General features: G+C 39.1%; 51 protein-coding genes, 1 tRNA gene and 1 pseudogene (2 of these 53 running past the window's edge). 27 read left to right on the forward strand and 26 right to left on the reverse strand.

Annotated elements, in window-relative coordinates:
* Positions 1–820: the 3' portion of a YihY family inner membrane protein gene (locus G6Q00_RS01080; RefSeq protein WP_430750778.1), read on the forward strand. The gene continues 32 nt to the left of window position 1, outside the view; only the last 820 of its 852 coding nucleotides appear in the window; its start codon lies beyond the left edge, outside the window; its stop codon occupies positions 818–820.
* Positions 821–833: 13 nt separating this feature from the next.
* Here G6Q00_RS01080 and nusB read toward each other — a convergent pair whose 3' ends face one another.
* Genes nusB through kdsA form a run of 3 tightly spaced genes read right to left on the reverse strand, consistent with a single transcriptional unit; the run spans position 834 to position 2536 of the window.
* Complete coding sequence (gene nusB, locus G6Q00_RS01085) at positions 834–1235, reverse strand: transcription antitermination factor NusB (RefSeq protein WP_163531640.1); 402 nt, start codon at positions 1233–1235, stop codon at positions 834–836.
* A gap of 1 nt (position 1236) precedes the next feature.
* Complete coding sequence (gene ribH, locus G6Q00_RS01090; protein WP_163498739.1) at positions 1237–1710, reverse strand: 6,7-dimethyl-8-ribityllumazine synthase; 474 nt, start codon at positions 1708–1710, stop codon at positions 1237–1239.
* A complete protein-coding gene (gene kdsA / locus G6Q00_RS01095) occupies positions 1703–2536 on the reverse strand; it encodes a 3-deoxy-8-phosphooctulonate synthase (RefSeq protein WP_163531641.1) in 834 nt (277 codons plus the stop codon). The genes ribH and kdsA overlap by 8 nt, the downstream gene beginning before the upstream one ends.
* Positions 2537–2601: 65 nt before the next feature.
* Between kdsA and pyrF the strand changes: the two genes are divergently transcribed.
* From pyrF to G6Q00_RS01110, 3 genes are all read left to right on the forward strand, one after another.
* The gene (pyrF, locus tag G6Q00_RS01100; protein WP_205426432.1) at positions 2602–3285 is read left to right on the forward strand and encodes an orotidine-5'-phosphate decarboxylase; all 684 of its coding nucleotides are present in this window, start codon (positions 2602–2604) and stop codon (positions 3283–3285) included.
* 1 nt (position 3286) lies between these two features.
* On the forward strand, positions 3287–4099 hold the full coding sequence (panC, locus tag G6Q00_RS01105; protein WP_163531643.1) for a pantoate--beta-alanine ligase: 813 nt from the start codon (positions 3287–3289) through the stop codon (positions 4097–4099).
* Between the two features lie 220 nt (positions 4100–4319).
* Positions 4320–6248: a hypothetical protein gene (locus G6Q00_RS01110; protein ID WP_163531644.1), complete on the forward strand. Its 1929-nt coding sequence runs from the start codon at positions 4320–4322 to the stop codon at positions 6246–6248.
* Between the two features lie 45 nt (positions 6249–6293).
* Here the strand turns inward: G6Q00_RS01110 and G6Q00_RS01115 are convergent, their stop codons facing one another.
* The 4 genes from G6Q00_RS01115 to G6Q00_RS01130 all read right to left on the reverse strand — a co-directional run bounded on the left by G6Q00_RS01115 (position 6294) and on the right by G6Q00_RS01130 (position 10396).
* Positions 6294–7352 (reverse strand): NAD(P)-dependent alcohol dehydrogenase, encoded by a 1059-nt coding sequence (locus G6Q00_RS01115; protein ID WP_163531645.1) that lies wholly within the window; start codon positions 7350–7352, stop codon positions 6294–6296.
* A gap of 75 nt (positions 7353–7427) precedes the next feature.
* Complete coding sequence (locus tag G6Q00_RS01120; protein WP_163531646.1) at positions 7428–8486, reverse strand: NAD(P)-dependent alcohol dehydrogenase; 1059 nt, start codon at positions 8484–8486, stop codon at positions 7428–7430.
* 87 nt (positions 8487–8573) lie between these two features.
* Positions 8574–9689, reverse strand: coding sequence for a DUF354 domain-containing protein (locus G6Q00_RS01125; protein ID WP_163531647.1), 1116 nt, complete (start codon positions 9687–9689; stop codon positions 8574–8576).
* On the reverse strand, positions 9686–10396 hold the full coding sequence (locus G6Q00_RS01130; protein ID WP_163531648.1) for a 5'-methylthioadenosine/adenosylhomocysteine nucleosidase: 711 nt from the start codon (positions 10394–10396) through the stop codon (positions 9686–9688). Before G6Q00_RS01130 ends, G6Q00_RS01125 begins: the two co-directional genes overlap by 4 nt.
* Positions 10397–10481: 85 nt before the next feature.
* On the opposite strand from G6Q00_RS01130, the gene G6Q00_RS01135 reads away from it, so the two are divergent.
* Positions 10482–10572 (forward strand) — tRNA-Ser (locus tag G6Q00_RS01135).
* 400 nt (positions 10573–10972) lie between these two features.
* Here G6Q00_RS01135 and G6Q00_RS01140 read toward each other — a convergent pair.
* Positions 10973–11401, reverse strand: coding sequence for a thiamine-phosphate pyrophosphorylase (locus G6Q00_RS01140; RefSeq protein WP_240329492.1), 429 nt, complete (start codon positions 11399–11401; stop codon positions 10973–10975).
* On the reverse strand, positions 11385–12071 hold the full coding sequence (locus G6Q00_RS01145; protein ID WP_163498728.1) for a Bax inhibitor-1/YccA family protein: 687 nt from the start codon (positions 12069–12071) through the stop codon (positions 11385–11387). Before G6Q00_RS01145 ends, G6Q00_RS01140 begins: the two co-directional genes overlap by 17 nt.
* Before the next feature lie 109 nt (positions 12072–12180).
* Here G6Q00_RS01145 and G6Q00_RS01150 point away from each other — a divergent pair, with 109 nt between their 5' ends.
* Complete coding sequence (locus G6Q00_RS01150; RefSeq protein ID WP_163531650.1) at positions 12181–13173, forward strand: type I glyceraldehyde-3-phosphate dehydrogenase; 993 nt, start codon at positions 12181–12183, stop codon at positions 13171–13173.
* On the opposite strand, the gene G6Q00_RS01155 is transcribed toward G6Q00_RS01150, so the two are convergent.
* The 3 genes from G6Q00_RS01155 to G6Q00_RS01165 all read right to left on the reverse strand — a co-directional run bounded on the left by G6Q00_RS01155 (position 13170) and on the right by G6Q00_RS01165 (position 16296).
* Positions 13170–14516, reverse strand: a complete 1347-nt coding sequence (locus G6Q00_RS01155) for an FAD-dependent oxidoreductase (protein ID WP_205426433.1) — start codon at positions 14514–14516, stop codon at positions 13170–13172. The genes G6Q00_RS01150 and G6Q00_RS01155 overlap by 4 nt on opposite strands.
* 87 nt (positions 14517–14603) lie before the next feature.
* Positions 14604–14978 (reverse strand): hypothetical protein, encoded by a 375-nt coding sequence (locus G6Q00_RS01160; protein ID WP_163531651.1) that lies wholly within the window; start codon positions 14976–14978, stop codon positions 14604–14606.
* 55 nt (positions 14979–15033) lie between these two features.
* Entirely contained in the window at positions 15034–16296 is a 1263-nt protein-coding gene (locus tag G6Q00_RS01165; protein ID WP_240330911.1) for a hypothetical protein, read from the reverse strand.
* Between the two features lie 72 nt (positions 16297–16368).
* Between G6Q00_RS01165 and G6Q00_RS01170 the strand changes: the two genes are divergently transcribed.
* Positions 16369–16593 carry a YdcH family protein gene (locus G6Q00_RS01170; protein ID WP_163498725.1) on the forward strand — a complete coding sequence of 75 codons (225 nt, stop codon included), beginning with the start codon at positions 16369–16371 and terminating at the stop codon, positions 16591–16593.
* Here the strand turns inward: G6Q00_RS01170 and G6Q00_RS01175 are convergent.
* The 9 genes and pseudogenes from G6Q00_RS01175 to mraY form a co-directional block, all read right to left on the reverse strand.
* Entirely contained in the window at positions 16590–17426 is an 837-nt protein-coding gene (locus G6Q00_RS01175) for a J domain-containing protein (protein ID WP_240330912.1), read from the reverse strand. The genes G6Q00_RS01170 and G6Q00_RS01175 overlap by 4 nt on opposite strands.
* A complete protein-coding gene (locus tag G6Q00_RS01180; protein WP_163531652.1) occupies positions 17416–18798 on the reverse strand; it encodes an MATE family efflux transporter in 1383 nt (460 codons plus the stop codon). The genes G6Q00_RS01175 and G6Q00_RS01180 overlap by 11 nt, the downstream gene beginning before the upstream one ends.
* Positions 18799–18996: 198 nt before the next feature.
* Positions 18997–19386 carry a 30S ribosomal protein S9 gene (rpsI, locus tag G6Q00_RS01185; RefSeq protein ID WP_163498723.1) on the reverse strand — a complete coding sequence of 130 codons (390 nt, stop codon included), beginning with the start codon at positions 19384–19386 and terminating at the stop codon, positions 18997–18999.
* The gene (gene rplM, locus G6Q00_RS01190) at positions 19387–19812 is read right to left on the reverse strand and encodes a 50S ribosomal protein L13 (RefSeq protein ID WP_163531653.1); all 426 of its coding nucleotides are present in this window, start codon (positions 19810–19812) and stop codon (positions 19387–19389) included. It abuts the gene before it with no gap.
* A gap of 165 nt (positions 19813–19977) precedes the next feature.
* Positions 19978–20481 (reverse strand): hypothetical protein, encoded by a 504-nt coding sequence (locus tag G6Q00_RS01195; protein WP_163498797.1) that lies wholly within the window; start codon positions 20479–20481, stop codon positions 19978–19980.
* Between the two features lie 3 nt (positions 20482–20484).
* Positions 20485–20883: pseudogene (locus G6Q00_RS08795) on the reverse strand (methyl-accepting chemotaxis protein); the annotation flags it as partial.
* Positions 20884–22573: 1690 nt separating this feature from the next.
* Positions 22574–24448, reverse strand: coding sequence for a mechanosensitive ion channel family protein (locus G6Q00_RS01205; protein WP_205426434.1), 1875 nt, complete (start codon positions 24446–24448; stop codon positions 22574–22576).
* Positions 24445–25716, reverse strand: a complete 1272-nt coding sequence (gene murD, locus G6Q00_RS01210; protein WP_163531655.1) for a UDP-N-acetylmuramoyl-L-alanine--D-glutamate ligase — start codon at positions 25714–25716, stop codon at positions 24445–24447. Before murD ends, G6Q00_RS01205 begins: the two co-directional genes overlap by 4 nt.
* 62 nt (positions 25717–25778) lie before the next feature.
* Positions 25779–26840, reverse strand: coding sequence for a phospho-N-acetylmuramoyl-pentapeptide-transferase (gene mraY / locus G6Q00_RS01215; RefSeq protein ID WP_163531656.1), 1062 nt, complete (start codon positions 26838–26840; stop codon positions 25779–25781).
* Positions 26841–26990: 150 nt separating this feature from the next.
* Between mraY and G6Q00_RS01220 the strand changes: the two genes are divergently transcribed.
* The 12 genes from G6Q00_RS01220 to tmk are packed head-to-tail and all read left to right on the forward strand — an operon-like array spanning position 26991 to position 38363.
* Positions 26991–27671, forward strand: a complete 681-nt coding sequence (locus G6Q00_RS01220; protein WP_240330913.1) for an META domain-containing protein — start codon at positions 26991–26993, stop codon at positions 27669–27671.
* Positions 27671–28216 carry a YigZ family protein gene (locus G6Q00_RS01225; protein WP_163531657.1) on the forward strand — a complete coding sequence of 182 codons (546 nt, stop codon included), beginning with the start codon at positions 27671–27673 and terminating at the stop codon, positions 28214–28216. Before G6Q00_RS01220 ends, G6Q00_RS01225 begins: the two co-directional genes overlap by 1 nt.
* 1 nt (position 28217) lies before the next feature.
* Positions 28218–28655: a protoporphyrinogen oxidase HemJ gene (hemJ, locus tag G6Q00_RS01230; RefSeq protein ID WP_163531658.1), complete on the forward strand. Its 438-nt coding sequence runs from the start codon at positions 28218–28220 to the stop codon at positions 28653–28655.
* A complete protein-coding gene (ubiE, locus tag G6Q00_RS01235; protein WP_163531659.1) occupies positions 28610–29413 on the forward strand; it encodes a bifunctional demethylmenaquinone methyltransferase/2-methoxy-6-polyprenyl-1,4-benzoquinol methylase UbiE in 804 nt (267 codons plus the stop codon). Before hemJ ends, ubiE begins: the two co-directional genes overlap by 46 nt.
* Positions 29413–30195 carry a carbon-nitrogen hydrolase family protein gene (locus G6Q00_RS01240; protein ID WP_163531660.1) on the forward strand — a complete coding sequence of 261 codons (783 nt, stop codon included), beginning with the start codon at positions 29413–29415 and terminating at the stop codon, positions 30193–30195. Before ubiE ends, G6Q00_RS01240 begins: the two co-directional genes overlap by 1 nt.
* A gap of 2 nt (positions 30196–30197) precedes the next feature.
* Positions 30198–31457 (forward strand): serine--tRNA ligase, encoded by a 1260-nt coding sequence (gene serS, locus G6Q00_RS01245; RefSeq protein ID WP_205426435.1) that lies wholly within the window; start codon positions 30198–30200, stop codon positions 31455–31457.
* A 9-nt stretch (positions 31458–31466) separates the two neighbouring features.
* Positions 31467–34007 carry a tetratricopeptide repeat protein gene (locus tag G6Q00_RS01250; RefSeq protein ID WP_163531661.1) on the forward strand — a complete coding sequence of 847 codons (2541 nt, stop codon included), beginning with the start codon at positions 31467–31469 and terminating at the stop codon, positions 34005–34007.
* Positions 34004–36064: an ATP-dependent helicase gene (locus G6Q00_RS01255; protein ID WP_163531662.1), complete on the forward strand. Its 2061-nt coding sequence runs from the start codon at positions 34004–34006 to the stop codon at positions 36062–36064. The genes G6Q00_RS01250 and G6Q00_RS01255 overlap by 4 nt, the downstream gene beginning before the upstream one ends.
* Positions 36064–36729 (forward strand): flagellar basal body P-ring formation chaperone FlgA, encoded by a 666-nt coding sequence (flgA, locus tag G6Q00_RS01260; RefSeq protein ID WP_163531663.1) that lies wholly within the window; start codon positions 36064–36066, stop codon positions 36727–36729. Before G6Q00_RS01255 ends, flgA begins: the two co-directional genes overlap by 1 nt.
* Positions 36726–37292 carry a UbiX family flavin prenyltransferase gene (locus tag G6Q00_RS01265; protein WP_163531664.1) on the forward strand — a complete coding sequence of 189 codons (567 nt, stop codon included), beginning with the start codon at positions 36726–36728 and terminating at the stop codon, positions 37290–37292. Before flgA ends, G6Q00_RS01265 begins: the two co-directional genes overlap by 4 nt.
* On the forward strand, positions 37285–37779 hold the full coding sequence (gene coaD / locus G6Q00_RS01270; RefSeq protein ID WP_163498710.1) for a pantetheine-phosphate adenylyltransferase: 495 nt from the start codon (positions 37285–37287) through the stop codon (positions 37777–37779). Before G6Q00_RS01265 ends, coaD begins: the two co-directional genes overlap by 8 nt.
* The gene (gene tmk / locus G6Q00_RS01275) at positions 37764–38363 is read left to right on the forward strand and encodes a dTMP kinase (protein WP_163531665.1); all 600 of its coding nucleotides are present in this window, start codon (positions 37764–37766) and stop codon (positions 38361–38363) included. The genes coaD and tmk overlap by 16 nt, the downstream gene beginning before the upstream one ends.
* A 183-nt stretch (positions 38364–38546) precedes the next feature.
* On the opposite strand, the gene thiE is transcribed toward tmk, so the two are convergent.
* Genes thiE through htpG form a run of 4 tightly spaced genes read right to left on the reverse strand, consistent with a single transcriptional unit; the run spans position 38547 to position 43154 of the window.
* Complete coding sequence (gene thiE, locus G6Q00_RS01280) at positions 38547–39164, reverse strand: thiamine phosphate synthase (RefSeq protein WP_163531666.1); 618 nt, start codon at positions 39162–39164, stop codon at positions 38547–38549.
* The gene (gene guaA, locus G6Q00_RS01285; protein WP_163531667.1) at positions 39155–40693 is read right to left on the reverse strand and encodes a glutamine-hydrolyzing GMP synthase; all 1539 of its coding nucleotides are present in this window, start codon (positions 40691–40693) and stop codon (positions 39155–39157) included. Before guaA ends, thiE begins: the two co-directional genes overlap by 10 nt.
* Entirely contained in the window at positions 40693–41295 is a 603-nt protein-coding gene (locus G6Q00_RS01290; protein WP_163498706.1) for a hypothetical protein, read from the reverse strand. Before G6Q00_RS01290 ends, guaA begins: the two co-directional genes overlap by 1 nt.
* Positions 41295–43154 carry a molecular chaperone HtpG gene (gene htpG, locus G6Q00_RS01295; RefSeq protein WP_430750776.1) on the reverse strand — a complete coding sequence of 620 codons (1860 nt, stop codon included), beginning with the start codon at positions 43152–43154 and terminating at the stop codon, positions 41295–41297. Before htpG ends, G6Q00_RS01290 begins: the two co-directional genes overlap by 1 nt.
* A gap of 85 nt (positions 43155–43239) precedes the next feature.
* Between htpG and G6Q00_RS01300 the strand changes: the two genes are divergently transcribed.
* Together G6Q00_RS01300 and G6Q00_RS01305 are read left to right on the forward strand one after the other, a co-directional pair.
* Positions 43240–43836 carry a formyltransferase family protein gene (locus G6Q00_RS01300; protein ID WP_163531669.1) on the forward strand — a complete coding sequence of 199 codons (597 nt, stop codon included), beginning with the start codon at positions 43240–43242 and terminating at the stop codon, positions 43834–43836.
* A complete protein-coding gene (locus G6Q00_RS01305; RefSeq protein ID WP_163531670.1) occupies positions 43833–44984 on the forward strand; it encodes a cation:proton antiporter in 1152 nt (383 codons plus the stop codon). The genes G6Q00_RS01300 and G6Q00_RS01305 overlap by 4 nt, the downstream gene beginning before the upstream one ends.
* Positions 44985–45000: 16 nt before the next feature.
* Here G6Q00_RS01305 and G6Q00_RS01310 read toward each other — a convergent pair whose 3' ends face one another.
* On the reverse strand, positions 45001–45753 hold the full coding sequence (locus G6Q00_RS01310) for an outer membrane protein (RefSeq protein WP_163531671.1): 753 nt from the start codon (positions 45751–45753) through the stop codon (positions 45001–45003).
* A 157-nt stretch (positions 45754–45910) separates the two neighbouring features.
* Between G6Q00_RS01310 and uvrA the strand changes: the two genes are divergently transcribed.
* The 6 genes from uvrA to G6Q00_RS01340 all read left to right on the forward strand — a co-directional run.
* Positions 45911–48712, forward strand: a complete 2802-nt coding sequence (gene uvrA, locus G6Q00_RS01315) for an excinuclease ABC subunit UvrA (RefSeq protein WP_163531672.1) — start codon at positions 45911–45913, stop codon at positions 48710–48712.
* Positions 48713–48913: 201 nt separating this feature from the next.
* Positions 48914–50803: a methyl-accepting chemotaxis protein gene (locus G6Q00_RS01320; protein ID WP_163531673.1), complete on the forward strand. Its 1890-nt coding sequence runs from the start codon at positions 48914–48916 to the stop codon at positions 50801–50803.
* A 569-nt stretch (positions 50804–51372) separates the two neighbouring features.
* A complete protein-coding gene (locus tag G6Q00_RS01325; RefSeq protein WP_163531674.1) occupies positions 51373–52887 on the forward strand; it encodes an outer membrane family protein in 1515 nt (504 codons plus the stop codon).
* Between the two features lie 14 nt (positions 52888–52901).
* Entirely contained in the window at positions 52902–54260 is a 1359-nt protein-coding gene (locus G6Q00_RS01330; protein WP_163531675.1) for an outer membrane family protein, read from the forward strand.
* 20 nt (positions 54261–54280) lie between these two features.
* A complete protein-coding gene (locus G6Q00_RS01335) occupies positions 54281–55789 on the forward strand; it encodes an outer membrane family protein (protein WP_205426436.1) in 1509 nt (502 codons plus the stop codon).
* A 262-nt stretch (positions 55790–56051) separates the two neighbouring features.
* Positions 56052–57671, forward strand: partial view of an outer membrane family protein gene (locus tag G6Q00_RS01340; protein ID WP_430750779.1) — the 5' portion only. 9 nt of this gene lie beyond the right edge of the window; only the first 1620 of its 1629 coding nucleotides appear in the window; it begins with the start codon at positions 56052–56054; its stop codon lies beyond the right edge, outside the window.

Genomic DNA, 57671 nt, shown 5'->3' on the forward strand with positions numbered 1-57671 from the left:
CTTTTATGCCTGCAATGCCTTAACTTCTGATCGCACAAAAAAGCGCTTTGAGGAAATGGCCTCGCTTTTTTACTACGCCTCCTCTTTAAGCTTTTATACGATTCTCTCTCTTTCTCCTATCTTGCTCTTTATCGCCCTTGTTTTTGTTAGCCCCTTTTCTCAGGTCTTTGAGGTAGAAAAGTTACTTTTTCCAGATAGCCCGGATTTTATTAAAGTAACCCGTTCTTTTTTTAAATCTTTCATGCAAAATAACCGTGCCTTAGGCATTGTAGAAATCTCTTTTATCGCGCTTGCTTTCTTTTTATTCTGTGAAAACTACCGCTACATCGCCTCTAAGATTTTTAACGCTGAACCGCGCGATTACTTCACCTTTCAAGGAAAAAGGATTTTTGTTTTTTGGGGATTTGGTACGGGGATTGTCTTCATGCTTGTTTTACCCTGTATTCTTATTTATGATATTAAAATGCAGGATTTAGCGCGCGGGTGGCAACTCTCTTTTTTACATTGGCTAGGTTCTTATGTTTTCTTTCTTTTACTCTTTCTTATCCCGACTAATAAAACCTTTAAACGGCTTTCATGGTCTCTTTTATGGAGTTTTATCACTAGTATTTGTTGGAATTTGATGAAATGGGGCTTTGTTTATTATGTGCTTTATAACCGCACTTACCACGAACTCTATGGCTCAATTTCTATCCTATGGTTTTTAATGTCTTATATTTATGTTTCTTGGTTACTCTTGCTCTTTGGCATGTATGGGTGTGAGGTGTGCGATCAAAATAGCAGACCCTTATTAAAGCGTTCCAATACTAAAGATATTTGAATTAAAAAGCGTATTAGGCTTTTTGTTTGGCTAAAACATCTAAAATAGCATTGATAAGCTTTGGGGCTTGATCTTCGCCGTATTGTTTGGCTAATTCAATGGCCTCGTTAATTACAATGGGAGGCTTAGTGTTTGTATAAAGCACTTCATAAGCCCCCAAGCGCAAAATCGCCCTCTCCATGCTCCCGATACGCTTAATAGGCCAATCTTTTAACAAGGGCTGTAAAATTTGATCTAAATTTTCTAAGCGATCTAATGTCCCTTGTAAAAGTTCTAAAGCAAATTGTTGTTGGGCGTTTTTGATCTTTCTTTGGTTTAAAAAATCAGTAGCCTTTTCTAATGCCGCTTCATTTCCGCTTTCATAGGCATAAAGTAGGCCAACAACTGCTTCTCTAACTTGACTTCTAGTTGCCATTTTAAAGTTTAGGGTAGAGATTAAGTAATTCAATCAAGGTTTGCATCGCCTCAAAGCCCTTATTGCCTGCTTTACTCCCGGCGCGCTCTAACGCCTGCTCAATATTTTCTGTAGTGAGTAAGCCAAAGCTTACAGGCAAGCCATATTTTAAAGTGGTGTTAGCAATGCCCTTTGTGGCCTCTGCGCTGATATAATCAAAATGCGGTGTGCCTCCTCTAATAAGTGCGCCTAGTACACATACCCCGTCGTATTTTTTAGATTCAAGAAGTTTAGCTAGTACAAAGGGCAATTCATAGCCACCCGGAACTCTAATCACGCTTAGATTGGCTAAATTGCCTCCATGGCGTTTAAAATTATCTAGCGCGCCCTCTATCAGTCTATCGCTAATTAAATGGTTAAAACGAGAGGCTAAAATCGCCACTCTTTCATGGCCTTGTAAGTTCAATGCCCCTTCAATGCTTTTAAATTCAGCCATTAAAATCCTTTAAATGGTGTTGACAGCTTTGTAGGGCTAATAAATCCTCTATTAAAGGTTGTAAATGCGCTGTATCAATCATATTAGCCCCATCGCTTAAAGCATTCTTAGGGTCTAAATGGGTTTCCATAAAAAACCCATCTACCCCTACGGCTGCACTCGCCCTAGCTAGAAAGGGCACAAAGAAACTATCCCCCGTACTTTTACCCTCAGCCCCTCCGGGCATTTGCACGCTATGGGTGGCATCAAAGATCACCGGAGCAAAAGCGCGCATGATCACAAGTGAGCGCATATCCACCACCAAATTAGCATACCCAAAGCTAGCCCCCCTCTCACAAAGATAAATCCCATGTTCTAAACAAGCTTGATAATGGGGGGTTTTATACCCCTTAGCGCGGGTTTTTAATGCCTTTAGCGCGCTATATTGCATATCTTTAGGGTGCATAAACTGCCCCTTCTTAATATTAAGGATTTTTTTAGTCTGTGCGGCTGCCACAATTAAATCTGTTTGGCGGCATAAAAACGCTGGGATTTGTAGTACATCTACCACTTCAGCCACTCTACCCGCTTGCGCGCTTTCATGAATATCAGTTAAAAGTTTATAGCCAAATTTATTTTTAATGCTCTCTAGCATTAATAAACCCTTTTCTAATCCGGGCCCGCGATAACTCTCTAAACTGGTGCGATTAGCCTTATCAAAACTAGCTTTAAAGTAAAAATCAATTCTAGGGTCTGTGGCTAGAGGTTTAAGAGCATTGGCAATAGATTCTAACATAGACATTTGCTCAATCACACAAGGACCCGCAATCAAGACACATTTAGCCAAACTCTTCCTTAAATAGTGGTGTATAATGTTACATTCTAGTTTGTTTTTGCTAAAAAAGGGATATGATGCAGCTGTGTTTAGCGCTAGATTTAGATAATAAGCGTACATGTTTAAACTTATTAAAACAACTTCAAGGGTTAAATCTGTGGGTAAAATTAGGTTTAAGGGGGTTTATCCGCGAGGGGCCACAATTTATACAAGAAATTAAAAACTTAGGCTTTAAAATTTTTTTAGATTTAAAATTACATGATATCAGCTCTACCATGCAAGCGGCTGCGCTAGAGTGTGCTAAATTAGGCGTAGAGATGATCACTTTACATGCAAGTGCCGGAAGTGAAGCGCTAGCAAGCGTAGTAGAAAAAATGCGCGCGTTAGAAAAAGCGCCTTTATTAATGGGGGTTAGTATTTTAACAAGTTTAGAGCAATCTCAAGTAGAACAAATCTACCATGTTTCTTTACAAGATCAAGTTTTACACCTTGCACAAATTTGTTTTAAAAGCGGTTTAGACGGGGTGGTGTGCTCTGTATTTGAGAGTAAAGCTATTAAGCAAGCTACTAGTACGCGCTTTTTAACTCTAACCCCGGCCATTCGCCCCTTTACTCACAGCTTAGATGATCAAAAACGGGTGGGTAATTTAAAGGACGCTAGAGACGCCTTAGCCGATTTTATTGTCATTGGCCGCCCGATTTATGAGGATTCTAACCCCGTGCAAATCACCACTAAGATTTTAGAAATGATAGGAGATTAGCATGCAGTTTTGCACTAAGGGCAGTGATTTAAGTCTATTTAGAGGCCAAGAAATTGGATTTGTACCCACAATGGGGGCGTTGCATTCTGGGCATGCAAGTTTAATCCAAAAGGCTAGAGCACAAAATAAGATCGTAATTGTTTCTATCTTTATCAACCCTACCCAATTTGGGCCCCATGAAGATTACAAGCAATATCCTAGAACTTTGCAAGCAGATTTAGAATTGTGTGAGGATTTGGGGGTAAGTGCTGTTTTTGCACCAGAACCTATAGAAATTTATCCTTTTAAACAAACTATTAAACTACAAGCGCCCCCCTCTTTACTAGGTTTTGAGGCGGATATGCGCCCACATCATTTTGATGGCGTTTTACAGGTGGTACTCAAGCTTTTTAATCTAGTGCGCCCTAAGCGGGCGTATTTTGGGCGCAAGGACGCCCAACAGCTTTTAATTATCCAGCATATGGTGGCTGATTTGTTTTTAGATATAGAGATTGTACCTTGTGAGATTGTGCGCGATTCTGATGGGTTAGCTTTAAGTTCGCGCAATGTGTATTTAAGCCAAGAGCAACGCCTAAGCGCGCTTAAACTCCCTCAGGCCCTAATGCGCATAAAAAAAGCCATTAGTGCGGGTGAAAAACATAGCGCTAATTTAATCCAGCTAGGTTTAGACGCGTTGCAAGGGCTAAAAGTGCACTATTTAGCGATATGTGATCACAATTTAGCACCCTTAGAGCAAATAGAGCCTACAAAAACCCTTATTTTATGCGCAATTCAAGTCGGGACTGTACGCTTATTAGATAATTTATGGGTGTGAGGGGCTAAGCTTGCACCCTAAAAAATCTAACTTAGGAAAGTTGCTAAGCGCGGATCATCAAGGTCTTAAATTTATTAGACCTTTAGATTACTCATAGATTACTCATAGATTACTCATAGATTACTCATAGATTACTCATAGATTACTCATAGATTACTCATAGATTACTCATAGATTACTAATTGTTACCTAATTCGCAATATAATATGAAAGTATTTGAATGTGGATTTTTGTCATGGTTAAAAGATTAGGATTAGTTTTATTAGTTGTTAGTGTTTTTGGTTTGAGTGCAGCCGATCTTGATATCCGCAACGGCTTATTTATTGGCGCTCAATATGGCATGAACAATGAGGATTTAAGTAGCCAAACTAAAGTACCTTGCCCCATCTGTGCTTTAGATCAAAGTGTGGTTAGTTTACCTAGCCTAGATAGTAAAGCCAAATACCCGCCCACTGTAGTAGGTTGGGTTAATAGCCTTGATTCAAATATCACGCAAGCGTTAAACGAACTCACTGATTTAAACAATCTTTTATTACAAGCCCAAATTGATAACCAAGCCCTAACTTCTCGAACTAGTATATCTCTGTCTGATATTGAGGGGTTGCCCACACTTGAAGCCCAAATTCAGACAACTATTACTGAGTTAACTAGCTATATAAGTGCCCATGCTAATAGCTCAGATAACCAAAGTGTGCTTTCTAAATATAACTCTATGTTATCTGAAATTAAAAGTTTGCAAAGCCAAATCACTACGGAGGTGAATGATTATAATAGCGCTATATCCACGCAAACAGCAAGTTATAACAAGGCAAAGACGGAATATGAAAATAAATTAAACCAATATAATACAGAGAAAGACAAATACCAAAGCGTAGTTGATAATGTTGCTAACTCTCTTAGTAACGCTACAAGCAATCAAGAAAATCAAAAAAATCAAACTATACAAGATGTAACCAATAGTATTAATTCAATCATTAAAGGTTTACAAGCTTTAGAAACCTCTAGTTCTTGGCCATATAGCGGAGTTTGGACGCAATCTCAATACAACAACGCGATTAATTACGGGCAAAATATAACCGGAGTAACAGCTTCGTGTATGACAGACACTACTTGTAAAAATTCATCAAAAACAGCCGCTCAGATAGCTAAAGATTTAAGCGATCAACAATTTCAACAATTATCGCCATGCTTGTATCATATTAAAAATTGCCCCCTCAGTACACAAACTCCACAAGAGAAACTAACATACTTAACAGAGACTGTGGAATGGTTTAGCTGGATGGCCGCTTTAGTGTCTAATAATTCTACAGAAAGAACCGAATTAATCAATGATTATAAGACTTTTCTTAGCCTTTTGAGTCAACAAACTTATAAGAATTTTCAACAACTTTTTCCCACAACCTCCCAAGCCATGCAACCCGCCCCTACTATGACTACCCCTAACACTTTGAGTTTTAACTATAAAAACTTTGCTAATGCTATTGCAGCGGTGGATAGCACAAAAACAAGTTTAGTGCCTATGATGACTACCATTAATCGTTTCACTAAACCCTATGCTAATAGAAGTTATAATGGCGCAATTTTACTAGGCTATCAATCTTTCTTTAGTAAGCATTTTGGCTACTCTATTCAGGGTAGCGTAGGGTATGGTTATATCTCAAGCCCACTTTTTGCACAGCAATATTTTGGCTCAAATATTTTAAGAAGTTTACAAGGCGTATCGGTTAATTTAGGCGCTGATTTGTATTGGGATTTTAACGCGCCTCAAAGTAATAGCGCCGCATTTTATGGGATTTTTGTTGGGCTATCTGGGGGGAGTATGAATTATGATTTAAGCGCACAAAGTGATATTTGGCGCGCCTCTTATGATTTTGATTTAGATTTAGGTTTGCGCTTTCAGTTTGGGGCAAATATTTTTAAAGTTGGGGCGGATATTCCTTTATTAAAACATAATCTTAACTGGGAAGTAGGGGTTACTGGGCATGCGCCTATTAACTTTGAAATGCAACAAGGGATACAAGATAGCGGGTTTTTTATCCAGTATGATCGAATCATTTTATGGCGCGCCTCTAGTTTCTGGGCGATTATCCATCGCCATTTAAGAAAAAGAACAAGTGTGCGCCGTGTTTATGATCCGTATAGATTTTAACCCCGCTTCAAACCCCCCATGCGGGCAAAATCTTTAGGATTTAACTTATTTGAAAGATTTTTTCATGTCAATGACATGTCTAAATAAAGCATTAGAGTGGGTGAGATCGTAAAAAACTTGATCAATATCTTTACCCTCAACGAGTTTAATTTCTGGGTAGATATTGTGCAAAATGGAAAAATCTAGCATTTCTTGGGTTTCTTTGATCCCGCCTACTAAAGAGCCATAAACTTTTTTATTGGGGTCAAAAACAAGTTGGGCAATGCTCATAGTGGGCATTACATTAAAGGGGGGCAAACCCACAATGGCTAATTCCCCACCATAAGCTAAGCAACGAACATAATCTGTTAGATCGTATTTAGTTGGGATTGTAGAGAGAATAAAATCTAAATTGGCATGTTTGGCGTCTTTAACAGAGCTATAATAATGCTTAGCGCCCATATCCATTGCCATTTCTTTTTTAGATTCACTTCTTGCAAACACGCTAACCTCCGCCCCCATTGCTAAAGCATATTTAAATGCCATATGCCCTAATCCACCAAAACCGGCAATACCTACTTTAGTACCCTCTTTAACTTGTGCAAATTTTAAAGGGGAGTAGGTGGTAATTCCGGCACAAAATAAAGGCGCGATTTTTTCAAAGGGCGCGTCATTGGGTACTCTAATGACATAATCCTCATCTACTACAATACAATTAGAATACCCGCCCATGTGGGGTTCGTTGTTGTGGAAATAGTCCGGACAATTATAAGTATGAACAGCTTTTCCATTCTCACAAAGTACTTCATGGTGGTTTAAACAATTGCTACATTGTTTACAAGAATTGACAAAAGTACCCACTCCAGCGCGATCGCCTACTTTAAATTTATGCACATGCGAACCAACCGCGCTTACAATTCCTACAATTTCATGCCCGGGGATCATCGGATAAAGCCCCTCCCCCCATTCGCTATAAGCGGCGTGAATGTCGCTATGACAAATCCCGCAGTAATGAATATCAATCACCACATCTTTTTCACCCATTGCATGTCTAGTAAAATCATGCTCTTTAAATTTGCCGTCTTTAGAAAAAATAGCAAAACCTTTAGCTTTAATGCGTTCCATGTCTATCCTTTAATAAAAAATAGGGGCTATTCTAGCGCTAAAAAGTTAACCCTTAGCGCTTTTTAAAATGACTAACTAAGCAAAAGATTTTTTCATATCAATTACATGTCTAAATGAAGCATTAGAGTGGGTGAGATCGTAAAAAACTTGATCAATATCCTTACCCTCAACGAGTTTAATTTCAGGGTAAATATTATGCGCGATAGAAAAATCTAGCATTTCTTGGGTTTCTTTAATGCCACCCACCGCAGAGCCATAAACTTTTTTATTAGGGTCCATGATCAACTGGAAAGCATTAACACTAGGGATTACGCTAAAGGGAGGCATGCCTACAATGGCTAATTCCCCGCCGTAAGCCAAACAACGCATATAATCTGCAATTTCATAGCTAGTTGGGATTGTAGAGAGAATAAAATCTAACTCGGCGTGTCTAGCGTGTTTAACCGAACTATAATAATGTTTAGCGCCCATATCCATCGCCATTTCTTTTTTAGCCTCACTTCTTGCAAATACGCTAACTTCAGCACCCATAGCTAAAGCGTATTTAAGTGCCATATGCCCTAATCCGCCAAAGCCAGCAATGCCTACTTTAGTACCTTTGCCAACTTGTGCAAACTTTAAAGGGGAGTAGGTGGTGATACCGGCACAAAATAAGGGCGCGATCTTTTCAAAGGGCGCGTCATTAGGGATTTTAATCACATAATCCTCATCAACCACAATACAATCTGAATACCCGCCCATATGGGGCTCATTATCATGGAAATGATCTAAGCACGCATAAGTATAAACCGTCTTTTCACAAAGCATTTGTCTATGATTAAGACAATGTTTACATTGTTTACAAGAATTCACAAATGTACCCACTCCAGCGCGATCGCCTACCTTAAATTTTTGTACATGCGAACCAATCGCGCTAACAACTCCTACAATTTCATGCCCGGGGATCATTGGATAAATCGCAAACACCTCCCCCCATTCGCCATAAGCGGCGTGTAAATCGCTATGGCAAATCCCGCAGTAGTGAATATCAATTAACACATCATTTTTACCCAAAGCGTGGCGGTTAAAATGGTGTTCTTGAAACCTGCCATCTTTAGAAAAAATGGCAAAACCTTTGGCTTTAATTGCTTGCATGGTCTTTCCTTTTTCACTAAAATTTATCAATCCGGAATTTTTAGAGTTTGTTTTAAACCCCGCGCGATTTTACTACAAAAATGTTAATTAGGGGCTATTAAAATACTTGGCTAATAAAGGGGCTTTAAATAAAAAGTCAAAATTAATCGCCCCCTTAATAAAGAATTTTTTAGCCTTAGCGTGGTTTTTGGCTTGGATATTTTTACGGGTTATGTTTATATCTTGATTTTCATAGGGTAATAAAGCGTTTTTAACAAAATGAAGAACTTCAATCACAGTTGTAGCGTGTGCCATTAATTGGTGTTTGAGTAAATAATGATCATGGTAGAGCCATAAAGAGCGCAAAGACAAAGTAGGCAAACCATAATAACAGCTTTCTAAATTCATCGTCCCCCCTCCGCCTAACATGATATCGCTATGGGCGTATAAATCAGTGGCGCTAAATTTTTGTTCTAAGATGAACACATTTTTAAGGTGGCTAAAGGCTTTTTTAAGAGGTTTAGCGCTGTAGCGTGGGAGAATGACTAGATTAACATCTAATTCATTTAAAGCTAGGATACTTGCATCAAATAAAGTTGTGGGATTGGATACATAGTGGGCTTGTTCTTCTTGGCGCAATAAAAGAGTGGGGCGCTTACAATTTAAACCACAGACTTTTCTAAAATCTAGTTCTGTATTGGGCTTTTTTAACCATAATACCGGATCTATAAAGGGATAAAAGATCACTTCTTGTACACCGGCTAATTTATAAGCCTTGAGAGGTACAACAAAGGGAGCAAAGATCACATCTGCTAGGGGGGCGCTGAGTTTAGCTAGTTTTGTAGGGGGCATGATTGTTTGTTTTGCATTTGGTTTAGAGCCTAAGCTTGGGGTGTCTAAAAAATAAGCAATAGGGATTTGTAAAGCAAAAGCGCTTTGCACAGCCTCTACACTTGCACCCACTAGCAATAAATCCGGGCGCTTTTTATTAAAAAGTTTTAAAAACCAATGGCTACGCTTTAAGCGTTCTATATACTTTTGCTCTAAACTTTCGCCTCGCCCACCAAAGCATAAATAAGGCATGTGATAAAGGTCTAAAAGCGCGCGGGTTTCTTGGTAATTAGGGCTACTGCGGGTTGTAATAAGAAATTCTGTTTGTAATAAGGGGAGTAATTCTTTAAAAAATAAAACATATTTAGGATCAATAATATCTAGCCAAATCAAAGTAATTCTGTTAATCTTTCTAACATGGTGTACACAAAATGAGCGCTAATCTTAGCGCTCTCATGTAAAAAGAGATCAAAATCAGCGGGGGCTTCCCCATTTGCCTTATCACTCACACTTCTAAGTACACAAAAAGGGATATTAAAATCCCGGCAAATGCAAGCCATGCTAGCTCCCTCCATTTCCACCACAGCCGCACCAAAGATTTTATTCCATGTTTGTTTTGTTTCAGGGTTATTTACAAATTGATCACAAGTGGCGACTATGCCCTCTTTAAGCTCTATATTTAAAGAGCGCGCTACGCCTCTAGCTAGATCATTAAGGGTACTATCACTTTTTACAAATACGCTACTCTCAGGGATAAACCCCAAAGGATGGCCAAAGGCGCTTAAATCTACATCTGCTTGACAAAGCTGTGTGGCTAAGATTAGATCGTTAATTTCTAAATCAGTAGCTAAACCCCCAGCCACTCCGCTAAAAATAAGCGCCTCTACCCCGTAATGTAAAATCATAGTGCTAGCCGTTGTGGCGGCATGTACCTTACCGATTTTACTATAGGCTAAAATTAGGGTGGTGTTTTTAAAGGGAATGATATAAAAAGTGTTATTGCCTACTTTTTCTGCTCTATGCTGGCTAAACATTTCTAAAAGCGGGGTGATCTCCTCTTGCATTGCCCCCATAACTCCAATGATCTTAAAAGTAGGCATTTTGCTCCTTGCATTGATAATTAGTTTATTTTAACATATTAAGCTATCCCTTAGTGGTTACAAGCTAAAATCTAGTTTTGTGTGTGGACAGGTGGGTGAGTTGGCTGAAACCACATCCCTGCTAAGGATGCGTAGCCGTAAGGTTACCGAGGGTTCGAATCCCTCCCTGTCCGCCACTATTCTTCTACATAGCTAAATCAATGGTACTAATTTATATTTTGCTTGTTTGGTTTGTTTAAATTAAGATAATTAAGATAGAGAAATTTTATAAAGCATAGCAGATTATTGTGTAGCAAAGCCCCGGTGGTAACCGGGATCATGAGAACTAGTTGTGTTCTTCCCCATGTTCATGGTGATGATGGTGTTCCCCATGGTGGTGGTGATGGTGGTGGTGATGACCGCCATAGTAGTGGTGATGGTGGTGATGATGGTGGTGTTCTGCACCCTCTTCATGCTCATGGCAACATTCATCGGTATGATGTGACATTGTATCCTCCGGAAGTAAAATATTCTCAGTGCTAAACCGAGTGGGGCTATTTTATCTAAGAAAAATTAAATTTTAGTAAACAGCGTTGATCAAGTTTGTTTGAAAAAAAGCACGCATTCTTTTTCTAAGGTGTATAACTCATAACGCAAGGTTTTAAAATTTGGAGTGTCTAGTACGGGGGATAAAATGTATTTAAAACACTCCTCTAGTACGCGCGCGCTCTCTTGTGCCCGTTTAAAATTAGCCTCTAGCATGTGTAAACAAGATTGTGTATTAACACAATCATAAGCGCTAAGCACATCTGTATTGCTATTTCTTTGTGTGTAGAGTAGATTAAAATCAACTTTATTTTGGATAAAAATAGAAGTGGCTGTGTGGCGGATTGTTTTAAGGCGCGTGGCTAAATCTTGATGATCGCAAAGATAGCGCATCATGTCCTCAACCACTCTAACCCCCTCCTTTAAACGATTCAAATTGGCATCTAAAAGACGCCAAATAGGTTTAGTCGTTGCGACCACCCATAAAGCCCATGATCTGTAAAAGCGAAACAAAAACATTTAAAAAATCTACATACAAAGCCACAGCCGCCTCTATGGGACTAGCATAAAGACCTCTAATGATGTTTTGAGTGTCATAGGCAATAAAGAGGCTAAAAAGAATCACACTCACCCCAGCAATAGCCACTTGCATTAAAGGCGAACCTAAGAATAGGTTAATTAAAGAAGCTACCAAAACAACAATCACAGCAATAAAGAGCATTTTGCCCATATTGGCTAGATCGCTTTTGGTTTTAATCGCATACACACTCATGATGCCAAATACAATAGTGGTCATGCCTAAAGCTTGCCAAATCGCACTTGCTCCAGATCTAGCAATTACAAATCCTAAGAGAGGTACTAGAGTGATACCAGATAAGAAAGCAAAAGCAAAGAGCATTAGCAAATTGACAGTGGGCATTCTGCGGGTGAACATCAACCCAAAAAAGGCAGCAATTTCACCAATAAAGAAAGCCCATTTATACTGGACAACCACATTAAAATGCATCAGCCCTATTAGCGCGCCAATGGTAGCCAAAAGAAGGCTACCGGCGAAGAACTTATAGGTCGTTTTAACAAAATCAACTAAGACTGTTTCACTTTGTTCTGCATGGAAAGAAGTTTCCACCTGCGAACGGTTATACAATGCCATGGTAAGACTCCTTTTATCAAAAAAGTGCTAGGATTGTAGCAGATTGCTATTAATTTATTGCTTAATATTGATTAAATTATTGGTGTTTAGCGTAAGATAGGGGGATTTGTTGAGGGTTGCGATTAATGGTTTTGGTAGGATTGGTCGTTGTGTGGCTCGGATTTTACTCTCCAAGTATGCGGGGACTCTAGCCCTCATTAACGATCTAGCAGATAGGGAGGTTTTAACCTATTTATTCCAACATGACAGCGTGCATGGAATCTATAAGCCGGAGGTATCTTTAAAGGGGGAAAAGCTTTATACCGGAGAGGATTGTGTGCTTTTTAAGCAGTGCACTAATCCGCAGGATTTAGATTTAGCAGGGATAGATATTCTCTTAGAGACTTCGGGGAAATTTTGCACCTATGAGGATTTAGAAGTTTTTAGACAAAGGGGGGCTAAAAAGGTGATCTTAGGTGCGCCCTTTGCACCTAGTGCCTCAGATTTAGCTAAAAGGGCTACTTTTGTATTAGGGGTGAATCACGCCACTTACAAGAAGCAAGATATTATCTCTAATGCCTCTTGTACCACTAATGCCCTTGCGCCTCTTTGCATGCTTTTAGATACGCATTTTGGGATAGAAAGCGCTTTACTCACCACCATTCATAGTTATACAAAAGGGCAAGCCCTTGTTGATGGGGTTTTAGGCACAGATAAGCGCCGTAGCCGCGCTGCTGCTAATATTATCCCAACCACTACCAGATCAGCTATGGCTCTTTATTATGTTTTACCTAATCTTGAGGGGAAAATGCATGGGCGTAGTGTGCGCGTGCCAACTATAGATGTTTCTATGGTGGATTTAAGCGTATACCTACAAAAGGAGGCAAGCACAGAAGAACTTCTTTTGCTTTTTAAAGAGGCTAGTCAGTCTAATCTAAAGGGCATTTTAGAAGTGGATAGCGCTTATAAGGTGAGTAGCGATCTTGTGGGTAATGAGTCTAGTTGTGTGGTGATAGAGGACATGATTTTTAGTCTAGGTAGACATGTTAAGATCATGGCGTGGTATGATAATGAATGGGCTTATGCTAGACGGCTGGTAGATTTAGCTTTTTATATCGCCTAAAACATATTAGCGCTTTCTAGCATGGAGGGGTGGGTGTAGATCATGTCATTTAGAACAGAAAAACTTAGATTTTGATTAATGGCTAGACTAAACAGATTGATATATTCATAAGAAAGCGGGCAGTGCAAACTAGCCCCTAAAACCCGCTGCTTAGGGCTATCTTCAACTAATACTTGTAAAAGCCCTGTTGTATCCTCTAGTATTCTAGCCCCGGGGATACTAGCCGTTTTAAGGGTTTTAATTAGCACCGGTTTATCTTGAATATCGCGTACGCGCAAACCCACATGGCTATAAGGGGTTTCTATATAAAGAACTTCAGGTAAGACATTGCGGTTTAAAGTGGTGCGCTTTTTTTCTCCATAGAGATGATCAAAGACGATGCGATAATCATCTAAACTAACATAAGTGGTAAACATCTCCCCACCTTTAACATCGCCAATCGCATAAATATTTCCCTCGCTATCTGCATTGGCCACTAAAAAGGGATCTGTTAAAATTTCTTGGTGCGTACCTAATTTGATACCAGCCTTTTCTAGGTGTAAATCAATGGTATTTGGTTTGCGGCCTGTGGCTAATAAAATCGCATCGGCTTCTAAACTACGATCTTGTTTATTTGAGTCGCTATAGTGTATGCGATGGCCTTTAATCTCTTTAACATCAGCACCTAAAATAATTTCTATTCCTTGTTGTGTGAGAGTCTGATAAATACTCTCTTGAAATACTTCATCTTCTTTAGGTAAAAAGACATTCCCCCGCGCGATCACACTCACCCGTGTAGCCGTTTTGTGCGCATGGTGTCCAAATGAGCTAAACATGCTAGCAAATTCTAAACCGATATAACCCCCACCAATCACGACTAAATGGGCGGGTAAAGTGCTTAATTGCATTAAAGAAGTGCTGTCATAGACATTATTAGATTTGATAGGAATAGGGGGGTTAAGAGGGATAGAGCCAGTATCAATAACAATATAAGCGGCGCTAATTTCTTGACAGCTATCATCATAATAGACCATGAGAGTGTGGTTATCTTTAAATCCTGCATGCCCATCTATAAGATGCACCTGTGCTTGTATCAAGGCCTCATAATTTCTTTGGCGCAAAATAGCCACCATTTTATTTTTAGCCTCAATGCTTTCTTTATAACCATTAGCCCCTTTTTTATGTGTGGCCATGTGTAATAAAGCTTTAGAAGGGATACAGCCGGTATTAATACAAGTCCCCCCATACATCTCTTTAGACTCTTCTATAAGAGCCACCCGTTTGCCCAGTTTAGAGGCAGCAATTGCTAAAGTTTTGCCCCCTTTTCCAAACCCTATTACAACTAGATCATAATCAAACGCCATAGCTACCTCTTTGTTTTTCACAATGCTAGCACTTTTTAAAAACCCCTAGTTTAACGCTAGCCCCCTATGCCGTATTATTAAATATATTTAAATTGTAACATCAAGGACATGTGAATCTACCAGTTGCTCTAACTCTTCTGTATTTTCTACCGCGCGTTTAAGCGCATCATCGCTGTAATAATGGCCGTGGTAGCTGTGTGCTTTATCCTGTGTATTTGTATCAGATTTTGAATCTGAGGATTGATTTTGATCTTGTGAATAATATTGATTAGACTCTTCTTTATCCTCATGTACAGATCTATTTTCCTCTAAAGCGCGGGTTGCTTGGACTACTTGTAAGCGCTCTAAAAATTCTTGGTGGTTGATCTCAGAGAGTTTAGGCAGGGCGTTTTGATTTATTATAGAACCATAAGGGGTATTTTGATTGACATAAGTTACATTGCCTACCATGGAGACTGCCATAGAGTACTCCTTTTATTAAACTCAGGCTTAAAGCCTAAGAGTAATATCGGCTAAATTAGCGGCGTACCTTGCGTAAAACATAGTTGAGCAAGTCATAACTGTCTAGGGCTACTGTGAAATAGACTTGGTAAGAGGACTGTGTGGTGTGGTAATTGCTCATGGTGTTATAGACAAATTGGGTACGGATAGTGGCAAAGGAACTTCTAAATTCGTAGTAAATATCCAGACGATTATAAAGCGGGGCTTGGAAGAAAGGCACGCCGCGATAAATCGGTGTGGGGCAATAATTGCTAGAGCTAGAACAAATCTTATCAATGTAAATATCATTGTATTCTTTGTAGTGAAAATCCTCACCTTGCCTGCTAGCAAAAAACATGTCATAAATCCCAAAGCCTTTATACTGCATATGCGTATCCATAAACAAACCTGTACCCACCCTAAAGGGCACACTTAGACCGATTCTGCGCAATCTCTCTAAATTCCCCAACACCCCTATAGAAAAATCTAATTTTTCCATGAAAGGTGCGGCGTTGATTAAATTGGTTTTAGCATAGGCTTGATAATAGAGGCGATCTAATAAATAAACCGATCCAGTAGAGATACTCCCAGAGGTATTAGGCCAATTAAGCAAGTATTGATCTTCTACATGGAAGTACTCCGCATTGCCCCCAAATATTAAAAACCCTTTGAGAGTGGAAAGTTCGGTATACCCCATGAAACTAAAGCGATCCATGCCATTACCCAAATTGTTATGCCCAAACTTACAGATATAACAATTCCCCCCAAACCAATCTAGCATAAACTCCCCCTCTAATGAGGTGGATTTATAAGGGTCTTTAATGGGTTTATATTGGACTAAAAATCCTCTAGCATTAGGATCAATAAACCAGTAGTAGGGGGCGAAAACATTAAGTGGATAATGGCCATTAAGATATTTTCTTGGAAAAATCCCCCCATAAAAATTAAACGAGCGCCCTTTGGCTTGGTAATAAAGTGTGGGGCCCCATTTGGAGGGGAAGTTTAGTTTGTAGTTGTGGATATTTTGGAAAAAAAACGCCCCCACCATTATTTTTTGTTCTACATTTTTAGTATTAAACGCAAACCCAATTTCTGGAGTTAAACGGGTATTAAGGGTGGTATTAGTGTTAGGCCAATAAGTTGTAGAGCCCTCATGGTCCATGATGAATAGATTAAACCCTAAGTTATAGCGCATGTGTTCGCTAAAGTGCATGCCATAGAGTTTAGGGATAGAGAGCAAAATACAGATGAGAAAAAGGTAAACTTTATTTGTAGGCGATTTTAAAAGAGCAAACAACATGGGTTATCCTTTAAGCCGACAAGAAAGCCTATTATACTATAATAGGCAGATTTTATCAGAAAGGATTGTTGCATGTTCCATGAATACAGAGATGAGATTAAAGAGTTGAGCAATAAAAACCCTCATTTTCATAAGATTTTTGAGGAACATAACGCTTTAGATGATGAAATCGCGACTTTAGAGGCTAGCGGTACAGATGATCTAAAAATCGCCACTCTCAAAAAGAAAAAACTACACCTCAAAGATGAAATTTATCGCATGATTCAAGAACACAAAGAGCACGCGCCCAGCCATTAAAGGTGTTTAAGGATTTTATAAGCCTCCATAACCTCTAAAAACCGCTGTTTATAAATGCTTTTGCGCTTAGAGGTATTGGGGGCGGTGTCTGGGTGATAAAGCTTAGCTAGTTCTAAATACCGGTGTTTGATTTCCTCTTTAGAATGCATCACCCCTAAGCCTAGCGTACGCAAGGCTTTTAAAATCAATTCTTCTTGTTTGGTTAAATGCAAAGTTTGGGTGGGGTAAATAAACTGGATATAGGCGTGTTTAAAATGGGGGTTTTTTAGATTCATCAGGATTTGTAAAGCGTCTAAATGGGCGTGGGTTTCATGCAAAAAATCTTTTCTATTGCGCTTATCTAAAAAAGGGGTTTCTAGCAAAATATGAGCCGGAAAAGTGGCGTGTAAAAATTCTCTAGCTAAGTGGTTTGTGTAGTAAAAAACTAACCTAGAATGCATATACACCACATGGATTTCTACCTTATGCACCAACGCTAGGTGGGGGCTATAAATTTTTTCTAAATCGTGGTTTTCTTTAAACACAACGGGTAAATAGGCGTGATCTAGGATTTTTTGTAATAAGATTTTAAACATGTCAGGGTGGTTAAAGGGGTGTAGGGCGTATTTAGCATAAAAGAGGCGGTTTAATAAATAGGTTTTTTTAATACTCTTTTGTTCAAGCAAGATTAAAGTTCGTTTGAAGCGCACATGTTCGGGGAAATGTTTTTCAATATAAAGGCTGGTTTTAGCATACAAGCAAGGGTCTAAACACACTTCAATAAACTGGCTAGAGTGAGATTTTTTAGAAGAATTAGCTAAACAAAACGGGGGTGCTTTGGTCTTAATCTGCATGGCTTACTATAGCACCTTTTTTATAAGGTTCTATAAAGCTAAATGTACCTCTTTTGATCTCATAATAAATCACCCATATCACCACTATAAGTGCTAGAAACTGGGAAAGCGGGTAGGCAACCCAAATGCCTTGCAAGCCATAAAAATGGCTTAAAATGGGGAGTAAGATTGCAATAAAGACAATGGTTTCACACAAGGTAATTAAAAAAGAGCTTTTAGTACGCTGGATAGATTGGAAAAAAACCGCACAAAATAAATTAATGCCTAAAAAAATATGCCCAAAATAGTAAATATCCATCGCTTTTTTGGTGTCTTTAAGAAAGTTAAGGTCTGCAAGTTGTTTTTTATCCACATAAAGTTTAAGTAAATAAGGATCAAAAAAGTAAAACAAAATATACAACGCCACACCCACGCAAAAAGCCACCTTCAAGCCAAAGATAAAGGCCATGCGCACGCGATCTAAGCGACTAGCCCCATAACTAAAGCTAGCAATAGGCTGGATACCCTGCCCAATAGAGAGTAAAGTTGTCCAAAAGATAATGCCATTGTACATGATAATGGCATAAATAGAAACCCCGCGTTCGCCTACTGTGTGCATGATAGTTTGGTTAAACATAAGCATAACAATAGCCGCGCTAAGTTCAGAAATGCTTTGGGGTAGCCCGCTTTTGGCTGAGGAAATCACGCTAGCTAAATTAAAGCGAGCCACAAAATAAAGCTGGCCTTTTTTAAGTAAAAAATGAGAGAGTAACACAAAAAAACCCACCGCATGCCCTAGCACTGTAGCAATCGCGCTACCTTCAATCCCTATTTCAAAGACATAGAGTAATAAATAATTAAAAATAACATTAGTCAAAGAGCCAATGAGCATAGCTATCATGGCTAAAAAGGGGCGTTTATCATTGACTACAAAGACATCAGCTAGGGGGTGTAAAACTAAAAAGAAAGCCCCCATGAAAACCACTCTGGCATAATCAGAAGCCATAGGTAAAATTACATCGCTACTACCTAACATCTTTACAATGGTTTCACTAAAGGGCACTAAAGCTAAACTAATACAGGTAATGCTAATAGCCACAAAATAAAAAACAGAGCTAAAAACAAGCCGCGCGCGCTTGGCGTGATCTTTGCCTAGAAAATAAGAAGCAATGGAGGCAGCCCCTAATCCAAAGAGCAGTTCAAAAGCAATTAAAGTAGGGAAAATAGGCCAACACACTCCAATAGCGGCTAGAGCCTGCTTGCCTAATTTATTGCCCACAAACATGCCATCAATCATAGAATAGGTAGAAAGCGAGATCATAGAAAAGGCTAGGGGGATAAAGTAGTAAAAAAAGAGTTTGGAAATGGGGGTGGTTTTTAAATCAATGGCCATGCCTACAAACCTATAATCTTATAAAACCCTATAAAATTCTATAAATCTATAGGTTAAGAACATGGGATTTTTACCCTAGTTATTAACTGGTTTGTTTTTAAATCAGTTAATAAAGCCACCCTGCCCACTAGGTTAATTTGGCTTAGGTGTTTAACTAGATTTAAACTACCGTCTAAATCAAGAATAAAACTAAAATCTCTACCGTTTAGAGAATTGTGGGCTGCGTCTTGCCTTGCGTTTCCCATATTTTTTCCGCTCAACCACACGAGAGTCCCTTGTTAATAAACCTTTGGGTTTTAAAATAGCCCTAAACGCGCTATCATAGCTATCTAGTGCTTTAGAAATGCCATGTCTGAGTGCCTCTGCTTGCGCGCTATACCCGCCCCCAAAAACCACCGCTTTAATATTAACTTGATCTTTTTGTTGGGTTAAAACTAAGGGTTGCATTACCTTCATTTTGATAGATTCATGCCCGCCTAGCCAAGTGTCTAAATCCATGCCATTAATATCAAGCTCGCCCTTGCCATGCCAGAGCCAAACTTTAGCAATGGCGCTTTTTCTTTTTCCTGTGGCATAAAACTTTGTCATCTAGTTATCCTTTTGGCCAACTTGGGCAGTGTGGGGGTGTTTTTCATCTTTATAAACCTTTAATTTTTTAAGCATTGCGCGCCCTAGCTTAGTTTTGGGCAACATGCCGCGTACGGCTAGAAAAAAGAGTTTTTCCGGTGCTTTTTCTAACATTTCCTCTAGCGTTTTACTTTTGGTACTCCCAAAATAACCCGAATGGGTGAAATAATTTTTATCTTGTAGCTTATTAAGCCCGGAGAATCTCACATGGGAGGCATTAATCACCACCACAAAATCCCCACAATCTACATGGGGGGTATAAAAGGGGCGGTGTTTGCCTCTTAAAAGGGTGGCAACCTGTGTAATCAGGCGTCCAAAAATTTGATCTTTAGCATCAAGCACAACCCATGCGCGCTTGATCTGAGTTGCTTTAATAGACTTTGTCATCTCTTTCCTTTCAGTCAAAAAGCGCTATTCTAGTCTTTAAAACTAAAGCCACGCTGAATTTAAGATGTTTTTAATAATTCTAAAGAAGTTTTAAAACTTTATAATCCATTAAAAAGCCATAATCTTTAGCTACCCCTGCTAACTTTGGCTAGATTAAAGCGCTTGTTATAAGTGTTTATTAGCAAAAATGCGTGTTTGGTAGGTTAAAAAGCGCTGGCTTTCTGCATCTAAACTGTAGCGCTTATCATAGGCATTTTGCACCGCAACTTTTAAAATATCTCTTTGATCTTGATAGTCCTCTTCCTCCCACATGTCTAAAACCACATGGTAGAGCTGGATATTTTGTACCAAGAGTTCAAATACCCGCCCTCTATCTTTTAAGTAAAGATGTTCATCGGCGGCATACTCCATTAAATTAATGCAAATGCGATCAAAAACACGGCAAACTAGGCATGGATTGATAGATTTTTCTAAATAGTGCCTAGCCCTTTCTAATTGTGTATCTAAATTATAGCGATCAGAAAAGAGTAACACCGATAAGATCAAAATATCTACATTTAACCGTTTACCTAAAGACCTTGTTTGCCATTTGATAATCCATTTTTTAATTTTAGACATCTGTGTGGGGTAAAATTGACTTGTACTTGCTAACACTTTATCCATTTTAATCCTTTAAAACTTCTTTTTACTCGTGTCTTCTAAAATATCAGTAGCGATGCGCTCAATATCTTGGCTAATGCCCAAACACCCTTGAGCAATGTCTAAATTATGGGCTAGATTCGCATCAAATTCTCCCATAGCCTTATTAATATCTAATACAGCTGAAGCTTGGCTTTTAATGGCTGCTGAATTATCCGCAATGCTTTGCAATAAAACATTAATGCTAGATTCAATCTCACTTAAAGACTTTTGCGTGCGCTCGGCTAGTTTTCTAACCTCATCAGCTACCACTGCAAACCCGCGCCCATGTTCACCCGCTCTAGCGGCCTCAATTGCCGCATTCAGGGCTAATAAATTAGTTTGATCGGCAATGTCTCTAATGATCTCTACAATGCCCTTAATATCTTGGCTTTGGGTGATCATTTCATCGCTTTTAGTGCTTACATCGTTAATATGCTGGGTAATGCCCTCAATGTTCTCTGTGGTTACTTTAATCTCCTCAGATTGTTTAGTAGAACTTGAAGAGAGTTTTTCCATGCTAGTTTTTAAATCAAGGGCTTTTGTATTGAGTGTATTAGCAAAATGTAAAGAAGTGTTAAGCATTTCACTCACCTCTGTACCTAATTGGTTAATAGAAACTTCAATCTCCCCTTTAGCACTCTGTACTCTTGCGGTAAAATCTAAATCTTGATAGGCATGCACGACGGCTAAGATTTTATTTAAGTCTGAGCCGATTTTTTTCTCTAAATCCCCTACCATAGAGTGGGTAACCTTGATGAGTTCAGAGAGTTTAGGGGTTTTAGCATTGGTGTGGTTTTCACTAAAAACAAGAATCCCCTTTTGCACATCAGAGGCTAAATGGGTGGCTTCTATCACGGCATTATTATCTGCATGGAAAACTTGTTGGATATTGGCCACATTTGAATTAATTGAATCTAACATCCAACCAATTTCATCTTTTTGGGTGGAAGGATAAAGCTCTAGTTTGACATTTTCCTCGTGGTTAAGTAGCCTAAAGAAACTATCTAAAGTCGCAACAACTTTATGAACCCGCAAAACAATTTGGTTTTTGATATAAAAAACCATGATAGCAACGGCGAGTAATAAAGCCACCACACAGATAACAATGGCTGCTAACTGCGCTTTGTGCACGGCGTGGTATACATCTTTTCTTAAGACAGCTGATCCAATAACCCAATTGACAGGTTCTGTTAAATTGCTATAAGGGTTTACATCATAAAGGGCTAAAATGATATTGCCATGTAAAACATCGCTATAAAAGGAAGTGGTCATGCTATCGCCCGGTTGAGCGCTTTTTCTAAAATCAAGCACCGATCTAGCCTCAGCTGCTTGCATGACATCTGTAAAAACCTTGCCTTGTAAAGCGTGGTTTCTATTGATCGCAAAAATACGATCCCTAGAGCCTATAACAAAGCCATTTTCTTTTGAGTTAGTGGGGAAATAGTGATCTTGAATGTAATCAAAACTTACAAAAACCCCCACAATGGCTTTTAAATTGCGCGCTTGATCTAAAATGGGTGCGGCGATGATAAAACCAAAATAAGTTGTTTTATCTGCAAATTTCATAAATTCTGTATGGGTACGGCTAAATTCATGGGTTTTAATCACCCGAGCCACAACATCTGATGTCCAAATGGATTTTGTATTATTAGAAAGTACGATTCGTCCATCTGGTAATTGGGTGGCCTCATAGCTAGCGGCGGGTTTGTTATCTTGTAAAAAAAGTAAAAAACTTCCTTTGACAAATTCGCTATTCATGCAAAGTTTGCTGATGTTATCTTGAAACTCGGCATAGCTGGCATTTTTTAATAAAACATAGCCACCGCCTGAAAAATAATTCACATAGTTAATCAGAGTTTGGCGTACATTTTTAAGCTCAAGTGTGATTTTAGTTGCTTGGCTATTGGCTAAGATTTTAACCCTTTCATTAGCGCTACTAACAAGTACAGAGGTGATCTTGGTGGTGTAATAAGCCCCTAAAGATACAAAGGATAAGACTAAAATAATAGAAACCGCCAAAGCTGTTTTAGTGCCTAACTTAAGATTTTTAAAAAAAGGCATGGAACTCTCCTAAATTAGATTAAACCGGTGTTTTAGGCATGCTTTCAATATAAACACTCTGAGAGGGGAAAGCAAAACTCAAGCCATTATCCTCTACGATTTTCATGATTTTAAGCATCACATCTTCTTTAACGGCTAACCATTCCCCCCAAGCAATGGTTTTAGAAAAACAATACACAAAAATATTAATAGAACTATCGCCAAAATTATCTAAATACACAAATAAATTAGATTTATAACCGGCTAAATCATCAAGAGAGACAATATTTTGATAACCCATCATCATCGCGTGGTGATCGCTACTGAGTTGTTGTTTGGAGGCTGTGTCTAGATCGCTATCTTTGGCGATTTTAGGGTGCTGCTCAAGCATGTTGCGAATCCCTAGTACGCATTTTTGCAAAGCTTCACTAGAGGAATCATAAGTAAGCCCGATATACATTTTAATGCGCCGCCCGACTTTGCGCCGATTCCAGTTACGAATAGATTTACCGGCTAATTCAGAGTTAGGCACAAAAAATAGCGCATTATCAAACCCTCTAACTGTGGTGCGTCTTAATCCCATTTCTACTACCGTGCCCTCCACTTCGCCACATACAATCCAATCGCCCTGAGAAAAGGAATTATCTAGTAATAAAATCACAGAGGCAAAAAAGTTAGCCAACACATCTTTAACCGCCAAAGCCACAGCCAACCCGCCAATACCCAAAGACGCCACGATCGTAGAAATATCAAAACCTAGTTGTTTGAGTACCCATAAGGTGGTGATGACAAAGATAAAGAAATAGGCGATCTTTAAGATCAAATTGATCACTTCTCTTCTTAATCCATTGCTCTTAGAGGCTAAAGTGGCAATAAGAGCTGCCCCGTAAGCCTTAAATAAGGCCATAAAAAGCCAAGCAAATAGCAAAATATAAACCACACCCAAATACATAGAAAATTTAGTGGGGGTGGGGTGGGGGTAGTAAAGAATGTCAATAGAAATATCAAAGCTATAGATAAATAAAAAGGTAGAAATAGGCGTGATGATGCTTTTGCGGATTTTTTGTTGTACCTCTGTGTTTTTACGGGTGAAGCGCACAAAATAATCTAATACCCGGATAAAAAGGGCGGTGATGAGTCTTCTAAGGGCGAGTAAAAATACCAGTAAAACCAAAGAAAGGACGATCTTAGCGCTTTGTAAACCATTAGAGCTAGGAAAGGCATGCGCGATCACACTAGCTACGCGTTCTAAAATCCATTTTAAATCAATGCTTAGCACAATATTTTTAGAAAGCACTTGGTTAGGGTGTTTTTGGATATAGTTAAGCACTTCAATATAGGTTTTGAGCTTTGTTTTATGGCTATCTAAGAGTTCTTGGAATTTTTGTTGTTTAAAATCACCCACATTAGAGGGGAGAACATAGCTTTTAGAGGCGTATTCTTCTAGCGTGAGCAAATAGCGAGCGGTGATACTTCTAACATCTTTTTCTTGGCTAAAAAAATCTAGCGAGGTGCGCAATTCCTCTAAAAAGTCATACATGTTTGCATCTACCTCTAAATTTTTTAGGCGGATTGTGTCTAGTATGTAGGTGTAAAAATCTTGATCGCTACTTTTAAGTAAGGCCTCTTTGAGGGTTTTTTGTTGTTTGAGATTATCATCAATATTAATCCCGATTTGTTCTTGCGCGCCTAAGAGTTTGAGGGCAAAAGAATGCATTAAATCGTTTTTTTGATCTGTATATAAAGAAATTTCAGATCGTTTAGCTGGATCTTTTTGGTAGCGCGAAATCACCCCATTAATTTGGTTGATTTGATTAAGTAGTAAATACAAGTCTATCATGTCTGTATCATGATCATCTGCCCTACCCACCCCTAATAAAGCCAAAAATAAGAAAAGAAAAAACCACACTCTCATTTTAATACACACTCTTTAAAGGTGATACCCCGGTGTTTATAAGAGGCAAATTGATCCAAACTAGCCGCACTAGGTGAGAGCATACCAATTTGTCCGGGGCGTAAGTTTTGTTTGATATGTTCCACCGCTATTCTTAAATCATGGCATAAATGCGCGCGGATATGATAATCTTGTGCCATTTGCATAACCACTGGCGCACTCACCCCAATAGCATATATTTCTATTTGCATGTGGGCTAAAACTTCAAATAGTGGTTTTAAATCCATGCCCTTTGTATCGCCCCCTAAAATTAAATGGATATAACAACCTTTAAAGCGATCTAGGGCTTTGAGTGTAGCATCAATATTAGTTGCCTTGCTATCATCTACCCATGTATTTTGATTTTGATCTAAAAATATCTCAATGCGATGGGGCTGGATAATATAGGTGTTGAGTAAATCATAATCTGCTATTCCTGAATAAAGCTTAGCTACACTTAAGGCTAACAAGGCATCTAATAAAAAGGGCTCTTCAAAACGCACTTTAGAAATTTGCAACCCCATTTGTTGTGCAAGGTGTTTAGAATCTTGATAAAAAAGTAGATTAGGCGGATTGATAAGGGCTTTAACTGTGGGGTGATCTTTTAAAGAGGCGTGTAAAAACACATGCCCTTCTTTTTGCATGAGAGATAAAGGCTTGAGTTTGGCCTCCACATAGTTTTCATGGTTTTCATGCCAACTTAAATGATCTTGGGAGAGAGGCAGAAGCACATAAATTTGGGGCACCAAATGGTTAGTATAGTGCAAAGTAAAAGAACTGGTTTCTAAAATCCATACATAGGGGGGTTTGCGCTGCTCTGCTTTAATTTGGGTGTAAAGATCAATTAGAGGGATTCCAATATTGCCCCCCACTTGGGCACTGCTAGATTTTAAGAGTAAGCCTAACATTCTAGCGGTGGTGGTTTTGCCATTTGTACCGCTAATAAAAATAATGGTTGGAAAAGGAAGATGTTTGCGATTAGTCTGCCAAAGCCCTTTAATATAATCATATTCGCTACATAAATGTTTACTAGCCATGACTAGCGGGTGGTTAAAAGGAATGCCCGGGCTTACAATTTCTAGTTGTGAGGCGTAGGGGTTAAACATCTTAGAGGGAAGCCATTTTTGGTTAAAAGGATCTAGCGAGGGGGTTAAAACCTGATCGTCATAGACACAATAGGGAATATTTTTCTTATGCAAATAAGCCGCAAAAGCCCGGTTGGTCTGTCCATATCCAAGTAATGAGATCATAAAACTCCGCTATCTGGACTAAAGGTACTAGAATAACATAGCTAAATTAATTAAAGAAAATCTTAGCGCACTTTCAAACTCAATAACGCCACAATGTTACTTAAAATTGCAATGATCCAAAAGCGCAAGATGATTTTATTTTCCGGCCAACCTTTAGATTCAAAATGGTGGTGTAAGGGTGCCATGCGGAAAATCTTTTTCTTGAGGGTTTTATAGCTAGTAACTTGTAAGATCACCGATCCAGTTTCTAATACAAATACAAGCCCCATTAAAATAAGTAAGATTTCATTATTAGTAATAATAGCCATGTAGGCAATAAAACCCCCAATAGATAAACTCCCGCTATCTCCCATAAATATTTCTGCTGGAAACGCGTTAAACCACAAAAACCCTAGAAGCGATCCAATTAAGGCCGCAGAGATCACCATTACCTCCCCGCTATGGCTTACTTTAGGGTAGAGTAAATATCTACTAAGCTCAGCATTGCCCACCACATAAATAAACACACTCAAACTTAAAAGCACACAAATACTAGGCACGGTGGCTAATCCGTCTAATCCATCGGTTAAATTCACCGCATTAGAGGTGGATAAAAACACCAAAATCCAAAACCCTATTAATAAAATGGGGTGATTCTCAAAGGAAAAAATAGGGTGTTTGAGGAAAGGAAAATAAAGGTCTTTCTCATTCATGAGATGATAAAGGGCGGTGGTGATGATCAAAGAGATCAAAGTAAGAATGATAAATTTGTAATAAGAAGTGATTCCGGCATTGCTTTTACGGCTAATTTTGGTGTAATCATCTTGCATACCAAGAGCCCCAAAGGCTAAAAGGGTAAAAAGCCCTAGCAGTACAAATAAATTATCTAAGCGGGCGGTTAAAATAGAAGCGATGCAGGTTGTGGCCATGAAAACCACCCCGCCCATTGTGGGCGTGTCTTTCTTGTTTTGATGCGGGATATAGGTTGAAATAGGCTGGTTAGCTTTTTTGCGCTTAGCCCAAATGATAAATTTTGGCATGGCATAAATGCAACTAAAAAAGCTAAGAAAAAAAGCTAAACCGGAGCGAAAAGTGAGGTACTGGAAAATATTAATATTAAACCACGAATACAGGTAATAAAGCATGCTAAACTCTATAGAAAAATTAAAATTGGGGGTATTAAATAATTTTAATGCACCCCCACTTAAATCGCGCTGATTTATTAGGCGCGCGCTGTGATGTTAAGGCAGATCAGAGTATAATATGGGTTTGATCAAAGGAGTTTTAATAAATTCATGTATTCAGTAAGGAGTTTAAAATTTATTTATTTTTTGTTGCCTTTAGTGTTTTGCGGGGTGTTTTTGGGGGGGTGTGTGTTGGTGCGCTTGTTAAATAAGAATTTTAACCACAACCAATACCGCATTGTGCGGGTTGTCTTAGACGGGCAAACCTTTAACTTTAGAGATTTAATTTTAGAAGCCCAGAGGCCTCATTTAGATTCTGAAGATCGCAATACACCCCCTACAAATGCGCAGGCTAAAGACAAATTAGAATTACTCCAAGAGGAATTAAAACGCAATATCAAAAACCTAGATATTAAAGATTTGCCCCCCGATGCCTCCATGATTCGAACTGATATTAGCCGTTTGCAAGCAGATATAGAGAAAAACCAACAAATGGCTAAGCAAAGTAAGATCAAAAGTACACCTATGGGGCATGTGGAGTTTGATCAAAAAGAACTCCATGCTTATGGGGTGATTTATTGCAATAAATATTTTATTAGTTATAGCTTTAGAGATGACGATCACCTCAATATTGAGGATAAGGGCATTTCGCGCAAGGTGTGTAGCAATGAAAAACTCATGGCATTTGAATTAGCCTTTTATAACCACTTGAAAGGTACTTTTAATATCACGCGTGGTAAAAACACTTTGCTTTTAGAAAATCCTAATATGCAAATTTATTTACAACACTGATGAATCAAGTTAGTACGCTCATTACTTCTAAACACCAAATTAAAGGTTCTAGCTTTTTAGGCTTTTTACTCCCCTTTTCTAGTTTTGAAAACACTTTAGAGCAACTTAAAAAAGAGCATTGTAAAGCCCGCCATATTGTGTATGCTTACCGCTATTTGAGTGGCGATAGGCTAGAGGAAGTTTTACATGAGGATAGAGAACCTAAAAATAGTACTAAGCCTCTTTTAGAGATTTTAAGACGGCAGGATTTAATCAATACGGCTATTATTGTGGTGCGCTACTTTGGGGGCGTGCTTTTAGGGGTGGGGGGATTAATGAAGGCCTATGGCTTAGCGCTACAATTATGTTTACAAGAAAGTAAGATTGTACCCTTTATCCAGCCTATTTGTATTTGCCAATGGGTGTCTTATCCGGCTTTGCAAATTTTAAATACAAAGGCGCGTAAGTATGGGGTTAGAATCACCAAGCAAGAATTAGAAAAAACAGGCGCATGGGTAGCATTTACCGGTACCGCAGAATCTATTAAAAAAATACTAGGAAGTTAACATGGAAGCGTATTTATGGCTTAAAATGCTCCATATTGTGGCTATCATCTCTTGGATGGCAGCCTTGCTTTATTTACCAAGACTCTTAGTGTATCATCGCGAAAATTATAATAAACCGGATTTTGTAGCCATTGTACAAATCCAAGAATCCAAACTTTTTAATGCCATTGCCACCCCAGCTATGATTATTAGCGTGCTTAGCGGGCTAGGTTTGATTTATGTTTTAAACCCAGCTACGCTTTTTTCTCATGGTTGGTTACACCTTAAACTACTCTTTGTACTTATTTTGTTGCACTTTCATTTTATGTGTAGAAAGTGGATGAAAGAGCTTAAAAAAGAGGGGACTTATAAGAGTTCGCGTTTTTTCAGGTTTGTAAATGAAGTGCCTACGATATGTATGATCGTGATTGTCTTTGCAGTAGTGGGGAAATTCTTTTAATGCGCAATTCTCAAAAACAAGAAAAAATCATTAGCATGTTTGATGCTATCGCTAATACTTATGATATAGCCAATCGGGTAGTGAGTTTTAGACAAGATCAAAAATGGCGGCGTAAAAGTATCCAAGAGGCTTTACGCCATGTTTATGCTTTTAGGGGGCATTTAAACGATCTGTATGTTGCTGATGTGGCTTGTGGGACGGCAGATATGTTGCTTTGTATCCTAGAGACCTTAAAAAATTTCAAGGGTAGCATTGCTAGCATGCATGGCATTGACCCCTCCTCTGAAATGTTGCGTCTAGCACAAGAAAAGATCACACAAGCTAACCTAGAACGCCCCGAGTGTGTTACTCTAACTTGTTTAGAGGCTAAAAATTTACACACCTTGCAAGATAATAGCATTGATTTACTCAGTATTGCCTATGGCTTGCGCAATGTGGTAGAGCGCAAAAAAGCTTTAGAGGAATTTAGCCGTGTTCTTAGAAAGGGAGGGGTGTTATTAGTCTTAGAGTTTATGCGTCAGGATCAAGGCGGGATTTTAGACTCATTAACCCATTTTTACACTTCTAAAATCTTGCCCATTTTAGGTACAATTATTAGCCGTAATTATAAAGCCTATGCTTATTTGCCCTCCTCTATTGAGCGCTTTGTTAGTAGCGATGAATTAGAAGATGAATTAAGCGCTGTAGGGTTAGATGTAGTAGAGAGAGCGCATTATATGTATAAAAGCGTGTCTAATATTTTGGCGGTAAAGCTTTAATGCATTTATTTCTCATGCAAATGGCGCATTTTGATTGGGAATTTGTACAAAGAAGCGCCAAACAAATGCCACCTAAAGCGCTTGTTATTTTCCCTGAATATGTACTCACCCCCTTTTTTTTAGAGGTGTTAGAAAGTGAGGCACAAAAAATTAATAGCTACAGTCTAGCCCGTTTAGAACAACTCCAACAACTCGCATTTAAACACCAGCTTTACATCAGCGCGCCTCTTATTTTACAAGATCAAAAAGGATTACTTAAACAAATTGCTTTAATCACACCTAAAGACACACAATTTTATACCCAGCAAAAACTCATGCCCTATGATCACTGGAATGAAGCGCGTTTTTTTGATAACCCCCAGCCTGATAAATTAAGCACACCCTTAACTTTTATGCTAGAGGGGATTAAAATCGCCCCTCTTTTTGGGTATGAATTACACTTTGATTTAATTTGGCTAGGCATGCAAGAGCAGGGGGTTGAAATGGTGCTTTTAAGCACGGCTAGTACCTTTGAATCTTTTGAGCGCTGGCGTGCTGTGTGTAAAGCTAGGGCGTTTTGTAATTCTATGCTAGTGGCACGGGCTAATCGTATTGGCATGGTGCGTTCTAAACAAAATAATTTACCATGGCGTTTTTATGGGGATAGTTTTATTGCCCTGCCTAATAGCAATATTGTTAGTAGTTTAGAAGGCGATCAAGGGATTTTACACCTAGAGGTGCATAAGCAGTATTTAGAGGCTTGGGCGAAAGAATGGGGGTTTAGGACTATCAAAGGAGAATAAACATGATTGATAAAAAATTACTACTCCATGATTTTGAGGCTGTGCAAGCTAATTTAGCCAAACGATTCTTAGACCCCCAGATTCTTAAAAATCTACAAACCCTTTTATTAGAATATAAAGCACAAAAATTAGCCCTAGAACAAGCCCAAGAATTTAAAAACAGAACCTCCAAACTCTTTTTTGAAAAGCAAAAAAACCACGATCAAGAAGCTCTAAGCCTTAAGAGTGCTTTAGAAGAGAATAAAGAGAAAATAGGGCATTTAACCCAGCGGGTTAACACTTTAGAAGAAGAATTAGAAGTTTTATTACACATAATCCCTAATTTATTAGACCCCATTACCCCCTTTGGTAAAGATGAGAGTGAAAATGTAGAAATTGCGCGTATTTTAACCCCTAAGAGTTTTGATTTTAAGCCCAAAGAACACCACGAACTAGCCCAAAAAAATGGCTGGATTGAATTTGATAGAGGCGTTAAGATCGCTAAAAGCCGTTTTAGTGTGTTGCGCAAAGGGGGGGCATTAATTAGCCGTGCACTTATTAATTTCATGCTAGATTATAACGCCTCACATGGCTTTGAAATTATCAACCCCCCTATTTTAGTCAATGCCACAACTCTTTTTGGCACAGGCCAACTCCCCAAATTTAAAGAAGACCTTTTTAAAGTAGAAATAGAGGATTTATATTTAATCCCCACCTCAGAGGTGAGTTTGACTAATCTTTATGCTAATGAAATAATTCTATCTGAGGATTTGCCTATTTTAATGACGGCTTATACGCCATGTTTTAGAAAAGAAGCCGGTAGCGCAAGTAAAGACACCCATGGCATTATCCGCCAACACCAATTTGATAAAGTAGAATTAGTGGCTATCACCCACCCTACAAAAAGCGATTCTATGCAGGCTAAAATGTTAGAAATTGCTAGCGGTATTTTAAAAGCTTTAGAATTACCCCACCGCTTTATCCAACTCTGTAGCGGGGATTTGGGTTTTAGCGCGAGTAATACGGTAGATATTGAAGTGTGGTTACCCGGGCAAAATTGTTATAGAGAAATTAGCTCTGTGAGTAATACGCGCGATTTTCAAGCGCGGCGGGCTAAGATTCGTTATAAAGAAAATAAGAAAAATGCCTTTGTACATACCCTTAATGGCTCTTCTTTAGCTATAGGGCGTACACTAGTGGCTATTATGGAAAATTACCAGACAAAAGAGGGGCTTATTAAGATTCCTAAAGTGTTAGAGCCCTATTTGACCCGTTATATCTAAAGGTTAAACATGGTTGATCAAACCCCAGAAACTCCACAGACTCAGCAAACCCCGCAAAATCCACAAACCCCACAAAATCCAGAAACACAGCAAACCCCACAACCCCCCCCTAAAAGAAATTTAATCCAATCTTTAAGACAATTCTTTAGCCAAGAAAACCCGTTTTTAGAAATTTTACAAGCCAAAACGCCTCAAGAAAAATTAATCGCCCTTAAAAGTAGACCGCGCCTTTATTTATCTGTTTTGGGAGGAACGGGGCTTGTTGCTTTAATTGTTATTGTCTCACTAATCATGAGTTTTGTGGCGCATAACCGGCGTTTTGAGGATAACGCCACACATAAAGAAGCAGCCGCCCAACAATCCAGAAAGCTTAGCAAAATAGAAAGTCAAGGTTCTGTTTTAAATAACCTCCCTGTTTTAAAAGAAACTTCTCATACACCCCTTAATGAAGAGCATATTAATACCATGATTGAAAAGGCAGATATTCTTTATAGACAAGGGCAAACCGATGAGGCTTTGCGTATTTTTGGCAAAATCTCGCACACTTCCTCTAATCTTGCTAACCACAATTTAGGTGTGCTTAAAATGCGCCAAAAAGATTATAGCGGGGCTTTAAAATTCTTTGATGATGCCCTTTTAAGCAAGGAAAATATTAGCGTTAATGCTATTGATGCGATGATCTCTGCCTTTTATCTTAATAATATGGACCTTTATACCCGTTATTTAAAACTCACTAGAAATAACTTAGTCCAACTAGATAAACAACCCATTTACCCCTACACCTATGCGCTAAGTTTATACTATGGGGGGCATTATTTTGAAACCCTTTCGGCTTTAATCAATCCGGATAACGAATTATTTAGCGCTCCAAGAAATCGTTTAGCCGCTAAGATTTTTATGATGTTTGGAGATGAAGCTAATGCGATTAAATATCTTAAAAATGCCGCCACCCCTAAAGATGATAAAACCATAGGGCTTTTATATGCCAGAATGGGGGATTATAGTAAGGCTATTCAATCCTTACGGCGCTATAATGATGCCTATCCAGATGATCAAGAAGCCTTAATGGCCTTAGAACTTGTTGCCTTGCGTATGGGAAATTTTATAGGCGCGCAAGATGTACTAACTTCTTTATTGCACACACTCAAAAAAGACAAACACAAAGAAAAGATTTTAAGCGACACTTACCCCATTGAACCTATATTAAACCGGCATTATTTTGATATACAGACAATTCGTAAAAGCTTTTGGAGTAATAATTTGCGCGAGGGAATGGGTATACCTACTTTTAGAATTCTCTTTTACTACGCGCCTTTTAAATTCATGGATTTAAGGAGTTCTTTAAATGCTATCCATGAGGGGGTGTTTTCTATAGATACGGGGAATAATCAGGATTTTATAGACGCCATTAATTCTTTAGAAAAAGGCAAGAACACCAGTAGCGCGGATTTGCACACCATCGCCGGGTTTAAATATCTTGGCTCTTCTCATTTACGCCGCGCGCTTAAAGAATTTAAACTCTCTTTAGAGGCTAACCCTTATAGCTCCACTGCCCACTATAATACCGGTTTAATCTATGCCCAGTTAGATGATTTCCACAACGCCTCTTTTCACTTTAAAAAAGCTTATTATTTGAATAATAACAATGTTTTAGCCGGTATTTTTGCCGTGCTAGTAGAATGGCTAGATTATCGCGACCCTAGCGCATTACTTAAAAAAATCACTACAGATTTTCAGGGTTTGCATTTTACAGATAGCATCCAAAGAGACTTTTTAAATTCTTTTATCAACTATCTGAATGGTACAAACAATGATGATTTAAGCTGGATAGATAAAATTGCCAAACCTTTAAGTATCCACTACGCTTTAGGACTAGCTTATGCGCGCCGCGCTGATGATAAAAAGAGGCTGATTAAATATTTTAGCGCGCTTAAAGAAATGCACCCTAAGGATATGTTCACCAATGTGCTTTATGAAATGATGCTTAAATACAAAGGGGATATCCGCCAAATGCTAGGGGCTTATGCTTTTTTAACCAGTAAAAAAGTGGATTTAGACAAACTAATCCATGGCTCGCTTTTGGGGCGTAAAATATATATTTATATGGGCTTTATCACCGGTTTATCAAATAGCCAAGAGCAGACACTTAATGCCCGTCTGAGTGCTTCTTTAAATGATGAGGATAGCATGGATTTATTGCGCATGTTAGGGTTAATGAGTCTCTTTCAAAAGAAATATGAAAAGGCCGTTTCTATTTATAACTTTTTACTAGATAAAGCAGGCGATCATGAAATGGAGGTGTATGAATTAGCTAGCCTAGCTTATATTGCTTTAAAACGATTTGATAGCGCGGCTTTGCTTTTAGAAATGGCTAAGGGCATCGATTCGCAAAACTACGATGTGCGCTATGGGTTAGGCTTACTCTACCAAAGAATGGGGGATTTACAATCAGCGTTGAATAATTTTAGTATCATTAAAAGTTATCGTTTCAAATCCGTTTATTATAGATTCCAAATCAGAGCCCCTAGGAATGCACAGGATTTGCCATGAATAAAATAGAGATTCTCCAAGGTCTTAATCCGGCACAACAAAAGGCAGTTAAACATGTACAAGGCCCCTTGCTTGTTTTAGCCGGAGCAGGCAGTGGCAAAACTAAAACCCTAACCACCCGTTTAGCCTATTTAATTGGCTATGTAGGAATCCCCCCTGAGAACACTTTAACTTTAACTTTTACTAATAAAGCAGCGAGTGAAATGCACCAACGGGCTATGAAATTAATAGGGAGGCGTACGCATAAGCCCACGCTTTGTACTTTCCATAGCTTTGGGCTTAACTTTTTAAAACAGCATATGGAGCGCTTGGATCGGGGGTTAGATTTTGAGCTTAAAACCCCCCGTGAAATTTTTAAACTATTAAAACCCGCTTTACTTGCCTATAAAAAAGACACCCGTATAGACAACGATGCAATATTTTTAAATTACTTAATGAAACGCTTTTCACAGATTAAAAACCACCTCATCACTCCGGAAAGATGCCAAGATATATGGCACGCTTTCATGTATTACACAGAAGCTTTAGAAAAAGAAAACTGGGTGGATTTTGATGATTTAATTGCCTTGCCTTACAGAATTTTAGATTATGATTTAGAGTTAGCTAACTCTATAAGTAAGCGTTACCAATACATCTCTATAGATGAATACCAAGATACAAACCCCCTCCAACTTAAACTCATTAAAACCTTTTGTTGTGCCCATGAGAATCTTTGTGCGGTGGGCGATGATGATCAAAGTATTTATGGGTTTAGAGGGGCGGATATAGAAAATATTTTAAATTTCCCTGAATATTTTCCTCAAACTAAAATTATCAAACTAGAACAAAATTACCGCTCCACAGAAGAAATTGTAACCTGTGCTAATGAGCTCATTATCCACAATAAGCACCGCTACCAAAAAACCTTAATTAGCCAGAAAAACAAAGTCCCATGTAAAAATTTAGAAGCCCCGCACTTTACCAACACCACAGAGGAAAATAACTTTATCACTAAAAAGATTTTAGAAGCGGCTAATCGGGGGGTTGTCTATGAGGATATGGCTATTTTGTATCGCTTTAATTGTCTCTCTAAAGAGGTAGAAAAGGGTTTATTGCGGGCTAAAATCCCCTACACGATCATAGGTGATATTAGTTTTTATGAACGCGCCATTATCAAAGATCGCCTAGCCTATTTGTATGCGCTAATTAATTGCAATGCAGATTCTGATATTTTGCGTTTATTACCTAAACTCAAATACATCGGCAAAGGCAGTATAGATAAAATTAAAAATCTATGTGCTAGAGAATTATGTAGCATTGCTAAAGCCTATCAGGCCGGTTTATTAAAACCCATATTACCCCAAAGCGCCTATGCATCTTTACAAGATTTTTTTACCCTTCTATTTGATCTAGCCAAAGATGCCCGCCATATCAAAAACATAGAACAAGCACATATTCTCTTTAAAGGTTATTTAAAAATATGCCAACAAAGCCCAGAAGAGCTAGAAAAAGAATGGCGCGCTAAGGCTGAGGAAGATCCTGATTTTTCAGACCCCTATTATCTTTCACGCTTAGAAGAGACTTTTATAAGTTGTATGGAGGATAGTTTAGAATTAAAGGGCGTGGCTAGTGTACAAGACTTTTTAGAACAAATCATACTAGAAACCCCTATTGTAGATTCTAAGGGTGTTAAATGCATGAGTGTGCATAAGGCTAAGGGTTTAGAGTTTAGCGTAGTTTTTGTTATAGGCTTTGAGGAGGATTTTTTCCCTTACAAAAATGCAGAGGATCAAGAGGAGGAGCGCCGTTTGGGCTATGTGGCTATCACACGCGCTAAAGAGGAACTTTATTTATGCAGTGCACAAGAGAGGGAACATTTTGGAACACTCCAAACAGGTTTAGCACCCTCTCATTTTTTAAAGGAAGCCAAATTGATCCAGTTTTTAAAAATTGGGGATTGCGTGATGCATGAAGTCTTTGGTAAAGGTATAATTGAGGCTTTAAATGAAAATTATATCCAAGTGCGCTTTGATTCTAATACTTATTGGATCATGGCCTCTATGATTAAGAAGGCTTAATGCGCTTTTTATTATTGGCTATCTGTCTAACCGGGCTTTTTGCACAGCCTTCTCTTTCTCTTTTAGAACAAGCTATTTCTAGAGCCTACACCCGGTTTTATGCCAAATACCCTTTTAAAATCCAAGCCATTAAAGTAGAGTTAGCTAGCGGCAACTTATCAATGCTAGATCAGATTTTAAAAGTCGCTAGCCCTCAAGATTTACGGTGGCGTACGCAACAATTTCTTAATAAAGAGGGCGTGCTAAGTTTAGATCAAAAAATCTGGATTAAATATAGCCTAAATGCCTCCATTGGTATTTATAAAAGTAAGATCATGCTTAGAAAAGATCAAAACCTAGATGCAAGCAATACCTATTTTGAAAATATCCCCTTCACCCACTTTACTACCTTGCCCATTGATGCCTCTTATATTAATAATAGCAGCGCGCGCAGCTTTATAGCCCCTAATACGATTTTAAGTATAGATAGAGTGGGTCCTAAAATTTTAATTTATAAACATGAAATCTTTAATGCCACACTCAAAGAAGGCCCTATTTTTTTAGAAACCTCTTTACAAGCTTTAGAAAATGGGGTGTTAAACCAAGTGATTCAAGCGTTAAATATGCGCAGTAAAAAAGTGATACAGGTTAAAATCACCGGACTATTAAAAGGGGAAGTGCTGTGAAATTAGTGGTGGGTATTAGTGGGGCTAGTGGGATACAGCTAGCTTGGCGCTTTTTAGAGTGCGTGCCTACAGAGATTGATTTATTTGTCGTTCTTAGCCTACATGCCCAACAAGTAGCGCACTCTGAAATGAATATAGATTTAAAACAAACTCTTAAAAACTGGCATAGACCCTTACAACTCTTTAGCCATAAACAAATTGATGCCCCTATTGCCTCTGGAAGTTTTGGTATAGATGCAATGGCCATTATTCCAGCTAGTTTAAATACTCTAAGTAAAATTGCGCATGGAATCTGTGATGATCTTTTAAGCCGCGTAGCTGCTGTAGTGCTTAAAGAACAAAAAAAGCTCTTATTAGCCCCTAGAGAATTGCCCCTGCATAGCATTGCCCTAGAAAATTTACTCACCCTAGCTAAAGCACAAGTTATTATCGCCCCCCCCCTGCTCACCTACTACACACAGCCTAAAAATTTAAAAGACATGGAATTATTCTTAGTGGGCAAGTGGTTAGATTCTTTAGGCATTAAGCATTGCTTATATCCCAGATGGAAAGCCAATGCTTAAAAAATTAGCCATTTATCCGGGTTCTTTTGATCCTATCACTAACGGGCATTTAGACATTATCCAAAGGGGTAGTGAATTATTTGATAACTTAATAGTAGCGGTTGCCAAATCTAGCGCAAAATGCCCCATGTTTTCTCTTGCTAACCGGTTAGAAATGCTACAACTTGCTACGGCGCATTTGCACAATGTCAAATGTTTAGCCTTTGAGGGGTTATTGGCTAATTTAGCTAGAGATCATAATTGCCGGTGTATTATCCGCGGGCTTAGGGCGGTGAGTGATTTTGAATTTGAGTTACAGATGGGTTATGCTAATAAGTCTTTAAACCCGGATTTAGAAACTTTGTATTTCATGCCCTCTTTACAAAATGCCTTCATTAGTTCCTCTGTTGTGCGCAGTATTTTAAGCCATGAAGGGGAGATAGCACACCTAGTTCCTCATACAGTGCTAGATTTTATTTTAAAGCAGGCTAAATGTTTATCGCCTTAGAAGGAATTGATACCAGCGGTAAAAGTACCCAAATTCATCTTTTAAAACAAGCCTTTCCTAATGCTTTATTCACCAAAGAACCCGGGGGTACAGCTCTAGGTCAGGCTTTGCGCGAAAAAATTTTATCTTATAAACTCCCTATCCATGCCCAATTTTTACTCTTTTTAGCAGATAGAAGTTTGCATATAGAGGAGGTGATCAAACCTAATTCTCACCGGTTAATTTTTAGCGATCGCTCTTTGATCTCAGGACTAGCTTATGCCCCCTATTTATTACAAGAGGCCATTGATCTACATAAAACACATGGGTTATTAGAAGTGATGCCAGATATTGTTTTTATTCTAAAATTAGATCACGCAGAGTTAACAAAGAGGCTAGATAAAAAAATTTCTATGGATTGTATTGAGGCTCAGGGAGTGGCATTTTTAGAACACACACAAAAACGCCTACTAGAAGCATGCCAAATGTTAAAGCTTAAAACTTATGTATTAGACGCCTCTAAAAGCCCTAATAGTATCCACCAAAGTATTTTAGAGAAGTTAGAAAGCCCACTTGAATCTTTTAAACATAATAAGCTTGCTTGAGAAGTTTTAACACACCCCTCAAAGCTAGAGAATTGATAAAACTTAGCTAGTCTGAGGCTAAGCTTTTGCTCATAAAGATATAAAAATATGGTAGAGTTTTTAAAATTTTATAATAATTTATGTGGCTGTTTATAGCCCCCTACTCTAGCTTTATCGCATAAAACTTTAGCTAGACTCTTTGATCTACTTAGGTAGGCTTTTGCTATTTATTAAATCTTGTGCATTTTTTAGCACATCACCTATCCATAAAGAGGCCACCACCGCTACTAAGTCTACATTCCCTAATTGATCTATATTAGTAGGCGTAATTCCTCCAATCGCACAGATAGGGATTTTTAAATAGGTTTTAGCTTCTTGTAAAATTTTTAAATCCATGCGGGGGGCATTTGGTTTAGTTTGTGAGACAAAACAAGCCCCAAAGGCAACATAATCTGCCCCCATTTGTTCTACCATTAAAGCTCTTTGTAAATCCCCATAACAAGAGACACCAATAACCCCCTTAAAAAGTGATCGCGCCTCTTGCAGGGGAGTATCTTTAGCGCCCAAATGTAACCCAAAAACTCCGCACTCTAGCGCTAGCTCTAGTCTATCATTTAAAATAAAGCCTACATTTTTTTCTGCACATAAAAAAGAGAGTTCATTAACTAGCCCGCGCAACTCTTGATCTGAGTGGCTTTTATCGCGCAACTGGAAAAGTTTAATCCCGCCTAAAATGGCTTGTTCAAGTAATTTGGACAAATTAGAATAGGGTGTGAGCTTTTCATCACTAATAGCATACAACCCTTTTAATTCTATTCCCATTCAATGGTCCCTGGGGGTTTAGAGGTGATGTCATAAACCACGCGGTTAATCCCCTTAACCTTGTTAATAATCTGGTTAGCCACTTCCTCTAAAAAATCTAAGGGCAAAGGGGAAAAATGCGCGCTCATGCCATCGCTAGCCTGCACAGCTCTAAGCGCTAAAGTATTTTCATAAGTACGCCTATCGCCCATTACCCCTACTGAGCGTACATTAAGTAGCACACAAAAGGCCTGCCAGATCTGATCATAAAGCTTAGCTTGCTGCAAGGCTTGTATAAAAATGCCATCGGCTTTCCTTAAAATCTCTAAATTTTGTAAATCTATAGCCCCTAAAATACGAATAGCTAGCCCGGGGCCGGGAAAGGGGTGGCGCTTAAGCATAACATCAGGCAAACCTAATTCCAATCCTAAGGCGCGTACTTCATCTTTAAACAATTCCTTTAAGGGTTCTAAAAGTTTAAAATCCATTTTTTCAGGTAGCCCGCCTACATTGTGATGGGATTTAATCACCTCAGAGGGTCCTTTAATGCGCACCGATTCGATCACATCAGGGTATAAAGTGCCTTGTGCTAAAAATTTTATTTTGCCGCTAGATTCTAATTCTTTTGCCTTTTTTTCAAACACTTCTATAAAAGTATGCCCTATAATTTTGCGTTTACTCTCAGGATCAACCACTCCTTTTAAACGCTCTAAAAATAAAGAGCTTGCATCAATTACATGCAAAGGAATAGAAAGCCCTTTAAACATTTGGGTTACCTGTTCTCTTTCCCCTAGTCTTAATAACCCGTGATCGACAAAAACCGCCTCTAGTTGGCCGGGCAAAGCTTGAGAGCACAAACACGCCACCACACTAGAATCCACCCCCCCACTCACCGCGCACAAAACCCGCTCTTTGCCCACTTGTTCTTTAATCTTTAAGATTTCTTGCTCTGCAAAAAAGCGCATGTTCCAACTAGGCATGCATTGACAAATCCTAAGCGCAAAGTTTTTTAAAATCTGTGTACCTTGCGTGCTGTGCACTACTTCGGGGTGAAATTGCAAGCCAAAAATAGCCCTTTTTTTATGCGCGATCACACAAAAAGGGGCGTTTTCACTCTGTGCTAACACTTTAAATTCTGCTGGCAAAATCTCTATATAATCTGCATGGCTCATCCACACCACACCCCCACTCACCCCCTCTAATAATGCATGCGTATCTAAAAGTTCTAAATGGGCTTTGCCAAATTCTTGCTCTTTAGCTAGTCTAACCTCCCCGCCAAAGACTTTAACAATTAATTGTAAGCCATAACAAATCCCTAAAATAGGCAAGCCACTTTGAAAAATCTGCAAATCACAAAAATAAGCCTCCTTGTCATAGACACTTGCCGGACCCCCGCTTAAAATAAAGCCTTTGGGGTTTTTAGCTAAAAGAGTCTTTAAGGGGCAGTGGTAGGGATAAATTTCTGCATATACCCCTATTTCGCGCAATCGTCTAGCAATAAGCTGGGTATACTGGCTTCCAAAGTCTAAAACAAAAATACAATCACTCATTACAAACCTTTTAGCGGAGTAAAGATGGTGTGATAATCTATACGAAAACCTTGTATGCTCTCTTGGGCTCTTGGACTTTCTAGCCACTTTAAAAACATTGCGCCTTCTTGTGAGTGGCATGGATTAGCCCAAAAATAGCGCATGTGCAGAGGTTTATAAAGTAAAGGTGGGAGGGTGTTTTTCTTTTGTAAATACAGGCGTTGGCTGATTAAAATCAAATCGCTAGATTGATAGGGTTTATAGCTGTGTAACATCATTTTAAGATGGGGCGTGTTGTTTAAAATGTGAAGCACCTTAGCCGGTTTTTTACCCTGAAAATGGCTTTGCCATTGTTTAGAACCTAAAAGTAATAATTCCTCTTGAAAAAGCGCTTTTTCTGCTTTGATTTTGCCACCCTGCAAAGCGCTTTTAGAGAGAATATAACCCTGTGCGCTGCAAATGCGTTTAGGGGGTTTGATCCAGTTAATTTTTTGGGAGTTATCTTGCTTAAAAACCTCTTGGAGTAGATCTAAAAAACCCTCTTGATTGCTTAGATCGCTAGCAATCATAAGAGGCTTAGCACACAAAGGAAAAGCCAGCAGAGCTAGCAAAAAAAGGCGCATTAAAAGGCGCGTAAAATGGTTTTATTGAGTCGCTCGCTAAAGGCTTTGGCGTTTTTAAGCGCACCCTTTTCTAAAAGCTTAGCGCTATCAAAGAGCAAGTGAGCCACATCTGAAAGAATGGCCTTATCCTCAATTCCTTTTAGTTTTTGGATAATGGCATGGCTAATATTAAGCTCTAAGGTTTTAGGCTGGCTGGGGACATCTTGACCCATTTGGCGCATTAAATTAGCCATCATTGCGCTTTGCTCCTCGCCTACTAACACCACCGCAGAACTCAAATCTTTAGCCAAAGTAACATCTTTAATTTCCTCTTTTAGCGCCTCTTTAAAGGCCTGCAATACGGGGTTAAATTCTTTTTTCTCCTCCTCGCTTACCTCTGCTAATTCTAATTCTTTAAGGGTTTCTGTGGCGCTAGCATCTTTAAGAGGCATTTTATCATACTCGCCTATACTAGGGATCACAAAGCCATCTATCTCATCGCCCATAAGCAAGACATCAAAGCCCTTTTTAGCGTATTTTTCTAAAAGTGGGGAGGCTTTGAGCAAATCTAAATTATCGCCGAGCATGTAATAAATGCTCTTTTGATCAGAGGGCATGGCTTTTTTATAAGATTTTAAAGAGAGAAACTCCGCCCCGCTAGAGCTAGCAAAGCGCAATAAATCTAAAAGTTTATCTTTGTTTTCAAAATCGCTATGCAAGCCCTCTTTAAGCACCCGCCCAAATTGGGTATAAAACTTTTTATAGGTTTCCTCGTTTTCACTTAAGCGTTCAAACTCGGCTAAGATTTTCTTAGTGGAGGCGCTTTTGATATTAGCTAGGATTTTATTTTGCTGTAAAATCTCGCGACTTACATTTAAGGGTAAATCCTCGCTATCAATGATCCCCCGGATAAAGCGCAAATACTGGGGCAACAGTTCTTTATCATTATCAGTAATAAAAACCCGTTTAACATAGAGTTTAACCCCAGATTGGTAATCCACACGGAATAAATCAAAGGGCGCGGTGCTAGGGATATAAAAAAGGGTGTTGTATTCTAAATGCCCCTCTACTTTATTGTGTATCCACGCCATAGGCGCGCTGTTATCATGGGCAAAGCTTTTATAAAATTCTTTGTAATCCTCCTCTGTAAGCTCGCTTTTATTCATGCGCCAAAGGGCTTTAGCGCTATTAATTTGGCTACATTTCTCTTCTGTGATCTCTTTTTTATTTTCCCCCTCGCCCTCAAATTTGCTTTCTGTGTAGGTTAAAAAGATAGGGAAAGGAATGTGTTCAGAGTATTTTTTAACGATGTTTTCAATTTCATAACGGCTAGCAAACTTGGCTTCTTCCTCTTTTAAATAAAGCGTGATTTGCGTACCTTGATTTTCTTTAACACAAGGGCTAATCTCATAACTGCCCTTGCCATCACTCACCCACGCATAAGCTTGGCTATCTAAAGCCTTTTTACTCTGCACCACAACTTTATCAGCCACCATAAAACTAGAATAAAACCCCACCCCAAATTGGCCAATTAGTGCGCTATCTTTCTTTTGATCCCCGCTTAAATTAGATAAAAAGCCCTTTGTACCAGATTTAGCAATTGTGCCTAGATTAGAGATCAAATCAGCCTCGTCCATACCAATGCCATTATCTACAATGCTTAAAGTTTTAGCCTTTTGATCAAAACTTAGATCAATGCGGGGTACAAACTCTAGGGTTTTGTATTTCTCATCGCTTAGCGTTAGATAATTGAGTTTATCTAGCGCATCGGAGGCGTTAGAGATCAGTTCTCTTAAAAAGATTTCCTTATGGGAGTAAAGCGAATGAATCATCAAATCTAAAAGCTGGTTAATTTCTGTTTGAAACGCATGTTTAGTCATGAAAACTCCAAAATTAAAATAAACGATCATTATAGCACAAGTGCTTAAAATGTGCTAACATACCCCAAAATCTATAAGGATATGAATGCAAGCCCTCCTAGATACCTTGCCCTCCTCCTTGTTTAAAATTGGCATTCTTTTTAGCGGTGAGGGTTCTAACATGCAAAATCTCATAGAAACTTTGCACCTTAAATCTTTTATGCGTTTACAAAACAACCAACCTATTATTTTGAATGTAGAACTCTGTGCGACTAATAACCCTAAGGCTATGGGTATAAAGCGCTGCAAACAGCTAAACATGCCCTGTGTGCTGTGCTCTAATGAGGAGGAATTTTTGCAAGTTTTATATCCTTGCCATTTGATTTGTCTAGCCGGTTTTAATCAAATTGTAAGCTCTAAGTTTTTAGAGCGCTTTTCTACAATTAATATCCACCCCTCTTTTTTACCAGAACATAAAGGAAAAGAAGCTATTAAGCGTAGTTTTGTTAGCCAAAAGGGTATGGGGGTGAGTGTGCATTTTGTAGAAGAAGAAGTAGACAGTGGCCCTGTTATTTTACAAGAGACTTTAGAAGTCAAAAAAGAAGAGAGTTTAGAGGATTTTGAAAAAAGAGTACATACACTTGAATATGAGCTCTATCCAAAAGCCCTTTTAAAAGTTCTAGGATTGTACTCCCTAGCATGAGCGATCTTTTCACCCTAGCTACCATTGCGCCCTTAATTGTACTCGCGCCTTATATGAGTCGTTTGTTTAAAATGCCAGTAGCTGTGTTAGAAATCTTGCTAGGGGCTTTTGGGGTTTATTTTGGACTGATTAGACCCAATCATAGTTTTGACATGCTAGCTGAGGTGGGGTTTTTATTTTTGATGTTTCTTTGTGGCATGGAAGTAGATTTATACATGTTTAAACAGATTAAAAAGGCTGTTTTAAAAAGAATTTTTGGCTACTTTACTATTTTATATATCACCTCTACTTTTATCGTTTTAAGCTTGCATCTGCCCACTCTTTATATTATTGCTTTGCCCATTGTGAGTTTGGGCATGATCATGACTTTAGTACGCGATTATGGTAAAGAACTCCCGTGGCTAGATTTAGTACTTAAAGTGGGGGTACTAGGTGAACTCACGAGTATTATTTTACTTGTAGTAGTAGATGGGATCTATTTGCATGGCTTTAGCATGAATTTATATAGAGCTCTAAGCGTTTTACTTGTTTTCTTGCTCGCTATTGCTAGCCTTATTAAAATATTTGGCATTTTATTTTGGTGGTTTCCGGGGTTAAAAGCTTGGATAATGCCAAGTAATGAGGCCAATCAAGATATCCGTTTTACCCTCACACTTTTCTTTATTTTAGTCGGGATTGTAGCTTGGCTTAAGTTAGAAATGGTACTAGGGGCCTTTTTAGCTGGCATGCTAGTTTCTACCTTTTTCCCCCATAAACACGAATTATTTGATAAACTTAACGATATAGGCTTTGGCTTTTTTGTTCCCCTCTTTTTTATCCATGTAGGCTCTACTCTTAACCTGCATTTAGTACTAGGCAACTATATCATCATCACCCATGCTTGTTTAGTCATGGTTGCCATGCTTTATTTACACCTTAGCACTAGCTTTTTACTCTTTAGGACATACTTTAACAGTGGCAAAAATACAGTGCTATTTGCGCTAAGTGCCTCCATGCCCTTAACCTTTTTGGTTACCACCGCTAGCGTAGGTTTGCGGGTAGGGGCTATCAACCAAGATACTTATTACGCTTTCTTGCTAGCTGCTATCTTTGAGGGGATTTTATTCACTACCCTTATCAAAATGCTACAAAAACAACCCCTCCGCTAATGCTATAGATAAGATTTTAGAAAGTGTAGATATATCTTAGATACAAGGAGTAATCGCGTTTCAAGCTATAGTATAGCCCTGCGGTTCGGATAAACTTATTAACCAACATAGGAAGTTTAATTCCTAGCTCTACACCATTGTGTTTATAAATATTGGTGCGGAAACCAAAATTTAACCACACATTAAAATTCCCATGGCTAGGCAAGCCTGCTAAAGAAGCATAGGGGTCATGGGCGTGAATAGCCGCTTTCCACGCGTTAAGAGCGCTAGACTGCCAAGTATTACCCCCAATGGCAAAGCCTGCAAACACACCCACACTCGCATTTTTACGATCAATGAAGTTACCTAAAGCATCAACCCCTATACCATAAGCGGTCATGTTTAAGACGACATTTTGATCATAGCCTACTAAACTGTACTGGGGCCCCAAATCAGCAAGCCCATAATCAAAGAAGCCATAATAGCGGATACCTGCCCACTTAGTCTTAGCATTGGGAACCTTGAAGAAAAACTTCTGACCAATCATTACCCCAAAGCCATTCATAGCCCCATTGCCATACTTAGCATGCCAACTTACATTCCTGCCCTGCCAGTTGTTATAATCAGGACCCGTTCCTGGAGGGTAATTTCCGGGCAAATTATAAAGATTGGTATTCATCCTACCTTGCCCAATCTGATAACCAACCCCAGCAAATACACCATTTTCTTCTGCCACCAGAACCCCCATCACCCCAAAGGCTAGAGGGACACCGAGTAGAAACTTTCTCATCACTATCCTTTAACACCATAATCAAAAATTAAGTTAGACTGCGATCATAACATGTTTAAACTCATAAAACAAGAATTTTTGTATTTTTTTATTCTAAAAACTCACCTCTTAGAAAATCAGAGTATAATACGGGGCTACTCCACCATAAAGAGTTTTTTTGCTAGATCACATTAAAATCTACGGCGCTCGGGAAAATAATTTAAAAAATATTGATCTAGAAATCCCTAAAAATAAATTTATCGTCTTTACGGGTTTAAGTGGATCGGGTAAGAGTACTCTAGCTTTTGATACGCTTTATGCAGAAGGGCAACGGCGCTATTTAGAATCTCTTTCTAGCTATGCGCGCCAGTTTTTAGACCGGATAGCAAAACCAGCTGTAGATAAAATTGAAGGGCTTATCCCTGCTGTGGCTATTGATCAAAAAAGCACCAGCAAAAACCCGCGATCGACTGTGGGCACTATCACTGAAGTTTATGACTATTTGCGCCTGCTTTTTGCCCGTATTGGCCACCAACACTGCCATATTTGCGGTGCGCCTATTACCTCTATGCGAGTGAGCGATATTTTAGATCAGATTCAACAAGATTTTAAGCAAGCTAAAATCCTCATTCTTGCCCCCCTTATTGAAGATAAAAAGGGTAGTTTTACAGACACTTTAGAGACTCTACGCCAAAAGGGTTTTGTACGCGCCCAAATTGATGGGGTTTTAGTACGCCTTGATGAGCCGCTTAAACTAGCCAAAAGCAAAAAACACACCCTTAAAGTACTCACCGATCGCCTAGAAGTGCGTACTGAAAATCAAGCACGCATGGCTAGTGCTATAGAAAAGGCGTTGGCTGAAGGGTTTGGGCGCGTAGAAGTGTTAGATTTACAAACTCATAAAAGCCGCCATTACAGCGAACATTTGGCCTGTTTTAATTGTAAAATTAGCTTTGAACCCCTTGAACCTTTGCGTTTTTCATTTAATTCGCCCAAAGGGGCATGTGAGGAGTGTCTAGGGCTTGGCACTAAATTAGGGCTAGACATTCATAAAATCCTTGATCCAAGTAGTCCCCTGCAAGAGGCTACCCAAATTCTAAACCACAACAATTATTATAAGGCGCTTTTTGAAGGTTTTTGTATAGCTAACCATTTAGACCCCTTAAAACCTTTTAACCAGCTTAGCCCCACACAACAAGAAGCTTTTTTGTATGGTAATGGTAAAGAAATCTCTTTTTCTTGGAAACAAAAGAGTTTAGAAAGGCCTTGGCTTGGCATTGTCCAGATTGCCTATGACATCTTTAAAGATAGCCATGATTTAGGGCAGTATATGGGCGAAAAAATCTGTACTAGTTGTCAGGGGCATCGGCTTAAACCCTCTTCTTTAAGTGTACAAGTAGCTGGGCTTAATATCTCTGATCTTTTAGACATGCCCATTAGCGCCGTGCACGCTTTTTTAAAAGAAGAGAGCCATTTTGATTATTTAAGCCCGCAAGAAAGATACATCGCCACGCCTATTTTAAAAGAAATTACCGAACGGGTGTTTTTCTTAGTAGATGTAGGACTAGGTTATTTGACTTTAGGCCGTGATGCGCGCACGCTAAGCGGGGGAGAGAGCCAGCGTATCCGCATTGCTAGTCAGATTGGAAGCGGTTTAACTGGGGTACTTTATGTACTAGATGAGCCTAGTATTGGCTTGCATGAAAAAGACACCCTTAAGCTGATTAAAACCCTTAAAAATCTCCAGCAAAAAGGCAACACACTTATTATTGTAGAACATGATAAAGAGACAATCAAGCAAGCAGATTTTGTGGTAGATATTGGACCAAAAGCGGGCAAACACGGCGGGGAGGTGATCTTTAGTGGAGAAATAGAGGCGCTTTTAAAAAGTAGCCACTCCACCGCCCTTTATTTGCAGGGTACTAAAAACATCACCCGCCCGCCTCATACTCTAAAAAAACCTATACATTTCCTAGAACTCAAAGAGGTTAACCTGCACAATATTAAAAACTTACAGGTGAAAATTCCGCTAGGCCAGTTTGTCTGTGTAACAGGGGTTAGCGGGAGTGGGAAAAGCTCTTTGATTTTACAAACTCTTTTGCCTCTTGCACAAGAGCGGCTTAATCATGCTAAAAAGGGGGTTGTGAGTGGGATATGTGAGGGTTTAGAGCATTTAGACAAGGTGATTTATTTAGATCAAGCCCCCATAGGCAGAACCCCAAGAAGCAACCCAGCCACTTATACGGGTGTGATGGATGATATCCGCGAATATTTTGCCCAGAGCAAGGAGGCTAAGATTTTAGGCTATAGCGCCAGCCGTTTTAGTTTTAATGTCAAGGGGGGGCGCTGTGAGAAATGCCATGGCGAGGGCGAAATTAAAATTGAAATGCATTTTTTACCCGATATTTTAGTGCAATGTGATAGCTGTAAGGGAAATAAATACAACCCCCAGACCTTAGCTATTAAAATCCGCAATAAATCCATCGCTGATGTGCTAGCTATGAGTGTGGAGGAGGCGCTAGAATTTTTTAGTAAAATTCCTAAAATTGCCAGCAGATTACAAACTCTGATTGATGTGGGTTTAGGTTATATCACTTTAGGGCAGAGTGCGATAACTTTAAGCGGAGGCGAAGCCCAGCGCATCAAACTAGCTAAGGAACTTAGCCGCAAAGATACCGGTAAGACCCTTTATATTTTAGATGAGCCCACAACAGGACTACACTTTGAGGATATTCAACTGCTTTTAAATGTCTTGCATTCGCTAGTAGAGCTAGGTAATTCTATGGTGGTGATTGAGCATAATTTAGATATTGTGAAAAACGCGGATTACATTATTGATATGGGTCCTGAGGGGGGGGATTTAGGCGGGAAGATCATTGCCACAGGTTCACCAAGTGCTTTAGCCAAAAACCACTCTAAAACTAGGAGTTATACCGGAAAGTTTTTAGCACAAGAGTTAGGGCTAGAAACAAAAAATTAGCTAAAAGCCTAATTAAATCCCAAAACAGGGCTAAAAACTTACTTTAAAAAAGCTTTTAGGTGGGGCTAGTAACAGCCACATAATAAAATTTTAAAAACTCTACCATATTTTTATATAGGATTTATAGGTTTGTAGGAGCGCAAAACTAGAAAACTTGTGCTAGGATTAGGTGTTATTTTATGTATTATTTAAGGCTTTTGCATGGGTTTTAAGACTAAAATTTTATTAATTTTAGCAACTTTGTTATTCGTTGCCTTTAGCATCATTATGTTTGTTGTGAATATTGTTGTCAGTTCTCATATTGCTAAGGCCGTCCGCCATTCCTCAAATGCAGCTATCAATTTGATTTCTTCTTCTTTAAAAGAGTGGAATAACTCTATAGAAAGCGCATTAACACACACCGCAAAAGGTTTAGAACAAATAGAGTTTAGCAATATCCCCAGTGTGATTAGGGTTTTTTCTCTTGTACGCGATGGGTTAAATGCTAAAAATGTTTATGTAGGCCTTGTAGATGGGCGTACAATTGGCACGATGGGGAAAGTTCCAAAGGGTTATGATCCTAGAAAACGCCCTTGGTATCAAGAGGCTATGGCTAAACAAGGCTTAGCGATTAGCGATGTGTATAAAGACTTATTTACTAAAAAAATAACCCTAACCTATAGCATTCCTGTTTTTAAAAATGGGGCTTTTGCCGGGGTATTAGCTGCAGATATTAGTTTAGAGTCTATGGCTAAAAATGGGCGTAGATTTGATTTTAATGGCGTACGCGTCCATGTTTTGGATAAAAAAGCCTTTATTATCCGTTCCTCTAAATTTAAGGCCGGTTCTAATTACTATAATAGCCATTCTTACCCGGGAGGTAAAGAACTTGCAGATATTATTTTTGCTAACAAGAGTGGTTTTATAGAACATGACGCCCAAGGGGTTGAAAAGTTTTTTGTCTTCACCACAGTACCGGGTTTGGAGTGGAAGATTTTAGGGGTGATTAATAAAGAAGATGCGTTTAAAAACCTAAGAGATTTACAACTTCTTTTACTCAGTATTGCCATTGGCGCGATCTTATTGATCTTAGCAACACTCTTTGGAGTGATTCATATTTTCTTTAAACCTCTGATTAATTTAAGAGATTTGATTAAAGACCTTGTTTTTCAAGAGGGTGATCTGACTAAAAGATTGAGCGCTAAGGGCAAAGATGAAATTGCTAATATTTCTTATAATATCAATGCGTTTTTAGAAAAAACACAGGGGGTTGTTTCTCAAATTAAACAAGTTAGCTCTGAAAACTCCCATATTGCGACAATTTTGCAAAAAAGTTCTGAGGACGCAAAGATTTGTGCAGAAAAAGAAACAGAACGAATTGGCTTAGCACTTAAAAATGGCGATGAAATTATGGGGCATATCCACACGGGAGCAAGTAGCGCGCAGCATAATAATTCAAATTTAGTTTCAACCGGAGATGCCCTAGAAGAAGTACGCGCTAAAATAGAAAGCTTTAGTGCCCATTTGGCCAATAATGCTAAAACCAGTGTAGAACATTCCAATAGATTAGAGCGTACCTCTTTAGACACACAAGAGATCAAAGGGGTATTAACCATTATTGAAGAAATTGCTAATCAAACCAATTTATTAGCCCTGAATGCCGCTATTGAAGCCGCACGCGCAGGCGAACATGGGCGCGGGTTTGCGGTGGTGGCTGATGAGGTCAGAAAGTTAGCCGAAAAAACCCAAAAATCTTTAGGAGAAATCCACAGTAGCATTAATGGTGTGGTGCAAAGTGTGAATGATATTAGCCAAGATTTAAATAATAACGCCCAAGAGATTGTAAAAGTGAGTCAAGACGCTCTTAATTTGCAAGCTATCGTAGATGGCAATGTTAAGAGTATCCAAACTATCATTAGCGCCACTGTTGAAGATGCAAAGGCTTTTAAAGAAGTTGCCACTCTCACACAAGGAATTATCACAGAAATTTATAAAATCAGTGAATTAAGCACAGCTAATCAAAAAAATATCCAAGCGGTTTCAGAGGCTAGTGTTTCTTTAAATAAAACAGCCGCTATTTTTAACCACGAACTCAATAAATTTAAAGTTTGATTTTCTCACCCTAGCTAAAGTTTAGTTATTTGATCATCTAATCCTCTAGCTTTTAGGCGCGGGGAGTGTATCAACTTTAAGTAGCGATTTATGATGATTTTGAGAACCCAAACTAAAGATATTTGGGCTTGCTATCTGTGTTGCTTGAGAGCAGAATTTTAGATAATCTAGCTTGCTTTTTTCTAAAAGGCCACTAACCCCAGCCGTCTCATCTTGAGCACTTATTATGGGAATAGCCAAATATTTAATATTTTTTGCTATTATCACACAAAAGTAAATAAACATGAAATTACCGATTTGAGGAGGTCTTGATGGAAAGTCTAGTAGCTTGGTTAAAAATTTGCTTAAAGTTGACCTTCTCTTTTATTATTAACATTAAAGAGAGCTGTATTACCACCTTTCACGCACAACAAGAGATTTTTAAAAGGCATCTCTTGCATATGTGTTTAAGGGGTTGTCTGATGATACGGTAACTAAAGTCAAAAGTATTTGGAGGTGTGAGAGAGTTTTAAGTTGGGCTTGTAGAGTCCTCCCCTGTGTAGGGTTGTTATATACTATGGAGAATTGTGATGAGAAAAGCGATATTGCTTTCTAAGAGTTTGGTTACCATTTTAAGTTTATTGTCTGAATCGACGGCTTTTGATTTGCGCAATTTAGAGTCCTTTGCCAAATTTAAGGCAGGTACAGAAATGTTTTCTAAAATAGGGTTTAACAACAAGCCTATTAACACTAACAAAGGTCTCTATCCTACCGAAACCTTTATGACCGTGGTGGGTTATCTCCAATTAGATTTTCCTGAACTTTTACCTAAAAGCGCAACGGCTAATGGACACCATATGTCAGGGAGTTTAGGGGGTTTTGCTGGAGGGCTTGTTTATGATGGAACTAAGCATCTTATCAATGAAGCCACAGGTAAGCCTTATGGGGCTATGAACTGGAACTACTTTGGGTATTTTGCCGGATTAGTGGGGCAAAAGCCATGGGGGCAGTGTTGGTATGGCGCTGGAGGGGGCAATGAGTCTAAGTATGCGGGTTTAAGTGCAGCACAATTACAAGCGATGTCAGATGCAACAGTGATTGGTGGGGTTAATGCAGCTGATTGTGTGCAAGGCTATGCAGATCACACCCGCGATTATGTAATTTATAATGCCTATATTGACTATTCCTACAAAAATATTTTTAGATTTAGAGGCGGCCGTTATGAATCCCCAGCAGACTACATGAGTGGTTATACGCAAGGGATAGACATGACCTTAAATTTAGGGCATTTTAAGTTTTGGTGGTTTAGTTCCTTTGGACGGGGTTTTGCCTATAACGAATGGCTTTATAACTTTTACTCACCTAAAACCTATGTTTTAGCCAATGGTAAAAAGATCAACCCCGGGGTGCATGCTTTCTATGTTACATGGAATTATAAAGGTTTTAGCATCGTACCCTTTGTGTATTTCTCGCCTGATAATGAATATAGCCCCTGTTTTACTCTCTTGTATGACAGTAAACCAAACTTTAAGGGGGTGGGTTGGCGCTCCCAAACCGATATTACGGTTTTAAACCCTTTTTATGCGCCGCGTTTTTGGAACACCTACCAATTTGGTATGATCTCCAGAAGAAACGCCCATAGTTTGATGATCAAACAGCGCTTTGACTACAACAACTACAACTTTGGCGGCGGGATTTACCAAAACTTTGGCAATGCTAACTGGATGATTGGCTACCATGGTAACCGCTTAGGTTTTGACTTTTGGACTAACACCGTTTATGCCAATACGCTTAACTCCCTTTCCTATATGATGGACTCTAATGCCTTTACGGCTTTTCTCTTTGGCGGGGGTGTGTATAAAAAATTACTTTATGGTTTTATTGGCCGTTTGACTTATGGGCCTAGAGCTAATGAGCAAAGCTTTGCGGTTAACCTTGGTTATCAGTTTTCTAAACACTTTTATGCAGACATTAAAGTAGAGTTTTATAACCAACTCATGCACAGAGGTTATAAAATCGGCTGGAATGGACCCTTCTTACCCGATCAACCCGGCACCGATCAGGATAGAAGCCATATTTTTACAGAGGTCAAGGTAAGCCTTTAAAATCAAGAGGGTAGATGCGTAAGATTAGTTATGGGAGCGCGCTTTTTTGTGTATGCTGTGTGGGCTCTGTTGGGGCGTTTGATTATAAATTTAGCGGCGTGGCTGAGTCAGTCTCTAAGGTGGGATTTAACCATTCGCCTATTAATTCTAAAAAAGGCATTTTCCCCACTGAGAGTTTTGTAACTCTAACAGTAAAAGCCCAAGTAGACACCACCTTTTTTTATAAGGGCAATCATAAAGTCAGCGGGGGACTTGGGGGAGCAATGGGTGCTTTAACCTATGATAGCACCACTACACTTGTTGATCAAAGCACAGGTCAGGTTTATGGCTCTAAACTTGCCTATTTTTTTATGGGGCGTTGGCTTGGTTTTTTGAATAATGCCCCTTGGAAAAAATCCAATGTAGAAACCACCCAGCATGCCCGCCCTTATGTGCTGTATAACGCCTTTTTGCGCTACGATTATAAAAATGTGTTAAGCATTATTGCCGGAAGATATGCCTCTAAAGCAACTTTTATGAGTGGCTACACGCAAGGCTTTGAAGTTTCTTATAAATTCCCCTCTTTTTTTAAATTACGCTGGATTAGTTCTTTTGGGCGCGCTTTAGCGGTGGGCGAATTTATTAGGCCTTGGTACTCCCCGGTTACTACAACTAATAAAAAAGGACAAGTAGTTAATTTAGGAATCCACGCAGTGGGGTTAAATTATGATACCCGCTATTTTTCAGCCGTCTCTTTTGTCTATTTCTCCCCTAATACCTACACCACCCCCGGTTTTAAGCTGTATTTTAATAGTAACCCGCTTTTTGAAGGGATTGGTTTTAAATCACTCACAACCATGACTGTTATTTTCCCCATTTATGACCCCCGCATTTATGATAACTGGTATCGCGGTTCTATGTATGGCAAGTGGGCTAGTAGTATTTATATCCGCCAACGCTTTGATTACGATCAATACAATTTTGGCGGGGGGTATTTCCAAAACTTTGGCAATCCAGCCGCTAAGATTTTTATATACGGAAACCCAATTGTTATTGATATACGCGATGATAGCGTCTATGGAGGATTGATGAATAACATGCTCTCGCCTAATTCTATTACCGGCTATTTATTTATGGGGGGAGTTCATAAAAAGGTTTTTTGGGGTTTGGTGGGTAGATTAACCTTTTCACCCAGAGCCAACGAGCAAAGCCTCGCATGGAATTTAGGGGTCAAATGGAGTCGCTACATCTCTACTAATATTAAAATTGAATATAACGAAGTAGACACCCATAAGGGCTATAACATCGCTAATTGGTACACTTTAGATCCAAGCGTAGGCCCCACCCATCAAGATAGAAGTTTTTTAATGACAGCAATCAAGGCTCAGTTTTAACCTAATCTTAAGGAGATCCAATGGCTCTAGATTTTCATAGGCATTTGCGGTTTTCTTTTCTTTCTTTAGGTCTTTTTTCTCTTTCACAAATTAACTTTTTAGAAGGCTATAGTTTTAAAATCACAGGTCGGCTAGAAAACTTTGCCAAAATCGGGTTTAATCACTCCCAAATTAACACCAAATACGGGATTTATCCAACTGAAACTTTTACAGACATTGTCGGGTTTGCTAAAATTAAAGTTGGGCTTTTGCCTAAAGCCATAGAGCAAAACGGGCATACACTCAGTTTTAGTTTAGGCGGGGCAATGGCAGGTATTCCTTATGATGGCACGAAATATTTAAAAGATCAAAACGGGCAAATTTTTGGCTCAGTGGTGCATAATTTTATCGGGGGTTGGCATGGGTATTTTTTCAATAAATATTTTAATATGGCCTCTGGGGCCTACCATGCAAGACCTTATGTACTAGATACCGCCTTTTTACAATACGATTATAAACACATCTTTGGGTTTAAGATTGGGCGCTATGAGGCCAATATTGATTTTATGAGCGGGTCTAACCAAGGCTTTGAATTTTATTACAGACCTACTAAAAATCTTAAGCTATGGTGGTGGAGCTCTTATGGACGCGGACTTGCTTTTAACTCTTGGATTTATCAATTCTACGCCACCACTACCTATAACCAACCCAATGGCACTAGGGCAAACTACGGCTGGCATGGAATCACCGCTACTTATGATTATAAAAACTTAAGCGCGCAGGCTTTCTTTTATTTCTCCCCCAAAACCTATAACGCCCCGGGCTTTAAACTCATGTATGATACGAATAAAAACTTCCAAAATGTTGGCTTTCGCTCCCAAACGCTTTTAATGGTTACCGTGCCGGTTTATGACTCTGGTTGGTATAATTCTAAAACCCATACTTGGAGTATCTGGGACGCGGTGAGTAATGGCACGGGAGCTTTAGGCCAAATAATTGGTAAATACGGGGTTACTTTAAATATCCGCCAAGTTTTTTGGTGGAATCACTGGTCGGCTATTTTAGGGCTTTATAATACTTTTGGTAACTCAGATGCCTATTTAGGAAGCCACACCATGCCAATGGGGAATAACACCTCTTATGTAAACAACTATGTAAGCTCAAGTATTGTCGGGTATGACTTTTGGGATAACACCGCCTATGACGGCCTAGCCGATGCGCTAACAAATGCTAACACCACAACGATTTACGGTTCTGTAGGCAGCTTTTATAAAAAATTTGCATGGCATATTTTTGGTCGGGTGAGTAATGCCAATCACAACGCACAAGGCCATTTAGGCCGCGCGAATGAATATTCAGCAGCTCTAAGTTTAGACTATGCCTTTACAACTTCAGTTTTTGTACACTTCAAACTAGAATACTACGGCGTGTATATCCATCAAGGTTATCAAGTGGGCTATTTTGGCTTACCGCAGTATAACAATCCGGATTTTAAGGCTAATTATCAAGATCGTAGCCACATCATGACTAACATCACTTTGAAATTTTAAAAGAATATTATTAAATCGTTTAAGATAATATTATTAATGTTTGTTAAATTAGAAAAAATTGGTTTTCATTTAAGAAAAAAAATATCTAAACTATATTAAAATACGCGAACACAATCATGGTCTCGGGCATAGCTCGATTGGAGTTTTTGCGAGCATGTTCTGTGTAGATTTCATCTCGAGGTTATACCGTTATTATGAAAAGGCAGCACCTATGAATCAAAAAAATAAACAGACAAAGCCAGAAGGTGGAGCTAGCTGTTCTATGTGGGGTAAGTGGGCTAGGGGTGCCCGTAAGCTACGCAACACGCTCACACCCGCTTTGCTCGTCTCGTCTTCTTTTGGGCTCTCTGGTTTGGACGCTCTGAGTTATGAGGTCCATGGGGATTTCATCAACTTCTCTAAGGTGGGGTTTAACAATTCCCCAATTAACCCAGTCAAAGGGCTCTACCCGACTGGTACTTTCGTGGAGTTGACGGGTAAGTTAGAAACCACTCTACACTTAGGTAAGGGTTGGAGTGCAACCGTTGGGGGTGCTCTTGGTGGCATGCCCTATGACAGTACGCGTTATGATAAATACGCCAATGACATTCAAGTCCCACAGGCTTGGAAAGATGCGGCGGCTAATTGTCATGACAATAGCGCCGGGGGCTTTTGTATTCCCTTTTGGGGCTCTGCTAATCAAGTTGGTACTTACCAATACGCAATGGCACATGGCGGTATAGCTGACCCTCGCGGGATTGGCTATATGTTTATGGGTGAGTGGAACGGGCTTTTCCCAAACTACTACCCAGCCAGTGCCTACACTCCCGGTCAATCACGCCGCTATGAAATTTATAAGGCTAATATCCAATATAAAAGCGACCGGGTTTGGATGATTTTAGGGCGTTATGACACCACTCAAGTTAAAGACATTGACTGGTTTTATCAATTAACGCAAGGTTTCTATGGAATGTTTAAGCTGACTAATAAGCTAACTTTCCAAGTGTTTAGCTCCTGGGGCCGTGGTATTGCTGACGGGCAATGGATGTTCCCAATCTATCGCGAAAAACCTTGGGGCCAACATAAAATTGGCTTTATCTATCAAGTGAATAAACACTTCTCTATCCACCCACATGTGTGGTTCTCTCCAGAGGTGTTTACCGCTCCAGAAATTAAAATGTATTATGACACCAACCCAGAATTTAACGGGCGCGGTTTCCGTTCACAAACTACTTTCTATGGTATGTATGTTTATCAGTGGAACAACGCCAAATACGGCCGTTATGCGCCCGCTCGTTATAACTCTTGGGATCCTTTCTTAGACGGTGGCAAATGGCGCGGGTTACAAGGTCCGGGCGGTGCGATTATCTTGATTAAAGAACGCCTAGACTTTAACAACTACAATGTTAGCTTTGGTATCTATGATGCCATCGGTAACCCGAACCAGAACATCGGTACATATGGTAACCCAGTGGCTATTGACGGCGTAGAACAATGGACAGGTGGTATCTACTCATTAGGGTTTGCATCCATCAACAACATCACCGACGCAGACGCCTTTACTGCGTATGCAAAAGTTGGTGCGGTGTATGGTAAGTTTGACTGGGAGTTAGCCGAAAGGTACACTACAGCTCCTCGTGCAGATGGCCAAGCTCTAGCGTTGTATTTAGACTACCAATTTGGCAAACACATCTCAGCGGGTATCAAGCTTGAATGGTTCTTGCAAGTGATTCGCGCGGGCTATAACCCAGGTGTGGGCTTCTTAAGCTATATGGGACAACCTTTAAGCTTGAATACGGGTCTGTTCTCTGCGGCTGGCTTTGCACAAGGTCCGCAAAATACGGGTGGTATTGCTCATACAGTGGCACAAGATCGAAGCCACTTGATGACTCACATCAGCTAT

It is taken from the genome of Helicobacter suis (assembly GCF_902196125.1).
In the GTDB taxonomy this organism is placed as follows: domain Bacteria; phylum Campylobacterota; class Campylobacteria; order Campylobacterales; family Helicobacteraceae; genus Helicobacter; species Helicobacter suis_B.

What these genes read in the sequence shown, in the direction of transcription:
- nusB (WP_163531640.1), bottom strand. Translation starts at nt 1,235, where the DNA reads ATGGCAACTAGAAGTCAAGTTAGAGAAGCAGTTGTTGGCCTACTTTAT.
- ribH (WP_163498739.1), bottom strand. Translation starts at nt 1,710, where the DNA reads ATGGCTGAATTTAAAAGCATTGAAGGGGCATTGAACTTACAAGGCCAT.
- pyrF (WP_205426432.1), top strand. Translation starts at nt 2,602, where the DNA reads ATGCAGCTGTGTTTAGCGCTAGATTTAGATAATAAGCGTACATGTTTA.
- panC (WP_163531643.1), top strand. Translation starts at nt 3,287, where the DNA reads ATGCAGTTTTGCACTAAGGGCAGTGATTTAAGTCTATTTAGAGGCCAA.
- G6Q00_RS01110 (WP_163531644.1), top strand. Translation starts at nt 4,320, where the DNA reads ATGTGGATTTTTGTCATGGTTAAAAGATTAGGATTAGTTTTATTAGTT.
- G6Q00_RS01115 (WP_163531645.1), bottom strand. Translation starts at nt 7,352, where the DNA reads ATGGAACGCATTAAAGCTAAAGGTTTTGCTATTTTTTCTAAAGACGGC.
- G6Q00_RS01120 (WP_163531646.1), bottom strand. Translation starts at nt 8,486, where the DNA reads ATGCAAGCAATTAAAGCCAAAGGTTTTGCCATTTTTTCTAAAGATGGC.
- G6Q00_RS01130 (WP_163531648.1), bottom strand. Translation starts at nt 10,396, where the DNA reads ATGCCTACTTTTAAGATCATTGGAGTTATGGGGGCAATGCAAGAGGAG.
- G6Q00_RS01145 (WP_163498728.1), bottom strand. Translation starts at nt 12,071, where the DNA reads ATGGCATTGTATAACCGTTCGCAGGTGGAAACTTCTTTCCATGCAGAA.
- G6Q00_RS01155 (WP_205426433.1), bottom strand. Translation starts at nt 14,516, where the DNA reads ATGGCGTTTGATTATGATCTAGTTGTAATAGGGTTTGGAAAAGGGGGC.
- G6Q00_RS01160 (WP_163531651.1), bottom strand. Translation starts at nt 14,978, where the DNA reads ATGGCAGTCTCCATGGTAGGCAATGTAACTTATGTCAATCAAAATACC.
- G6Q00_RS01165 (WP_240330911.1), bottom strand. Translation starts at nt 16,296, where the DNA reads ATGTTGTTTGCTCTTTTAAAATCGCCTACAAATAAAGTTTACCTTTTT.
- G6Q00_RS01170 (WP_163498725.1), top strand. Translation starts at nt 16,369, where the DNA reads ATGTTCCATGAATACAGAGATGAGATTAAAGAGTTGAGCAATAAAAAC.
- G6Q00_RS01175 (WP_240330912.1), bottom strand. Translation starts at nt 17,426, where the DNA reads ATGCAGATTAAGACCAAAGCACCCCCGTTTTGTTTAGCTAATTCTTCT.
- G6Q00_RS01180 (WP_163531652.1), bottom strand. Translation starts at nt 18,798, where the DNA reads ATGGCCATTGATTTAAAAACCACCCCCATTTCCAAACTCTTTTTTTAC.
- rpsI (WP_163498723.1), bottom strand. Translation starts at nt 19,386, where the DNA reads ATGACAAAGTTTTATGCCACAGGAAAAAGAAAAAGCGCCATTGCTAAA.
- rplM (WP_163531653.1), bottom strand. Translation starts at nt 19,812, where the DNA reads ATGACAAAGTCTATTAAAGCAACTCAGATCAAGCGCGCATGGGTTGTG.
- G6Q00_RS01205 (WP_205426434.1), bottom strand. Translation starts at nt 24,448, where the DNA reads ATGAGAGTGTGGTTTTTTCTTTTCTTATTTTTGGCTTTATTAGGGGTG.
- murD (WP_163531655.1), bottom strand. Translation starts at nt 25,716, where the DNA reads ATGATCTCATTACTTGGATATGGACAGACCAACCGGGCTTTTGCGGCT.
- mraY (WP_163531656.1), bottom strand. Translation starts at nt 26,840, where the DNA reads ATGCTTTATTACCTGTATTCGTGGTTTAATATTAATATTTTCCAGTAC.
- G6Q00_RS01220 (WP_240330913.1), top strand. Translation starts at nt 26,991, where the DNA reads ATGTATTCAGTAAGGAGTTTAAAATTTATTTATTTTTTGTTGCCTTTA.
- G6Q00_RS01225 (WP_163531657.1), top strand. Translation starts at nt 27,671, where the DNA reads ATGAATCAAGTTAGTACGCTCATTACTTCTAAACACCAAATTAAAGGT.
- hemJ (WP_163531658.1), top strand. Translation starts at nt 28,218, where the DNA reads ATGGAAGCGTATTTATGGCTTAAAATGCTCCATATTGTGGCTATCATC.
- ubiE (WP_163531659.1), top strand. Translation starts at nt 28,610, where the DNA reads ATGTATGATCGTGATTGTCTTTGCAGTAGTGGGGAAATTCTTTTAATG.
- G6Q00_RS01240 (WP_163531660.1), top strand. Translation starts at nt 29,413, where the DNA reads ATGCATTTATTTCTCATGCAAATGGCGCATTTTGATTGGGAATTTGTA.
- serS (WP_205426435.1), top strand. Translation starts at nt 30,198, where the DNA reads ATGATTGATAAAAAATTACTACTCCATGATTTTGAGGCTGTGCAAGCT.
- G6Q00_RS01250 (WP_163531661.1), top strand. Translation starts at nt 31,467, where the DNA reads ATGGTTGATCAAACCCCAGAAACTCCACAGACTCAGCAAACCCCGCAA.
- G6Q00_RS01255 (WP_163531662.1), top strand. Translation starts at nt 34,004, where the DNA reads ATGAATAAAATAGAGATTCTCCAAGGTCTTAATCCGGCACAACAAAAG.
- flgA (WP_163531663.1), top strand. Translation starts at nt 36,064, where the DNA reads ATGCGCTTTTTATTATTGGCTATCTGTCTAACCGGGCTTTTTGCACAG.
- coaD (WP_163498710.1), top strand. Translation starts at nt 37,285, where the DNA reads ATGCTTAAAAAATTAGCCATTTATCCGGGTTCTTTTGATCCTATCACT.
- tmk (WP_163531665.1), top strand. Translation starts at nt 37,764, where the DNA reads ATGTTTATCGCCTTAGAAGGAATTGATACCAGCGGTAAAAGTACCCAA.
- thiE (WP_163531666.1), bottom strand. Translation starts at nt 39,164, where the DNA reads ATGGGAATAGAATTAAAAGGGTTGTATGCTATTAGTGATGAAAAGCTC.
- guaA (WP_163531667.1), bottom strand. Translation starts at nt 40,693, where the DNA reads ATGAGTGATTGTATTTTTGTTTTAGACTTTGGAAGCCAGTATACCCAG.
- G6Q00_RS01290 (WP_163498706.1), bottom strand. Translation starts at nt 41,295, where the DNA reads ATGCGCCTTTTTTTGCTAGCTCTGCTGGCTTTTCCTTTGTGTGCTAAG.
- htpG (WP_430750776.1), bottom strand. Translation starts at nt 43,154, where the DNA reads ATGACTAAACATGCGTTTCAAACAGAAATTAACCAGCTTTTAGATTTG.
- G6Q00_RS01300 (WP_163531669.1), top strand. Translation starts at nt 43,240, where the DNA reads ATGCAAGCCCTCCTAGATACCTTGCCCTCCTCCTTGTTTAAAATTGGC.
- G6Q00_RS01305 (WP_163531670.1), top strand. Translation starts at nt 43,833, where the DNA reads ATGAGCGATCTTTTCACCCTAGCTACCATTGCGCCCTTAATTGTACTC.
- G6Q00_RS01310 (WP_163531671.1), bottom strand. Translation starts at nt 45,753, where the DNA reads ATGAGAAAGTTTCTACTCGGTGTCCCTCTAGCCTTTGGGGTGATGGGG.
- G6Q00_RS01320 (WP_163531673.1), top strand. Translation starts at nt 48,914, where the DNA reads ATGGGTTTTAAGACTAAAATTTTATTAATTTTAGCAACTTTGTTATTC.
- G6Q00_RS01325 (WP_163531674.1), top strand. Translation starts at nt 51,373, where the DNA reads ATGAGAAAAGCGATATTGCTTTCTAAGAGTTTGGTTACCATTTTAAGT.
- G6Q00_RS01330 (WP_163531675.1), top strand. Translation starts at nt 52,902, where the DNA reads ATGCGTAAGATTAGTTATGGGAGCGCGCTTTTTTGTGTATGCTGTGTG.
- G6Q00_RS01335 (WP_205426436.1), top strand. Translation starts at nt 54,281, where the DNA reads ATGGCTCTAGATTTTCATAGGCATTTGCGGTTTTCTTTTCTTTCTTTA.